51 protein-coding genes (2 of these 51 running past the window's edge) are annotated in these 57,671 nt (G+C 66.3%); 28 read left to right on the forward strand and 23 right to left on the reverse strand.

What is annotated here, in order from left to right:
- The 11 genes from D3877_RS26420 to D3877_RS26470 all read left to right on the forward strand — a co-directional run.
- Positions 1-1,219 carry the 3' portion of a polysaccharide deacetylase family protein gene (locus tag D3877_RS26420; protein WP_199721000.1) on the forward strand. It extends 1,037 nt beyond the left edge of the window, so 1,219 of the gene's 2,256 nt are visible here — the last part of the coding sequence; the start codon falls outside the window, past its left edge; it ends in the stop codon at positions 1,217-1,219.
- Positions 1,220-1,231: 12 nt separating this feature from the next.
- Complete coding sequence (locus D3877_RS26425; RefSeq protein ID WP_119833786.1) at positions 1,232-4,312, forward strand: tetratricopeptide repeat protein; 3,081 nt, start codon at positions 1,232-1,234, stop codon at positions 4,310-4,312.
- The gene (locus tag D3877_RS26430; RefSeq protein WP_238475102.1) at positions 4,293-5,867 is read left to right on the forward strand and encodes a tetratricopeptide repeat protein; all 1,575 of its coding nucleotides are present in this window, start codon (positions 4,293-4,295) and stop codon (positions 5,865-5,867) included. The genes D3877_RS26425 and D3877_RS26430 overlap by 20 nt, the downstream gene beginning before the upstream one ends.
- Positions 5,868-5,917: 50 nt before the next feature.
- Positions 5,918-6,508: a GNA1162 family protein gene (locus D3877_RS26435; RefSeq protein ID WP_238475103.1), complete on the forward strand. Its 591-nt coding sequence runs from the start codon at positions 5,918-5,920 to the stop codon at positions 6,506-6,508.
- A 22-nt stretch (positions 6,509-6,530) separates the two neighbouring features.
- A complete protein-coding gene (locus D3877_RS26440; protein ID WP_119833789.1) occupies positions 6,531-7,931 on the forward strand; it encodes a GAF domain-containing protein in 1,401 nt (466 codons plus the stop codon).
- A gap of 31 nt (positions 7,932-7,962) precedes the next feature.
- Positions 7,963-9,114 (forward strand): tetratricopeptide repeat protein, encoded by a 1,152-nt coding sequence (locus tag D3877_RS26445; RefSeq protein WP_119833790.1) that lies wholly within the window; start codon positions 7,963-7,965, stop codon positions 9,112-9,114.
- On the forward strand, positions 9,111-10,700 hold the full coding sequence (gene pelF / locus D3877_RS26450) for a GT4 family glycosyltransferase PelF (protein WP_119833791.1): 1,590 nt from the start codon (positions 9,111-9,113) through the stop codon (positions 10,698-10,700). The genes D3877_RS26445 and pelF overlap by 4 nt, the downstream gene beginning before the upstream one ends.
- Positions 10,700-12,079: an exopolysaccharide Pel transporter PelG gene (gene pelG, locus D3877_RS26455; protein WP_119833792.1), complete on the forward strand. Its 1,380-nt coding sequence runs from the start codon at positions 10,700-10,702 to the stop codon at positions 12,077-12,079. Before pelF ends, pelG begins: the two co-directional genes overlap by 1 nt.
- A 63-nt stretch (positions 12,080-12,142) precedes the next feature.
- Positions 12,143-12,595, forward strand: a complete 453-nt coding sequence (locus tag D3877_RS26460) for a hypothetical protein (protein ID WP_238475104.1) — start codon at positions 12,143-12,145, stop codon at positions 12,593-12,595.
- A gap of 77 nt (positions 12,596-12,672) precedes the next feature.
- Positions 12,673-14,049 carry a YcjX family GTP-binding protein gene (locus D3877_RS26465; protein ID WP_238475105.1) on the forward strand — a complete coding sequence of 459 codons (1,377 nt, stop codon included), beginning with the start codon at positions 12,673-12,675 and terminating at the stop codon, positions 14,047-14,049.
- Positions 14,046-15,068 (forward strand): YcjF family protein, encoded by a 1,023-nt coding sequence (locus tag D3877_RS26470; protein ID WP_119833794.1) that lies wholly within the window; start codon positions 14,046-14,048, stop codon positions 15,066-15,068. The genes D3877_RS26465 and D3877_RS26470 overlap by 4 nt, the downstream gene beginning before the upstream one ends.
- Before the next feature lie 39 nt (positions 15,069-15,107).
- Here D3877_RS26470 and D3877_RS26475 read toward each other — a convergent pair whose 3' ends face one another.
- The 7 genes from D3877_RS26475 to D3877_RS26505 form a co-directional block, all read right to left on the reverse strand.
- Complete coding sequence (locus D3877_RS26475) at positions 15,108-15,632, reverse strand: arsenate reductase ArsC (protein ID WP_119833795.1); 525 nt, start codon at positions 15,630-15,632, stop codon at positions 15,108-15,110.
- 112 nt (positions 15,633-15,744) lie between these two features.
- On the reverse strand, positions 15,745-18,942 hold the full coding sequence (locus D3877_RS26480) for an efflux RND transporter permease subunit (protein WP_119833796.1): 3,198 nt from the start codon (positions 18,940-18,942) through the stop codon (positions 15,745-15,747).
- 42 nt (positions 18,943-18,984) lie between these two features.
- The gene (locus tag D3877_RS26485; protein ID WP_119833797.1) at positions 18,985-20,184 is read right to left on the reverse strand and encodes an efflux RND transporter periplasmic adaptor subunit; all 1,200 of its coding nucleotides are present in this window, start codon (positions 20,182-20,184) and stop codon (positions 18,985-18,987) included.
- A gap of 24 nt (positions 20,185-20,208) precedes the next feature.
- Positions 20,209-21,051 carry an alpha/beta hydrolase gene (locus tag D3877_RS26490; RefSeq protein WP_119833798.1) on the reverse strand — a complete coding sequence of 281 codons (843 nt, stop codon included), beginning with the start codon at positions 21,049-21,051 and terminating at the stop codon, positions 20,209-20,211.
- A 150-nt stretch (positions 21,052-21,201) separates the two neighbouring features.
- Positions 21,202-22,224, reverse strand: coding sequence for a LysR family transcriptional regulator (locus D3877_RS26495; protein ID WP_119833799.1), 1,023 nt, complete (start codon positions 22,222-22,224; stop codon positions 21,202-21,204).
- A gap of 127 nt (positions 22,225-22,351) precedes the next feature.
- Positions 22,352-23,542 carry an acetyl-CoA C-acyltransferase gene (locus tag D3877_RS26500; protein ID WP_119833800.1) on the reverse strand — a complete coding sequence of 397 codons (1,191 nt, stop codon included), beginning with the start codon at positions 23,540-23,542 and terminating at the stop codon, positions 22,352-22,354.
- A gap of 37 nt (positions 23,543-23,579) precedes the next feature.
- Positions 23,580-24,341, reverse strand: a complete 762-nt coding sequence (locus D3877_RS26505; protein WP_119833801.1) for an SDR family oxidoreductase — start codon at positions 24,339-24,341, stop codon at positions 23,580-23,582.
- A gap of 164 nt (positions 24,342-24,505) precedes the next feature.
- On the opposite strand from D3877_RS26505, the gene D3877_RS26510 reads away from it, so the two are divergent.
- On the forward strand, positions 24,506-25,099 hold the full coding sequence (locus D3877_RS26510) for a TetR/AcrR family transcriptional regulator (RefSeq protein WP_119833802.1): 594 nt from the start codon (positions 24,506-24,508) through the stop codon (positions 25,097-25,099).
- Positions 25,100-25,152: 53 nt separating this feature from the next.
- On the opposite strand, the gene D3877_RS26515 is transcribed toward D3877_RS26510, so the two are convergent.
- The 3 genes from D3877_RS26515 to D3877_RS26525 form a co-directional block, all read right to left on the reverse strand.
- Positions 25,153-26,508 carry a hypothetical protein gene (locus D3877_RS26515; RefSeq protein ID WP_238475106.1) on the reverse strand — a complete coding sequence of 452 codons (1,356 nt, stop codon included), beginning with the start codon at positions 26,506-26,508 and terminating at the stop codon, positions 25,153-25,155.
- Between the two features lie 18 nt (positions 26,509-26,526).
- Positions 26,527-27,120 carry a BON domain-containing protein gene (locus tag D3877_RS26520; protein ID WP_119833803.1) on the reverse strand — a complete coding sequence of 198 codons (594 nt, stop codon included), beginning with the start codon at positions 27,118-27,120 and terminating at the stop codon, positions 26,527-26,529.
- A gap of 198 nt (positions 27,121-27,318) precedes the next feature.
- Positions 27,319-28,113, reverse strand: a complete 795-nt coding sequence (locus D3877_RS26525; RefSeq protein ID WP_238475137.1) for an N-acetylmuramoyl-L-alanine amidase family protein — start codon at positions 28,111-28,113, stop codon at positions 27,319-27,321.
- 278 nt (positions 28,114-28,391) lie between these two features.
- On the opposite strand from D3877_RS26525, the gene D3877_RS30340 reads away from it, so the two are divergent.
- The gene (locus tag D3877_RS30340; protein WP_199721002.1) at positions 28,392-28,559 is read left to right on the forward strand and encodes a hypothetical protein; all 168 of its coding nucleotides are present in this window, start codon (positions 28,392-28,394) and stop codon (positions 28,557-28,559) included.
- Between the two features lie 88 nt (positions 28,560-28,647).
- Here the strand turns inward: D3877_RS30340 and D3877_RS26530 are convergent, their stop codons facing one another.
- Complete coding sequence (locus D3877_RS26530; RefSeq protein ID WP_119833805.1) at positions 28,648-29,034, reverse strand: hypothetical protein; 387 nt, start codon at positions 29,032-29,034, stop codon at positions 28,648-28,650.
- 186 nt (positions 29,035-29,220) lie between these two features.
- On the opposite strand from D3877_RS26530, the gene purU reads away from it, so the two are divergent.
- The 3 genes from purU (at position 29,221) to D3877_RS26545 (ending at position 33,058) form a co-directional block, all read left to right on the forward strand.
- Entirely contained in the window at positions 29,221-30,087 is an 867-nt protein-coding gene (gene purU / locus D3877_RS26535; protein ID WP_119833806.1) for a formyltetrahydrofolate deformylase, read from the forward strand.
- A gap of 525 nt (positions 30,088-30,612) precedes the next feature.
- A complete protein-coding gene (locus D3877_RS26540; protein WP_119833807.1) occupies positions 30,613-31,158 on the forward strand; it encodes a hypothetical protein in 546 nt (181 codons plus the stop codon).
- A gap of 283 nt (positions 31,159-31,441) precedes the next feature.
- On the forward strand, positions 31,442-33,058 hold the full coding sequence (locus D3877_RS26545) for an AMP-binding protein (protein WP_119833808.1): 1,617 nt from the start codon (positions 31,442-31,444) through the stop codon (positions 33,056-33,058).
- Here D3877_RS26545 and D3877_RS26550 read toward each other — a convergent pair.
- A complete protein-coding gene (locus D3877_RS26550) occupies positions 33,030-33,899 on the reverse strand; it encodes a ChbG/HpnK family deacetylase (RefSeq protein WP_119833809.1) in 870 nt (289 codons plus the stop codon). The two genes, D3877_RS26545 and D3877_RS26550, sit on opposite strands and share 29 nt — an antisense overlap.
- 75 nt (positions 33,900-33,974) lie before the next feature.
- The gene (locus D3877_RS26555; protein ID WP_119833810.1) at positions 33,975-34,907 is read right to left on the reverse strand and encodes a DMT family transporter; all 933 of its coding nucleotides are present in this window, start codon (positions 34,905-34,907) and stop codon (positions 33,975-33,977) included.
- A 359-nt stretch (positions 34,908-35,266) separates the two neighbouring features.
- Here D3877_RS26555 and D3877_RS26560 point away from each other — a divergent pair, with 359 nt between their 5' ends.
- The 7 genes from D3877_RS26560 (at position 35,267) to D3877_RS26590 (ending at position 42,238) form a co-directional block, all read left to right on the forward strand.
- Positions 35,267-36,868, forward strand: coding sequence for an ABC transporter substrate-binding protein (locus tag D3877_RS26560; protein WP_119833811.1), 1,602 nt, complete (start codon positions 35,267-35,269; stop codon positions 36,866-36,868).
- A 233-nt stretch (positions 36,869-37,101) separates the two neighbouring features.
- Complete coding sequence (locus D3877_RS26565; RefSeq protein WP_119833812.1) at positions 37,102-38,112, forward strand: ABC transporter permease subunit; 1,011 nt, start codon at positions 37,102-37,104, stop codon at positions 38,110-38,112.
- A gap of 8 nt (positions 38,113-38,120) precedes the next feature.
- The gene (locus D3877_RS26570) at positions 38,121-39,035 is read left to right on the forward strand and encodes an ABC transporter permease subunit (protein ID WP_119833813.1); all 915 of its coding nucleotides are present in this window, start codon (positions 38,121-38,123) and stop codon (positions 39,033-39,035) included.
- Positions 39,036-39,039: 4 nt separating this feature from the next.
- Positions 39,040-40,032 (forward strand): ABC transporter ATP-binding protein, encoded by a 993-nt coding sequence (locus D3877_RS26575; RefSeq protein ID WP_119833814.1) that lies wholly within the window; start codon positions 39,040-39,042, stop codon positions 40,030-40,032.
- On the forward strand, positions 40,029-41,057 hold the full coding sequence (locus tag D3877_RS26580) for a peptide ABC transporter ATP-binding protein (protein ID WP_119833815.1): 1,029 nt from the start codon (positions 40,029-40,031) through the stop codon (positions 41,055-41,057). Before D3877_RS26575 ends, D3877_RS26580 begins: the two co-directional genes overlap by 4 nt.
- Positions 41,058-41,158: 101 nt before the next feature.
- The gene (locus tag D3877_RS26585) at positions 41,159-41,647 is read left to right on the forward strand and encodes a YajQ family cyclic di-GMP-binding protein (RefSeq protein ID WP_119833816.1); all 489 of its coding nucleotides are present in this window, start codon (positions 41,159-41,161) and stop codon (positions 41,645-41,647) included.
- 183 nt (positions 41,648-41,830) lie between these two features.
- Positions 41,831-42,238, forward strand: a complete 408-nt coding sequence (locus tag D3877_RS26590; protein ID WP_119833817.1) for a hypothetical protein — start codon at positions 41,831-41,833, stop codon at positions 42,236-42,238.
- Between the two features lie 3 nt (positions 42,239-42,241).
- Here D3877_RS26590 and D3877_RS26595 read toward each other — a convergent pair whose 3' ends face one another.
- Positions 42,242-43,006 carry a metallophosphoesterase family protein gene (locus D3877_RS26595; protein WP_119833818.1) on the reverse strand — a complete coding sequence of 255 codons (765 nt, stop codon included), beginning with the start codon at positions 43,004-43,006 and terminating at the stop codon, positions 42,242-42,244.
- 189 nt (positions 43,007-43,195) lie between these two features.
- On the opposite strand from D3877_RS26595, the gene D3877_RS26600 reads away from it, so the two are divergent.
- Positions 43,196-45,283, forward strand: a complete 2,088-nt coding sequence (locus D3877_RS26600) for a methyl-accepting chemotaxis protein (protein WP_119833819.1) — start codon at positions 43,196-43,198, stop codon at positions 45,281-45,283.
- Here D3877_RS26600 and D3877_RS26605 read toward each other — a convergent pair.
- Complete coding sequence (locus tag D3877_RS26605; protein ID WP_119833820.1) at positions 45,280-46,719, reverse strand: tetratricopeptide repeat protein; 1,440 nt, start codon at positions 46,717-46,719, stop codon at positions 45,280-45,282. The two genes, D3877_RS26600 and D3877_RS26605, sit on opposite strands and share 4 nt — an antisense overlap.
- Positions 46,720-46,830: 111 nt before the next feature.
- On the opposite strand from D3877_RS26605, the gene D3877_RS26610 reads away from it, so the two are divergent.
- Complete coding sequence (locus tag D3877_RS26610) at positions 46,831-48,093, forward strand: ABC transporter substrate-binding protein (protein ID WP_119833821.1); 1,263 nt, start codon at positions 46,831-46,833, stop codon at positions 48,091-48,093.
- 57 nt (positions 48,094-48,150) lie between these two features.
- Here D3877_RS26610 and D3877_RS26615 read toward each other — a convergent pair whose 3' ends face one another.
- Positions 48,151-48,789, reverse strand: coding sequence for a trimeric intracellular cation channel family protein (locus D3877_RS26615; RefSeq protein WP_119834050.1), 639 nt, complete (start codon positions 48,787-48,789; stop codon positions 48,151-48,153).
- A gap of 175 nt (positions 48,790-48,964) precedes the next feature.
- Between D3877_RS26615 and D3877_RS26620 the strand changes: the two genes are divergently transcribed.
- Both D3877_RS26620 and cueR read left to right on the forward strand, forming a co-directional pair.
- On the forward strand, positions 48,965-51,409 hold the full coding sequence (locus tag D3877_RS26620; RefSeq protein ID WP_119833822.1) for a heavy metal translocating P-type ATPase: 2,445 nt from the start codon (positions 48,965-48,967) through the stop codon (positions 51,407-51,409).
- A 26-nt stretch (positions 51,410-51,435) separates the two neighbouring features.
- A complete protein-coding gene (gene cueR, locus D3877_RS26625; protein WP_199721004.1) occupies positions 51,436-51,825 on the forward strand; it encodes a Cu(I)-responsive transcriptional regulator in 390 nt (129 codons plus the stop codon).
- Positions 51,826-51,832: 7 nt separating this feature from the next.
- Here cueR and D3877_RS26630 read toward each other — a convergent pair whose 3' ends face one another.
- From D3877_RS26630 to rimO, 4 genes are all read right to left on the reverse strand, one after another.
- Positions 51,833-52,084, reverse strand: coding sequence for a hypothetical protein (locus D3877_RS26630; protein ID WP_119833824.1), 252 nt, complete (start codon positions 52,082-52,084; stop codon positions 51,833-51,835).
- A gap of 68 nt (positions 52,085-52,152) precedes the next feature.
- The gene (locus tag D3877_RS26635; RefSeq protein WP_238475107.1) at positions 52,153-53,352 is read right to left on the reverse strand and encodes an NAD(P)/FAD-dependent oxidoreductase; all 1,200 of its coding nucleotides are present in this window, start codon (positions 53,350-53,352) and stop codon (positions 52,153-52,155) included.
- A gap of 117 nt (positions 53,353-53,469) precedes the next feature.
- Entirely contained in the window at positions 53,470-53,805 is a 336-nt protein-coding gene (locus tag D3877_RS26640; RefSeq protein WP_119833825.1) for an HNH endonuclease, read from the reverse strand.
- A gap of 26 nt (positions 53,806-53,831) precedes the next feature.
- The gene (gene rimO / locus D3877_RS26645) at positions 53,832-55,172 is read right to left on the reverse strand and encodes a 30S ribosomal protein S12 methylthiotransferase RimO (RefSeq protein ID WP_119833826.1); all 1,341 of its coding nucleotides are present in this window, start codon (positions 55,170-55,172) and stop codon (positions 53,832-53,834) included.
- 403 nt (positions 55,173-55,575) lie between these two features.
- Between rimO and D3877_RS26650 the strand changes: the two genes are divergently transcribed.
- Entirely contained in the window at positions 55,576-55,968 is a 393-nt protein-coding gene (locus D3877_RS26650; RefSeq protein ID WP_238475108.1) for a MarR family winged helix-turn-helix transcriptional regulator, read from the forward strand.
- Between the two features lie 69 nt (positions 55,969-56,037).
- Here D3877_RS26650 and D3877_RS26655 read toward each other — a convergent pair whose 3' ends face one another.
- The 3 genes from D3877_RS26655 to D3877_RS26665 form a co-directional block, all read right to left on the reverse strand.
- A complete protein-coding gene (locus D3877_RS26655; protein ID WP_238475109.1) occupies positions 56,038-56,364 on the reverse strand; it encodes a ribbon-helix-helix domain-containing protein in 327 nt (108 codons plus the stop codon).
- Positions 56,365-56,527: 163 nt separating this feature from the next.
- On the reverse strand, positions 56,528-57,238 hold the full coding sequence (locus tag D3877_RS26660; RefSeq protein WP_119833828.1) for a Crp/Fnr family transcriptional regulator: 711 nt from the start codon (positions 57,236-57,238) through the stop codon (positions 56,528-56,530).
- Between the two features lie 104 nt (positions 57,239-57,342).
- Positions 57,343-57,671, reverse strand: partial view of a TfuA-like protein gene (locus D3877_RS26665; RefSeq protein WP_119833829.1) — the 3' portion only. The gene runs 415 nt beyond the window's last position; the window shows 329 of its 744 coding nt (coding positions 416-744); the start codon falls outside the window, past its right edge — the gene reads right to left on this strand; the stop codon is at positions 57,343-57,345.

Genomic DNA, 57,671 nt, shown 5'->3' on the forward strand with positions numbered 1-57,671 from the left:
CAGCCACACCTGGACCCACCCCTTCCAATGGGCCTTTTTCAAGGATTACGACCCGCAGAAGGAAGCGATGTTCCAAACCGGGGCGGCTGGGCCGAAGCGCAGCGCGCTGGACCGGATGCTGGGGCGAACGGGCGTGTACGACGCGGCGGAGACGGGGGGCGAGGGCGTCGACATCGGACGCTACGCGGTTCCCCGCGCCTATCTGCAAAAGCCTTTCGATCTCGACCAGGAAATCGGCGGGGCGCTGACCTATTTCACCCATCTGGCCCCGCCCGGCAAGACGGCGCGGCTGGTGCAATGGTCGGGCGACACCTCCCCCTTTGAATCGGCGGTGGCGGCGGTGCGCAAGGCGGGCGGGCGCAACATGAACGGCGGCGACGCCCGGTTCGACGCCGATTACCCGTCGATCACCACGGTTCCGGCCATCGGCCTGCCGGTGGGGGCGGAGCGGCAGATCTATTCGGCGGGCAGCAACGAAAACACCTACACCGATCTGTGGACCAACCGCTTTTATGGCTTCCAGAACCTGATCCACACGGCGCGCAACACCGACAGCCCGATCCGCCTGAAGCCCTTCAACATCTATTACCACATGTATTCCGGGCAAAAGACGGCCAGCGTCAACGCCCTGCGCCGCAACCTGACGGCGGCCCGCGCGGCGGAGTTGGCCCCGGTCGCCGCCTCCACCTACACCCTGATCGCCGAGAGCTTTTACGGCGCCCGGTTCGAGCCGCTGGGCGAGCGGCGTTGGCGCGTGCGGGATCGCGGGGCGCTGAACACGCTGCGCTTTGACCGGGCGAGCTTCACGGCGGTTGATTTTTCCCGCTCAACCGGCGTTTTGGGGCAGCGCCACAGCCAGGGCAGCCTGTATGTCGCCCTCGATCCCGCCGCAGCGGCCCCGGTGGTGGCGCTGGTCGAGGTCGAGCGTGGCGACGTTCCGCCGTCCGCCCCGGTTCCCTATCTGATCGAAGGGCGTTGGGCCTTTTCCGGGTTTCGGGCGGAAGATGCGGGCTTCACCGTCGTGGCGACCGGCTATGGCGACGGCGCGATGACGTGGCGGCTGCCGCAGGCCGGGCGCTACGCCGTCCGCGCCGAACGCGACGGGCGGCTGCTATGGTCGAGCGAGGCGCAGACGGACGAGGAAAACCGCCTGTCTGTCGCCATCGCGGTGTCGGCGATCCAGCCCCTGACGCTGCGCGTGCAGCGATTGGCGCGGTAGGCCGGAATCGCCATGCCAATCAATCTCCTGGTTGCGTTTTTGATTCTTGCGGTCGGCGTCGGCGCCAGCCTGCTGCTGATTCCGCGCGGGGCGGAGTTGGCCTTGCAGAAATTCCGCGACAGCGATTTTGAAAGCGCGCGCGCGGAGTATGAGGAGCGCTTCGCCAACGGCGACCACAGCGCCGCCACGGTGATGCCCCTGACCAAGCTGCATCTGGCCGACGGCGAGGTCGACAAGGCCATCGCCCTGATGGAGCGCTTTGTCGCCAAGGAGCCGAAATCCGTCGATGGCCGTGAGCTGCTCAGTCGCCTGTACCAGGACGCCCAGCGTCAGGGCGACTATCTCGACAATCTGCGGGAGTTGGCCCGGCTGCGCGGCAACGACGAAACCTACCGCGAGTTGGCCTATCTCGCCGGGTTCCAGGGACGGCTGGACATTCAGGCGGAGGCGCTGACCCGCTATTGTGAGCTGCGCGCCGACGATTTTCAGACCCAGCAGGATTTGGCGGTGCTGTTGGCCGCGCAAGGCGATCACGCCGGGGCTGTGGATTGGTTGACGAAGGCCGACGACCGCGCCAAGGGCAACATCGAGGCCGACAGCCGCGAATTGTTGATGAGCTTGCTGATCGACCTGGATCGGGAGCCGGACGCCTTCCAGCGCGCCCAGCGCTGGCTGGGGGAGGATCCCAAAGTGCCGGACATGATCGGTCTGGCGAGCCAGCTTGCCGCCGCCGGTCGCCCCGATCTGGGGCTGCGGCTGATCGAACCGCAAGTCGCCAAGCCCGATCACGCGCTGGCGTTGGAACTGACCTTCATCGACCTGCAAGTCGCCACCGGGCGGATCGCCGAGGCGCAGGCGCGCTTGAACGCCCTGCCCGGGCCGGTGGATGATTCGTCCTTTGGCCGTCTGCTCGCCTTGCAGATGAACGCGGGGTTGGAGCGGGCCGCCTTCGCCACGGCGGGCGGGCGGGATTTGCGGCTGGTTCCCGATTGGCTGCTGGCGGGCTTGGCCGATCTCGCTTACCGCGACCGTGACCGCGCGTTTCTGGATCGTTTGGTCGGCGAGTTGGGCGACGGTTTTCTGGAGGATCGCCCGATTTTGGCCGCCAACATCGCGCTGGGCCGGGGCGACACCGCCGCCGCGATCCGCTGGGCCGAGCGCGGCGTGGCCGACGCCGGGCAATCCCTGCCCGAGCGTTTGGCGGCGGTGCGCATCCTCGACCGCGCCGGGCGGCGGGACGCGGCGGCGGCGGGATTCGACCGCCTGCCCTTGGCCGACGGCGTCGCCGACGATCTGCTGGACGAGCTGGGCGCGCTGTTCCTCGACCTGGACCGGGCGGCGGCGGGCGTGGCGTGGTTCGAGGCGCGGCGGCGCGCGGCGCCATCGATGGCGGCGGATCTGGGCTGGGCGCGGCTGGCGGCGCGGGCCGGGGATCCGCCGACGGTCGCGGCGTGGCTGGACAGCCACCCCAAGCTCGACGCCGGGCTGTTGCAGGACATCGCGTCCAGCGCGGTGGAGCGTGGCGCGGTCCCGTTGGCGCTGAAGGCGGCGGAGCGGGTCTTCGCCATGGCCCCGACGGCGCGCAGCCGCTTCGCCTTGGCGGCGGCCCTGTTGGCCGCCGGGCGCGCGGCGGACGCGCTGCCGCATCTGACCATCCTGTTGCCGCTTCAGGCCGAACTGGGGGCCGCCATCGGGGCGGAGGTGGAAAACGCCTATCTCGCCGCGCTGGACGCGACGGGACGGGTGGAGGAGTTGACCAACTTTCTATCGGCCAAGCTGGCGCGTGGCGGTTTGTCCGACGCGGACGAACAGGCGTTGGTTTACACGCTGCTCGATCACAAGGCGTTCCGGGCGGCCTTGCCGGTCCTGCGTCAGCGGGCGCAGCGTCTGGGGGGCGAATGGCTGTTCGCCTACGCCGACGCGGCGCGGCAGGCGGGGGCGCTGGCCGACCTCGCCGATCTGCTGGAACAGCAATTGACCGATCCGGCGCTGGACACCGCCGGGCGCGAGCAGCGCGCCTTCCTGCTGCTCGAGTCCGCCGGTCCTGACCGCGCTTTGCCGGTGCTGAAACAGCTTGCGGACGGCAGCCTGACCGGCCCATGGGATTCCCTGTACCGGGAGGCGTTGGGCAAGCTTGGCCGCAAGGCGGAGTTGCGCCGCTATCTGCTGGCGCGCGGGACCGACACGCGGCTGCCGCTGATTGAGCGCCGGGCCGTGGTGTTCGCCTTGCTCGATCTGCGCGACAAGCCGGGGGCTGAGCGGATCCTGCGCCAATTGGCGACCGGGCAGGGGCCGAAAAGCGAGGACGCCAAACAACTGGCCTTCCTCTGGGGGCCGCGCCCGAAGGCGGCGGCGCTGAACTGGATCGAGGAGCGCGCGCGCGCGGCGGCGACGCCCGCCGATCAGGCCGGATGGTACGGGCTGCTGGCCGAGTTGGGCGGGGCGGGGCGAGTGACGGCCCGGCTGGGGCCGAATGGCGGCCCGACCGTCGCCGCATTGAAGGTCCCCTACATTGAGGCGTTGGCCGCCGACGGCAAGGGCAAGGAACTGGCCGAGGCGGTCCGTTCCGCCGTCGCCACGGAACAGGATCCCGAGCGCCTGCGCCGCTTCGCCCGCTTGGCCGAACAGAGCCGGGAGCGCAAGGCCTCGGCGGAATGCTGGCGCGCGCTGTTGGCGCAGCGGCCCGAGGATGGCGAGGCGCTGCGCCAGTTGGGGATGCTCGCCTTTGACGAAAGCCGTTTGCTGGACGCCGAGCGGCTGTTGCGCCGCTTCGTCGCGCGTGCGCCCGACGATTATGAAGCCTATTATTTCCTGGGCGAGGCGCTGACCGCGCTGAAACGGTCCAGCGCCGCCACGCCCTTCTTCCAGACCGCCCTGGCGCAACTGCGAGCGGGCAAGATCCGCAACGACGCCGTCACGCAAACGGAGGCCAATCTGCTGAATCGGTTGGGCAAGGTGGACGACGCCGTGGCGCTGTTCGAGGGGCTGCGCAAGCAGCGGCCTGAGGACACGCAGCTCAAGGCCGATTTCGCCTCCCTGCTCATCGAAAATGGCCGTTTGCCGGAGGCGCGCCGTGTTCTCGGCCTCCCGTAAGCGCGTCTTTGCCCTGCTGGCGCTGCTGGTCGCCGCCACGCCGATTCTGCCGGGCCGCTCGCAGACGCCGCCGTCGATGGCGCAGGTCGAGGTCACGCGCGAGGGGGAGCGGGCGCGCTTCGTCCTGCGCTGGCCGGGGGCGGTGGCGACGGAGGAGATCGAGCGGCGCGGGCGGGAGCTGACGTTGCGCTTCAGCCGCCCGCTGGGCGGCGTGGCGTTGGACAGCGTGCCGGGGCGGTTGCAAGGCTGGGTGGACAACGTTCTCTATGGCTATGACAGCGTGCTGCTGGTGCTGGCGGCGGACGTGGTCGCCGACGTGACGGCCGATCGCTCCGGCGTCGCCGTGACCTTCACGAAGGAGGCGAAAAGCCTTCGCGCCGCAGGCGCGGCGCTGGCCGAACGGGTGGCGCAACGACGCCTCGATTATTTCCGCGCCTTGACGCTGTTGGAAAGCGGGCAGGCGCGCGAGGCGCGCGCCCTGCTGCGCGACCGGGCGCAAAGCGACCCGCGCGACGCCCAATCCAGCGCCCTGCTGGCCCAGACGGAAGAGCGGTTGGGCCGTTGGCGGGAGGCCGCCGCCGCGTATGACGCGGCGTTGGCGCAGACGCCCGACGACCCTTCGTTGATCGTCGGCAAGGCCCGGCTGTTGCATGAGAACGGCGACCGGGCGCGGCTCGACAGTGATTGGCAACGGGTGCGCGGGGCCGACGTCCAGCGAATCCAACGGATGACCGGGGTGATGAATCTCCCCGGCTCCAATACCATCACCTACACGCTGGAAAACCGCCGGGTCGATGTGGACGCCGCGATCCGGCGCGACGGCGCGACGGCCCCCTTCCACGGCGCCCGCCAGCGCATGGAATTCGCCATCGCCCATGATTGGCCGGAGGGGGAACGCTCCACCCTGACGCTCCACGCCGCGCAACAGGCGCTGGGCGTTGGGCTGACCCACGCCTGGAAAGACGAGGATTCGGAAACCCGCGTCGGCCTGATCTGGAGCGAGCCGAGCTTTGCCTTTCTGGAGGGGATCATCGACGGCGGTCGGCGCGACCGGCTGTTCGTTCAGCATGAGGAACGCTTGTCCGACCGCTGGAATCTGAGTTTTGCCGTGGGGTACAACCGCTATGGGCTGTCGGGCGCCGCCGATTTGGCGCGCTCCACCAGCGTGGAAGGCGCATTGCGTTATGTGCTGAACCCGGAGGGGCCGTTGACCAGCGTCGCCTATCTGCTGGACGCTGAATATGTCGGGCGGCGCGTGCAATGGGAGAATGCGCAGGGGCAACCCTTTGCCCCCCTACCAGCGGCGACGCGCGAGGTTCACGCGCTCCAGCTTTCGGTTGAGGATTGGATCGCCGATTATGTTCGCTACAGCGCGCAAATCGGTTACGCCTATGACCGGCGCGGCAAGAGCGGCCCGCAAGGGGCGGTGTCCTTGGCGTGGGAGCCTCTCGACGCGCTGGAGATCGGCGTGCGCGCCAGCCACGCCCGATCCACCGCGCGCGGCACGGCCAGCGCGGTCAACGCGGCGGGGGGGTATCTGTTGTGGCGTTATTGATGAGGCCAAAGGGGTTGGGAATGGGACGGACGCTCAGGGCACGATCATCCTTGCGGTCGCTGATCGCGCTGGCGCTGGTGGCGGCGACGCTGGCGGCTTGCGGCGTTGGCCGCAGCACCAGCCGCGATTTCGCGCGGGCGGGCGAGGTTCTGCCGATGGGCGCGTCGGTGGCGGTGCTGCCCTTTGAGAATCTGACCAATTACCCCAACGCCGGGCAGATCGCCGCCGATCTTCTGTCCACCGAGTTGTATGGGATGGGCGTGTATCAGGTGGCGGAGTCCAGCCGGGTCCGCAACCAGTTGACGGTGGCCAAGATCGACGCTGAAAAGCTGTCGGACGGCACACACGCCCAGGCCGCCGGGCGCACGCTGGGGGCCGACGCGGTCCTGGTCGGCAGCGTCTCGGAATATGGCTACCAGCATGGCTTGCGGGAAGAGCCGGTGGTTGGGCTGAACGCCCGGTTGGTCCGCACGTCCGACGGCGTGGTTCTGTGGGCGTCCAGTCAATCGGCGGCGGGGCGGGGCCTGTTCAGCCGCGACAGCGTGAACAACGTCGCCCAGCGCGTCGTGACCCGCATGGTGGACAGCCTGCGCGACGCGGTGGATTCGGGCATGGCGGCCAAGGCCACGGGCGCGCCGTGACTCACAGGGAGATGCCGACCGTATGAGCGCCCCGTCCAACCCGCAACCGACGCCCCAAACGACGCCTCAACCGGCGGACGACGCGCCCCAGGCCGCGCCGCGTCGGTTGTTGGGCTTTCGCCGGGTGGCGCTGATTGAGCTGGCGCTGTTCTTCGCGGTGGCGCTGTGGGTGGATTGGGCGCTGGGCGGCGGCTTGCGGTTCGAGGGGACGCAGCCGCATCCCTTCTGGATTCCGGTTCTGCTGCTGGCGATCCAGTACGGCACCAACGAGGGGGTGTTGGCGGCGCTGGCCGCGTCGGCGGCGCTGCGCGTCGGCAATCTTCCTGAAGAGACGATTTCCCAGGATCTCTACCAATATCTCTACGCGCTCACCCGCGACCCCATCCTGTGGCTGGTGGCGGGGGTGCTGTTTGGCGAGTTGCGGATGCGGCAGATCCGCGAACGCGAGGATCTGCGCAACAGCCTCGCCATGGCCCGCAAGGAATCCGAGGCCATCACCCGGTCCTATCGGGCGCTGAAATCGGTGAAGGAGAATCTGGAAACCCGCGTCGCCGGTCAATTGCGCACGGTTTTCACGCTCTATCAGGCGGCCAAGGCCATCGACAAGCTGGACGAGGGCGAGGTGATGCTGGGCGTCGCCGACCTGATCCGCACGGTGATGAAGCCGGACAAATTCTCGCTGTTCCTGCTGAACAACGACGTTCTGGAATCGGTGACGAACGAGGGTTGGGACGAGGAGCAGGACGGCTACGCCCGCTGGTTCGATCACGCGTCATCCCTGTTTGAGCGGGTGGTCGGACGCCAACGTCAACTCTGCGTCACCCGGATCGAGGACGAGCGCATCCTGAACGGCGAAGGCGTTTTGGCCGGTCCCCTCATCAGCAGCGACACCGGCGAGGTCGTCGGCATGATTAAGATCGAAAGCATGGGATTCACCGATCTCAGCGTCAACACGGTGGAGAATTTCCGCATCCTCTGCGAATGGATCGGCACCGCGCTGGCCAAGGCCCGCCAATACAGTCTGGCGAACGAACAGCGGATCATGACCGACGATTCGCTCTATTCGTCGCACTACATCGGGCGGCAGGCGGAGTTTCTCGCCCTGCTGGGCCGCCGCATGGGATTTGAGACCACCTCGATCACCATCCGCCCCTCGGGCCTGTCGCGCTTGTCGGCCGGGCAGCGGGCGGAACTGGCCACCGCCATCGGCAACGCCGTGCGCGAGAGCCTGCGGGACACCGATCTGGCGTGCGATTTTGGCAACCAGGGCGGTTCCTTCGGCGTCGTTCTGACCGGCACGCCGTTGGAAGGCGCGAAGCTGGTGGAGGCCAAGTTGGAAAAGGCGGTGCGCGCCTCCCTGCCCAGCGGCCTCAGCCGGATCCCCATCGCCTTCACCACGCAAAAGGTTGAGGCGCGGGAATGAGGGTGGGCCAGACCAGCGGGGCGAACGCGCCATGTCCGTGACCGACGGCGTTCTGGAAGAGGCCCCCAACGCCGGAACCGGCGATCTGACCCTGGCCGGGCTGCTGGCCTTGGCGGGGGAGGCCGGTTTGGTGCTGGGCGCGGCGAATCCGGCGCTAGTGATCGCCCGGCTTCCCACATTGCCGCGTGATGTTTCGTGGCCCGCACACGCGCCGTTGACCGCCGCCTTGATCGGTCACGCGCTGATTTGCGGGGCGCTGATCCTGTGGGTGCGCGCCCGCGCCCGGCGCGGCTTGGATCTGCGGTTGGCCGGGCTGATGTTGGTGACGACGCCGGTGTTGGGGCCGTTGGGGCCGCTGTTCACGTTGCTGACCACCGGGCTGCACGCGCTGTTCCGCCGCTACGCCACCGGCTTTCAGGATTGGTATCTGTCGCTGTTCCCGGAAAGCGAGGTCGAACCGGCGCAGGAGCTGTATGAGCTGATCGTTTCGGGCCGGGAAACCGCCCATCTGGCGGCGGGGGAATCCTTCACCGACGTGATGTCGGTCGGCACGCCGCAGCAAAAACAGGCGGTCATCGCCCTGGTCGCCCGCCATTTCCGCCCCGCCTTCACCCCGGCCCTGAAAGCCGGGCTGGGCGACGCCGACCCGTCCGTTCGCGTTCAGGCCGCCACGGCGACGGCGCGGGTGGAGCATGAGTTCAACGGACGCTGGCAAAGCCTGGACAACGCGGTGAATTCCAACCCCGACAACGTGCCGACCCGCGCGGAACTGGCTCGGCATCTGGACGATTACGCCTTTTGCGGCCTGCTCGACGCCAACCGCGAGGCGGAAATCCGCGACAAGGCGCTGGACGGCTACCGCCGCTGCCTGGAACTGGCCCCCGACGACGACGACATCCGCCATGATCTTGGTCGTCTGCTGTTGCGCTGCGGGCTGGCGGAGGAAGCGGCGATGCGGTTGGAGCCGTTGATCGACCGCGCCGCCGACCGCCGCATTCTGTTCTGGTACGCCGAAAGCCTGTTCCGGTTGGGGCGTTACGCCGACCTGCGCGCGCTGCCGCAGCGCCGCCCCGACCAGTTGGGCAAGGATGTGCCGCTGCCCGACGCCCTGCGCGACGTTTTCGCCCTGTGGCGCGACGACGAGGACGCGGAGTCCGACGCCCCGTTGAGCGTGGCGGCATGAGCGCGGCGCAAAGCTCTTCCAAGCCCACCTTGCCGGAAGGGGAGGCGGCGCCGCTGGCCGACGTCTGTCTGCTCATGGAGGGATCCTACCCCTATGTCGCGGGCGGCGTGTCGACCTGGACGCACGATCTCATCAAATCGCACGCCGATCTGACCTTTCACGTCGTGGCGCTGGTGGCCGACCGCAACGCCCGCAAGCTGGCCTATGAGCTGCCGGGCAACGTCACCGGCCTGACCCATGTCTATTTGCAGGATCCGGCCCCCGGCTGGCGCTGGATGCCGGGGATCAAGGGCTTTCTGGCGGCGATGGAGCATCCCTTGCGCCGCTTGCAGCAGGGCGGCGGGTTGGCCGAGGTGGCCGACGTCGCCCGCCTGATCCACAAGTCGCGCGGACGGGCTGGGCGGCGGATCCTGCTGAACTCCGAAGAATCCTTTCACATGGTGGTGCGGATGTGCCGGGCGGCGCTGCCCGACGCGTCCTTTCTGGAGTATTTTTGGGGATCGCGGGCGCTGATGAGCGGCCTGTTCGCCACCATGCTGGCGCCGATGCCCCGCTGCAAAATCTACCACGCCATTTCCACCGGCTACGCCGGGTTGTTCGCATCGCGCGCCGCGCTGGAAACCGGACGCCCGGCGGTGTTGACCGAGCATGGCATCTACACCAACGAACGGCGCATCGAAATTCTGATGGCCGAATGGCTGTTCGAGGGCGCGGACACCTCGCTGGCGCTCGACAAGAAGAAGCGCGATTTGCGGGATTTGTGGCTCGACACCTTCGCCAGCTACTCCAAAGCCTGTTACGACGCCTGCGACAAGATCGTCACCTTGTACGGCGGCAATCAGGAATTCCAGCGCCGCCAGGGGGCCGATCCGGCAAAATTGAAGGTGGTGCCGAACGGCATTGATTATGACGGCTATTCCAAGGTGAAGCGCGAGGAGGCCAACCGCCCGCCGACCATCGCGTTGATCGGGCGCGTCGTGCCGATCAAGGACGTGAAGACCTACATCCGCGCCGCCGGAATCCTGCGCGAGGACATCCCCGACGTGAAGGCGATGATCCTGGGGCCGTTGGAGGAGGATCCTGGCTATGTCGAGGAATGCAAAACCATCGTCAAGCATCTGGGGCTGGAAGACACGGTGATCTTCGCCGGGCGGGTCAAGCTGACCGACTGGCTGGGCCGGGTGGACGCCATCGCCCTGACCAGCGTCAGCGAGGCGCAACCGCTGGTCATTCTGGAAGCGGGCGCGTCGGGCGTGCCGAGTGTGGCGACCGACGTGGGATCCTGCTCTGAACTGTTGCTGGGGCGGCCCGACGAGGATCCGCCGCTGGGGGCGGGCGGGGCGATCACCCCCCTGGCCAGCCCGCTGGACACGGCGCGGGAATTGCGCGCCCTGCTGCTCGACCGGCCATGGCGGGAGAAATGCGGCGAGGCCATCGCCAAGCGGGTCGCCCGCTATTACGACAAGGTGGAGATCGACCGCATCTATCGCGCCATCTATGACGAGCACATCGCCAAGCCCGACCGGCCCACCCTGTTCGACCCGAATTTTCGCGGGACGGACAATTACCAAACGGGGATCGACTGATGGCGGGCATTGGCTTCGCGCTCCGCAAGCTGGCGCGGCGCGACGATCTGCTGGGGGTGCTGCAAGGCTACGCCCATTCGGCCTTCATCACCTCCGGCCCGTGGATGTTCACCATCCTGGCGCTGGCCGGGATCAATTTTGTCGGGCGCGACATGGTGGGGCTGGAGGAACTGGCCCTGTTCCGCGTCGTCGTCATCTACAATTTCTGTTTCTCGGTGGTCTTCACCGGGCCGTTGGTGCTGGTCGCCACCCGCTATCTGGCCGACGCCATCTATTCCAAGGAGGTGGACGCGGCGCCCGGCATGCTGCTGGCGACGCTGGGTTTGGCCTACGCCATCGCCGCGCTGACCGCCGGGCCGTTTTATCTGTTTTTCAGCGATCTGCCGACGCCGATCATGCTGGGCGGGTTGGTCAATTTCTTTCTGGTTTGCGGCATCTGGGTGGTGTCGATCTTCCTGTCGGCGCTGAAGGATTATGTGTCCGTCACCACCGCCTTTGGCGTCGGCATGCTGGTCGGCATCGCGACGACGGCGCTGTTCGGCAGTCTGTACGGCCCGGCGGGGATGGTGTGGGGGTTCTCGCTGGGGTTGGCCGGGATCCAGTTCGGGTTGATCGCGCGGGTGTTCGCCGAATACCCCTACAAGGTGGCCCGGCTCTTCGCCTTCTTGTCCTATTTCCCAAAATATTGGGATCTGGCGTTGATCGGTCTGGTCGCCAATCTGGCCGTCTGGTCGGACAAATGGGTCATGTGGTTCGTGCCGGAACGGGAAATCATCTCCGGCGCGATGGTGATCTACACCGAATATGACAGCGCCATGTTCGTGGCCTATTTGACCATCCTGCCCGCCCTGACCCTGTTCACCGTGAACATCGAAACCCGCTTTTTCGAGCATTACCAAGGTTTCTATCGCGACATCCAACAGCATGCGACCTACGACCAGATCGCCCGCAACCACCGCTCCATCATTGCGGCGTTGCTGGAAAGCTGCCGCAATCTGGTCATCCTGCAAGGGGCGGTGTGCGCCGTCACCATCTTCACCGCCCCCGCCATCATCGGGACGCTGGGGCTGCATTACCAGCAGATCGGCATGTTTCGCTTCGGCGCGTTGGGGGCGTTTTTCCAGTCGATGTTCCTGTTTTGCACGGTGATTCTGGCCTATTTCGATCTGCGGCGTCGGAATTTGGTGGTTCAACTGATCTATCTGGCGGCGAATGTCGGTTTCACCCTGCTGTTCAGCGACATGGGGTTCGCCTGGTACGGCTACGGCTATTTCCTCAGCTCCCTGTTCGCCTTCGTCGTCGCCTATCTGATGGTGGCCGACGCGGTGCGCCGTCTGCCCTATTTCGCCTTCGTCGCCAACAACCCGTCCGTGCGTTGACCATGTCAATGTGGTAACATGCGTCCTTGGTCACGTTGGGAAGAGGGTGGGATGTCGCGGGCGTTGGTTGGGGTCGTTGTCGCGCTGCTGGCGGCGGGGCTTCCCTTGGGCGCGGCGTTCGCCGACGACATCCCTCAGACCGATTGGCCGCCGACCACCCGGCATTCCCTCTACCGCTCCCTGCCGCCCCGGACCTATGCGCCGCGCATCCTCTACGCCCCCGCCCGCGCCGTTTACAAACTGCCCAAGGGGCTGGACGGTCTGGCGGCCTACGACAAGACGCTGACTCAGGCCTGCATGGCGGGAACCTTCCAGCAGATGAGCGACGGCTATTATTGGGCGGTGACGCCAGGGCGGCGTTATGGCGTCGCCTTTTCCGGCGGGGCCAATCTGGAGGATCCGCAGAACAAGCGGCAGCCCGGCAAGGTCTATTTCTTCCTCGACCAGGACGCGCGTTGTTCGGTGTATGTCGGCGATCAGGCGAAATTGATGCCGAACTACATTCCGCCGGTGTAAGCGGGGACAACCCTGGGATTGCCGGAAACCATCCCCATATAGGGGCGATTCCCCTGTCCGGTGATTGAGCGGCGACCGTGCGTTTTCCCGATCTGAGCAATGTTTTCGACGTCGGCGCCCTGATGGAGACCAACGTCCGTCTGGGCGTCACCGGCCTGCGCCGGTCGGGCAAGACGGTGTTCGTCACCGCCCTGGTGGACAATCTTCTGAAGGCGGGGCGGTTGCCCTTTCTGGACGTGGTGTCCACGGGCCGCTTCCAGGCGTCGCGCCTGCGTCCGCAGCCCGATCCCGACGTGCCACGCTTTGACGTGGAAGGGCATCTGGCGGCGCTGACCGGCCCGGAACCGCGCTGGCCGGAGACGACGAGGGGCATCGGCCAATTGCGCGTTTCTCTGCGCTACCGGCCCGGATCGGCCTTGATCCGCACGGTGCAGCCGATGGCGACGCTCAACCTCGACATCGTCGATTACCCCGGCGAATGGCTGCTCGACCTGCCGCTGCTGCGCCTGAGCTTCGCCGAATGGAGCGCCTTGACGCTGGAACTGGCCGCCCAACCGCCGCGCGACCGGCTGTCGGCGCTGTGGCGCGGCTGGCTGGGCGACATCGACCCAGCGGCCCCGGCGGCGGAAGACGACGCCCGGCGCGGCGCGGCGCTCTACACCGATTATCTGCATGATTGCCGCCGCGCCGACACGCTGCTCAGCCTCATCCAGCCGGGCCGTTTCGTCGAGCCGGGCGACCTGAAGGACGCGCCGTTGCTGACCTTCTGCCCCTTGCCCGGCGGCGCCTGCGGGCGCGGCAGCCTGTGGGAACTGATGGACGCCCGCTATGAGGCGTACAAAACCAACGTCGTCCGCCGCTTCTTCGCCGATCATTTCGCGCGGCTCGACCGCCAGATCGTGTTGATCGACGTGTTGGGGGCGCTGAACGCCGGGCCGTTCGGCATGGCCGACATGAAGCGCGCCCTGGAATTGAGCCTGGAGCCGTTCCGTCATGGCTCCTCGGGCTGGTTCGACTGGCTGTTCGGCGGCAAGATCGACCGGGTTCTCTTCGCCGCCACCAAGGCCGACCACATCGCCGCGCACCAGCACGCGCATTTGCGCGGCCTGCTCGACCAGTTGGTCGGCAACGCCCGCTCCACCATCCGCTTCGACGGGGCGGAGGTGGAGACCATGGCCATCGCCGCGCTGAAATGCACCGACAGCGTGACGGCGGAGCATGAGGGGCGGCAACTGCGCTGCGTGCGCGGAATTCCGGTGGGACGCGACCGCCCGACCGTGCTGTTCCCCGGCGAAATCCCGGAGGACGCCGACGCCTTCCCGCCGGGGCGCGAGCACCCATACAATTTCCTGCCCTTCCGCCCGCCCGCCGATCTGGGCCGCGACCCGCGCGGCCTGCCCCACATCCGGGTCGATCAGGCGCTGCAATTCCTGCTGGGGGATTATCTGGAATGAGCGACCAGTCCCACAGCGCGCGCGGCGTGGCTTGGACGCCGCCGATGGAGCTTGACCTCGCCGCCGCCGCCCCGCTGCCGGTGGCGGAGGAAGAGGCGCTGTTGACCGACAACCGGCTGGAGACGCTCCCCACCACGCCCGATCTGCCGGATCGGCCTGATCCGCCGCCGCGCCGGATCGGGCGCTGGCTGGTCGGGGCGGTGGCCGGGTTGTTGCTGGTGGCGGTGGGGCTGGACACGGCGGATTTGCTGGCCCGCGCCTTCGCCGCCAGCGCCGTTCTTGGCTTGGCTACGGCGCTGCTGGTGGCCGGGGCCGGCGTGGCCGTCGTCGGTTTGCTGATTGGCGAAGGACGCGCCCTGCGCCGTTTGCGGCGGATCGAGGCGCTGCGTGGCGAGGCCGAACGCTTGAGCCTTGACCAGCATCACGGGGCCGCCGCCCGCTTCGCTGGGGCGCTGACCGCGCTCTACGCCCCGCGCGTCGAGTTGCAACCGGCGCTGGCCCGCCTGCGCGACCACGTCACCGACGCGCACGACGACGGCGAAATCGTCCGTTTGCTGGACCGGGAATTGCTGACGCCGCTGGATCGCCTCGCCTACCAGCGCGTCTTGCGGGCGGCGCGGGACACGGCGGTGGCGACGGCGCTCAGCCCGTCGGCGCTGCTCGATCTGGCGGTCGTGCTGTGGCGCAATCTGAATTTGGTGCGCGAGATCGCCGCGCTTTACGGGGCGCGGCCCGGCTATTTCGGCTCGCTGCGGCTGACGCGCCGGATGCTGGCGAACATCGCCGTCGCGGGCTTGAGCGAAAGCGCCCATCATGTGGCGGTGGAGGCGCTGGGCGGCTCCATCGCCGCCGCGATCTCCACCCGGATGGGGCAGGGCGTCATCAACGGCTTGCTGACGGCGCGCGTCGGGCTGACCGCCATGCATCTGTGCCGCCCCATCGCCTTCGGCCCCGACAACCAACCCAGCCTGACCCGGATCCGTAAGGAATTGCTGACGCTGCCCAAACAGGTGTTGTGAGGGAGGGGGCGGATCGACCTGGCTCCACCCCCGGCCTGGTCAGGCGCCCGCGTTTTCCGGCTGTTGGTTGCGCACGGTGCCGATCATGTGCAGAGAGCTTTGCAGGCTCAGCTTGTCCAGCGCCTCGACCCGCAGGCTGGAGAAGATCTTGATGCGGCTTTCCAGCTCGACATAGGCGCGGCGGAAGGCGCGGCGGATCTTGTCTTCCGACCCTTCGGTGGCCGAGGGATCCTCGACGCCCCAATGGGCGGTCAGCGGCGCGCCGATGAAGGCCGGGCAGGTCTCGCCCGCCGCCTGATCGCAGACGGTGAAGACGAAATCCAGCGGCGGGGAGCCGGGCATGGCGAACTCGTCCCAGCTTTTGGAGCGCAGGCCCTCGGTCTTGTAATTGAAGGCTTCCAGCGTCGCGATGGTGTAGGGGTTGATCTGCCCCGCCGGGTTGCTGCCGCCTGAATGGGCGACGAAGCGTCCGGCCCCCCAGCGGCGCATCAGGCATTCCGCCATGATGCTGCGCGCCGAATTGTGGGTGCAGACGAAAAGGACGTTGTAAACTTTCTCGGACATGGCCCATCCCCCCAATCAGACCCGCCGCAAGGCACGGGCGGGCGGCGGCATCCTGCCGCGCCCGCTGGCCCCTTCTCAAATCAAGCTTTTGTGTCAGTTGTCTTGCATTGTATCAGTCGTCGCCATAGCCCGGCGCGGGTTCCCCGGCAAACGGCAGCGCCGCGCCCACCGGCGCCCGGCGGTGGCTGCCCACCATGTGGCGGAGCAGCACATAGAAGACCGGCGTCAGGATCAAACCGAACAGGGTGACGCCCAGCATCCCGAAGAACACGGCGACGCCCATGGCGTGCCGCATTTCCGACCCGGCCCCGGTCGACGTCACCAGCGGCACCACGCCCATGATGAAGGCGAAGGAGGTCATCAGGATCGGGCGCAGCCGCAAACGGCTGGCCTCGATGGCGGCCTGGACGGCGCTGCGGCCCTGATGCTCCAACTCGCGGGCGAACTCGACGATCAGGATGGCGTTCTTGGCCGACAGCCCGACCAGCACCATGAAGCCGATCTGGGTGAAGATGTTGTTGTCGCCGCCGGTCAACCACACCCCGGCCAGCGCCGACATCAGGCTCATCGGCACGATCAGCAGAATGGCCAGCGGCAGGGTCAGGCTTTCATACTGGGCCGCCAGCACCAGGAAGACGAGCAGGATGCTGATGGGGAAGATCCACAGCGCCGAATTGCCCGCCAGGATTTGCTGATAGGTCAGGTCGGTCCACTCGAACCGGACGCCGCGCGGCAGGGTTTCCGCCGCGATCCGCTCCGCCGCCGCCTGGGCTTGGCCGGAGGAGAAACCGGGCGCCGGGCCGCCGTTGATGTCGGCGGCGGTGTAGCCGTTGTAGCGCACCACCATTTCCGGCCCGTAGCTTTGGTTGACCGTCACCAGCGAGGACAGCGGCACCATCGCCCCTTGGGCGTTGCGGGTCTTCAGCAAACCGATGTCGGCGGATTCGGCGCGGAACGGCGCGTCGGCCTGCACGCGCACCTGATAGACGCGGCCAAAATTGTTGAAGTCGTTGACGTAGAGCGACCCCAAATAAATCTGCATGGTGTCGAACACGTCGCCGACCGCCACGCCCTGCTGTTTGGCCTTCACCCGGTCGAGATCGACGTCCAACTGCGGCACGTTGATCTGATAGCTGGAAAAGCTCGGCCCCAGCTCCGGCGTTTGCATCGCCTGCTTGACGAAGGCGCCGACCGCCGCGTTCAGCGCCTCATACCCCAGCGCGCCCCGGTCCTCCAACTGCATCTTGAAGCCGCCCAGCGTGCCAAGCCCCAGCACCGGCGGCGGCGGGAAAATGGCGACGAAGGCCTCTTTCAGCCCGGCGTAACGCTTTTGCAGATCACCGGCGATGGCCAGCGCCGACAGGGACGGATCATGACGCTCGGCGAAGGGCTTCAGCGTGACGAAGACGATGCCGGCGCTGGAACTGTTGGTGAAGCCGTTGACCGACAGGCCGGGGAAGGCGACGGCGCTTTGCACGCCGGGGCGGCTCAAGGCGATGTCGGTCATCTGGCGGATCACCGCTTCGGTCCGGTCGAGCGAGGCCCCGTTGGGAAGCTGGGCGAAGCTGATGAGATACTCCTTGTCCTGCGCCGGAACGAAGCCCATCGGCACCGCCTGCCCCAGAAACACCGTCAGGCCAAGCAGCCCGGCGTACAGGACCATCATCACGCCCTTGCGGCGCACCACCCCGCCGACGCCCCGGCCATAGCCGGTGGAGGCGCGGTGGAACACCCGGTTGAACAGACGGAAGAAGCCGCCGAACACCCGGTTCATCGCGCGGGTCAGCCAATCCTGCGGCTGGTCATGGCCGCGCAGCAGCACCGCCGCCAGCGCGGGCGACAGGGTCAGCGAGTTGAAGGCGGAAATCACCGTCGAAATCGCGATGGTCATCGCGAACTGCTTGTAAAACTCGCCCGACAGGCCGGACATCGCCGCCAACGGCACGAAGACGGCGACCAGAGTCAGGGCGATGGCGATGATCGGCCCGCTGACCTCCTGCATGGCGCGGTAGGTGGCCTCCTTGGCCGACAGGCCGGACTCGATGTTGCGTTCGACGTTTTCCACCACGACGATGGCGTCGTCCACCACGATGCCGATGGCCAGCACCATGCCGAACAGCGACAGCGCGTTGATCGAATAGCCCAACCCCAGCATCAGCGAAAAGGTGCCGACGATGGAGATCGGCACGGCCAGCAAGGGGATGATCGAGGCCCGCCATGTCTGAAGGAAGACGATCACCACCAGAACCACCAGCGCGATGGCTTCCAACAGGGTGTGGATCACCGCCTCGATGCTGGAGCGGACGAATTGGGTCGGGTCATAGACGATGCTGAAATCGACGCCATCGGGCATGTCGGCCTTCAGTTCCGCCATCGTCACGCGGACCTGGTCGGAAATCGCCAGCGCGTTGGCGCCGGGGGCCTGGCTGATCGCCATGGCGACCGCCGGTTTGTTGTCCAACAGAGAGCGCAGGCCATATTGCGCGGCGGACAGCTCGACCCGCGCCACGTCGCGCAGATAGGTCACGCCGCCGTCGGGGCTGGTCTTCAAGACCACCTCGCCGAACTCCTCGGCGGTTCTCAGGCGGCCGCGCGCGTTGATCGACAGTTGCAGCGGCACGTCGGGCAGGGTGGGCGACGCGCCGATGACGCCCGCCGCGACCTGGATGTTCTGCTCGCGGATCGCCGCCACCACGTCGGTGGCGGTCAGGCCGCGCTGCGCCACCTTGTTCGGGTCGAGCCACACCCGCATGGCGTAATCGCCCGAACCCCACAATTGCACCTCGCCGACGCCGGGAATCCGGCCCAGCCGGTCCTTGACGTTCAACAGGGCGTAGTTGCGCAGATAGGTCATGTCGTAGCGGTCGTTGGGCGACAGCAGATGCACCACCATGGTCAGGGTGGGGGAGCTTTTGACCGTCGTCACCCCCAGCCGCTGCACGTCGGACGGCAGGCGGGGCAGGGCCTGCGACACCCGGTTTTGCACCAGTTGCTGGGCCTTGTCCGGGTCGGTTCCCAGCTTGAAGGTGACGGTCAGCGCCATGTTGCCGTCGCTGTTGGCCTGCGACTGCATGTAAAGCATGTTCTCAACGCCGTTGATCTGCTCCTCCAACGGCGAGGCGACGGTTTCGGCGATGACCTTGGGGTTCGCGCCGGGGAACTGGGCGCGGACGACGACGGAGGGGGGAACCACCTCCGGGTATTCGGAAATCGGCAACTGGAACAGCGAGATCGCCCCCGCCAGAAACAGCGCCACCGACAGAACGCCCGCGAAGATCGGGCGATCAATGAAGAATTTTGAGATGTTCATGTGCGGCTCTCCGACGGGCGGCGGCTCAAATCTGTGGAGCGCTTAGGGCTTGGCGGCGGTTTGAATGGTTTCGGCGGCCTTGCTGTCCATCGCCACCGCGCGCGGGGCGACGCGGGATCCGGGGCGGGCGTGCTGGGTGCCGTTGACGATGACGCGCTCCCCCGCCGAAAGGCCGCCCGTCACCACCCGCAGGCCGCTTTGCAGCGCGCCCAAGGTGATGGGGCGGTACTGCACGCGGTCGTCGGCGCCGACGACCAGGACGAATTTCTTGTCCTGGTCGGTGTTGATGGCGCGGTCCTCCACCATCAGCGCGTCGTGCGGGGCGCTGCCGCCAACCTTGACGCGGGCGAACAGGCCGGGAACCAGCAGCCCATCGGAATTGTCAAAGGTGGCGCGGACGCGGATGGTGCCGGACGCCGCGTCCAGCCGGTTGTCGACATGCTCGACCACGCCCTGGCGCGAATAGCCGCTCTCGCTGGCCAGGCCAAGCTGAACCGGCACGTTGGCGGCGTCCTTCACGTTGGCGATGTGGCGCAGATAGGTCTGCTCGTCCACGTCGAAGGCGGCGTAAATCGGCGAGACCGACACCAAAATCGTCAAGGGGGCCGCCGCCGCGCCCGCCGCGACCAGATTGCCCACCGTCGCCTCGGCCCGCGACACCCGGCCCGACACCGGGGCCGTCACCTGGGTGTGGTCCAGGTTGAGGCGGGCGATCTCCAACGCCGCTTGCGCCGCCTTCAGGTTGGCCGCCGCCGCGCGCGCGGCGTTGTCCTTTTCGTCGAGCGACTGGCGGGAGATGGTGGCGTTCTGAATCAGGCGTTGGGCGCGGTCGAAATCGGCGGTGGTGAAGCGCAGTTGGGCTTGCGCGGCGGCGATCTGCGCCTCGGCCCGCGCGACTTCGGCCTGATAGGGGCGCGGGTCGATGGTGAACAGGATTTCGCCCTGCTTGACCAACGCGCCGTTGCGGAAATGCACGGCGACGACGGCGCCGGACACCTGCGGGCGGATCTCCACCCGCTCCACCGCTTCCAGCCGCCCGGAATAGGTTTGCCAATCGGTGATTTGCCGGGCGACGACGGGGGCGACGTCCACCTCGGGCGGCGGCGGAGCGGCGGCGGATGATGGCGCGTCAGCGCGGCTCTGGTTGATCGACAGGCCGCCACCGCCGACGACGACGGCGGCAGCGGTGGCGGCGCTGGCCGCCAGCAGAAGGACCAGTTTCGGGCGGGACAGGATGGGCATGACAAGCTCCCGGAAAAAAGACGGTTAAGCGGCTGCGGTCAGGCGGCGACGCAAGAAATCGGCGGCGGCCAGCAGGGCCGGGCGGTGGTTCGGCAAGGCGCGGTTGGAAATGGCGGGAAAGCGCGTGACCTCGGTCGGCACCCCCGCCGCGATCAGGTTGGCGGCGTAATGTTCCGCCTCGATCCGCAACACGTCGTTCTGCGCGGTGACGATCAAAGCGGGCGGCAGATTGGCCAGACGGCGGGATTCCAACGGGGCGGCGTAGGGGTGCAGCCGTTGCGACGCCTCGGGCAAATACGCGCGGTAGCATTTGGCGCAGGAGGCGACGGCCTCCTCGCCGCCCATCGCCTGGGCCTCGCGGATGGTGGTTTGGCTGGCGCGGGTCATGCTGGGATCCAGCATGGGGCCGAGCAACACTTGAGCTGCGATGGCGACCTCGCCCAGATCGCGGGCCAGAAAGGTCAAGGACGCGGCGACATGGCCGCCCGCGTCATGCCCGGCCACGCCCAGCGCGCCGGTGACGCCCAGTTCCTGCGCGGCGTCCTGTGTCCACAGGGCGGCGCGGTGGGCGTCGTGGGCGGCGGTGGGGAAGGGGTGTCGCGGGGCCAGCGAATAACCGACCGACACGACCAGCGCCGGAATGGTCTCGGCGATCATCGAGGCGGCGGTCTCCGCGTCCTCCAGCGATCCGCCGGTGAAACCACCGCCGTGCAGATAGAGCAGGGCCGGAACCGCCAGCCCGATCAACGGGCGGTAAAGCCGCAGCCGGATGTCCTGCGCGTGCCCGACGATGGTCCGGTCATCGACGACGAGCGGGCAGGGGGCGGGGTGTGTGACGCTGTGTGGCTGACGCGATGACCGATCCATGTTCCCTTGGCGCCCAGCGCCCCTTCCGCATTGCAACGCGGTGGAGTGTGGGCGGCGGCGGGATCACGATAAACAGCGGGTTGAAGCCAACACAATTCGGATTGGACGAACAATCACCCGGTCAGGGGGACACATCGGGAGGGGGCCAGATCAAACCACGCACAGGTTGGAGTCCGCCGCGTCCTCCAGCACGTTGGGCGGGGCGGCGGCCTTGCGGGCGGGTTTGGCGCGCTTGCCCAATTTCTCGCCGCAGTCTGGAAGGATGTCCTCGCCCTGCATCAGCGGGCAGCGCTCGAACAGCTCCGCCACCCAATCGACGAAAACGCGGACCTTGGGCGACAGATGGCGGTTGTGCGGGTAAAGCGCCGAAATCGGCACCAGCGGCGGACGCCAATCGCTCAGGATCTCGATCAAAGCGCCGTCGCGCAGATGCGGCAGGGCCATGAAGCGCGCCGGTTGGACGATGCCCAGCCCCTCCACCCCACAAGTCACATAGGCGTCGGCGTCGTTGACCGACACCTTGCCCTTCATGGCGACCTCCAGGCTTTCGCCGTCGCGTTCAAAGTGCAGGCCATAGAGCTTGCCGGTGCGGGTGAAGTAGTTGACGGCGGTGTGCCGCTCCAAATCCTCCAGAGTCGTCGGCAGGCCGTGGCGGGCGAGGTAGTCCGGGCTGGCGCAGGTGATCGGGCGAAAGGCCCCGACCCGCCGCCCGATCAAGCTGGAATCCTGCAAATCCCCGGCGCGCAGCACGCAATCGACGCCCTCTTGGATCAGGTCGATGGGACGGTCGCTCAACCCGATCATGATTTCGATGTCGGGGTATTTCGCATGGAATTCAGGAAGCGCCGGAATCAGCAGCAACCGCCCGATGGAGCCGGACATGTCCACCCGCAACCGCCCGCGCGGGGCCTTGCGCGTGCTGGTGAAGGAGGATTCGACCTCCTCCAGGTCGGACAGGATGCGGGTCGCCCCCTCCAGATAGGCGGCGCCGTCCAGCGTCAGGTTCAGCTTGCGCGTGGTCCGCTGCAACAGGCGGGTTCCCAGCGCCGCTTCCAGATTCTGGATGGTCGTCGTCACCGACGCGCGCGGCAGTCCCAGCGTTTCCGCCGCGCGGGTGAAGCTGTTGGTCTCGACGACGCGGACGAAAACGCGCATCGCGTGCAGTTTGTCCATGGTCCGTCCATCGACTGTGTGGCAAGACCGCCGCAAAACCGGCAGCGGACCGCTGTGGGCGGTTATCTAGGCCCCACAGAGGCCTTTGTCGATGGTCGCCGTCGGGATTTCTTGCCTCCCCCCGCCGTCAGGCTGGACGTTCGACCGCGATGGCCGTGGCCTCGCCGCCGCCGATGCAGAGAGAGGCGACGCCGCGCCGCAAGCCGCGCGCGGCCAGCGCGTGCAGCAGGGTGACGATCAACCGCGCCCCGGTCGCCCCAATGGGATGCCCCAGCGCGCAGGCCCCGCCATTCACGTTCAACGCGCTGGCCGGGATGCCCAAATCGCGTTGGGCGGCCATGGCGACGACGGCAAACGCCTCGTTGATCTCGAACAGATCGACGTCGGCGACCGACCAGCCCACCCGATCCAACAGCTTGCGGATCGCCGGAATCGGCGCGGTGGTGAACCAGGCCGGATCCTGGCTGTGGGTGGCGTGGCCAAGGATGGTGGCGAGGATCGGCAACCCCTCGCGCTCGGCCAACGAGCGGCGGGTGAGGATCAGCGCCGCCGCCCCGTCGGCGTTGGCCGAGGAGCTGGCCGCCGTGATGGTTCCGTCGCGGCGGAAGGCCGGTTTCAGGGTGGGGATCTTGTCCGCCGACAGTTTCAGCGGGTGCTCGTCCTGGGCGATCAGCCGGTCGCCGCCCTTGGCGGCCACGGTGATCGGGGCGATTTCATCGACGAACGCGCCGCTTTCAATCGCCGCGCGGGCGCGGGTCAGGGTTTCGATGGCGTAAGAATCCTGGTCGGCGCGGGTGAAGCCGTAACGCGCGGCGGTGGCCTCGCCGAAATCGCCCATCGGGCGACCGCCTTCATAGGCGTCCTCCAACCCGTCGAGCATCATGTGGTCGAACAGGCGGTCATGCCCGACCCGGTAGCCGCCGCGCGCCTTGGCCAGCAGATAGGGCGCGTTCGACATGCTTTCCATGCCGCCCGCCAGCGCGATGTCGGCGGATCCGGCGCGGATCAGATCATGGGCGAGCATCGTCGCCTTCATCCCCGATCCGCAGACCTTGTTGATGGTGGTCGCCCCGGTGGCGTCCGGCAGCCCCGCCCCGCGCGCCGCCTGCCGGGCGGGCGCCTGCCCTTGACCGGCGGGAAGCACGCAGCCCAGCAAAACCTCGTCGATGCGGTCGGCGGACAGGCCGGATCGGCTCAGCGCCGCCCGGACGGCGTGCGCGCCCAGCGCCGGGGCGGTCAAGCCGGACAAATCCCCCTGGAAGCGGCCAAGCGGGGTGCGGGCGGCGGCGACGATGACGACAGGATCGGACGGGTTCATGGCGTTTGGTCTTTCCAGTTGGGGGATGGACAGGACGTCACTGCGCCGTCAGGCCGCCATCGACGTTGATCGACTGGCCGGTGACGAAGGACGCGGCGTCGGAGCAGAGCCAGACCACAGCGGCGGCGATCTCTTCGGGACGCCCGACCCGCCCGATGGGGTGAAGCGGCCCCAGCGCGGCGTCCACCGCCGCCGCTCCGCCGAAGGAGCCTTGGGCCATCGGCGTCTGAATGATCGCCGGGCAGACGGTGTTGATCCGAACGCCGGATTTGGCGACCTCGATGGCGGCGCTGCGGCTCATGCCCTCCACCGCCGCCTTGCTGGCGGAATAGACGCTGTTGCCCGCCAACCCGATCTGGCCGAGGACGGAGCCGGTGGAGACGATGGCCCCCTTGCCCTGGCGCTGCATGATGGCGACCTCATGCTTCAGGCATAGCCACACGGCCTTCACGTTGGTGGCCATGATGCGGTCGAATTCCTCTTCGCTGGCCCCGGCCAACGGGCTGGCGCTGTGGACGCCCGCGTTGTTGAAGGCGAAATCCAGGCGGCCGAAATCCTGTTCGATCCGGGCGAAGAGGGCCGCGACATCGGCGGAATCGGACAGATCGGCGCGCAGGAACACGCCCCGACCGCTTCCACCCGCCTGCTCGATCAACGCCACGGTTTCCTGGCCTTCGGCCTCGCGCCGTCCGGTGACGATCACGGTGGCCCCGGCCTTGGCGAAGGCCAACGCGGTCGCCCGCCCGATGCCCGAGGTTCCGCCTGTCACCAAGGCCACGCCACCCGTCATGTCCGTCATTGCTCTGCTTCCTGTTCAAAGCCCGACCGAGGCAGCGCGGTTGCTGTTTGGTCGGGCGCGGTTTATGATGACGATCATCATGAATGATTTTTTGATGATGACAATCATGAATAAACGCGGACGCCGTCGCTCGACGCGCGTCTGCGTTGCGTGGAGGGCGGGGCGTGAAGGTTTCCAAGGAAAAGGCGGCGGAACACCGCGCGGCCATCGTCACGGCGGCGGGGCGGCTGTTCCGCGAACGCGGCTTTGACAAGGTGGGGGTGGCGGAAATCACCAAGGCCGCCGGTCTGACCCATGGCGGCTTCTACGGCCATTTCGCGTCCAAAGACGCGCTGGCCGCCGAGGCGTGCGACGCCGCGTTTCAAGAGAGCTTAAACCGGCTGGCCCAGGACGAGGCGACCGCCAACGGGCCGCTGGCCGCCTTCCTCGACCGCTACTTGTCGGAACTGCACCGTGACCGGCCCGACGCCGGTTGCCCGATGCCGGCCTTCGCCACCGAGGCCGGGCGGCAGGATCCCGCCGTGCAGGCGCGCTTCACCAGCGGGGTCGAACGGTTCGTCGCGGTCGTGCGCGACCGCTTGCCGCCATCGGTCGCGCCGGAGGCGGAGCGCAACGCCCGCGCTGTGACGATTGTGTCCGCGCTGGTCGGCGGCGTGGCGCTGGCCCGCGCCACCGCCCAGACCGATCCGGCGCTGTCACAGGCGATTTTGACCGGGCTGCGCGGGCAATTGGAAGGGTTGATCGGCGGTGGGGCGTAACCGCCCCCAGCCCCTCAATCCAGCCGCTCAATCCAGCCCCTCAATCCAGCCCCTCAATCCAACATGGGGTGTCCGGTTTCGATGCGGACCAGGGCGGCCAGCAGCGGCGCGCCGATATCGCGGCGGACGAAGTTGCTGGATTTCTCCGCCGCGTTGATCGCCAGTTGGAAACTGCGGCGCCAACGGTCGTCGTTGTAGAGCGCCTTTTCCGCCTTGGCCCTTTGCGCCAGAAGGCCGGGGCGGCGACCGGCGGCGTCATCGGCCAGCTTGCTCAGCCGTTTCATCAGGTCATTGGCGGTGGTTGGGTCGCCGCGTTTCAACGCCGCTTCGATCAGTTCGGCGTAAGCCTCCCCCCGGATGTCGGTGTCGGCCACCTGCTCGGCGTAGGCCAGCGCGGGCGCGCCCTCGCCACGGCGGGCCATGCGGCCCAGCACCGCCGGGATGGTCCAGGGGTTTTCATCCTGCACGGTGCGCAGCAGCGACAGCGCCAACGCGGCGTCGCCCATCTCCGCCGCCGCCACGGCCAATTCCGGCGGGCAGCACTCGCCCCGCGTTTCCTTGAATTTGGAGAATTGGGTTTCCACAATGTTCAGAAACAGGGTGCGGGCCTGCGCCTCTTTCCCGGCGCGCAGCAGGGTTTGCGCGACCAGCCCCAACTCCCACGAGCAACCGCGCGAGGTCGCGAAGTTTTTGGCCTCCTCGGCCAGCGCGTTGGTCAATCCCAGATCGCCCCGCCACGCGGCGGCCTTGGCGATGTCGGCGAGGTTGTAGATCCGGGTCGAGCAATCGGCGATCTGCCGGGTGATGTCCAACGCCAGTTGGGTCTGTCCCATCAGGGTCAAGGCGCGGGCGACGAAGAGATCCTGGCCCGAACTGTCGGCGACCCCGCCGCGCCGGACGGCGCTGACGAAGGGGGCGACGATTTCCTTGGCGCGTCCCGTGTCGCCGATCTGGTGATAGGCGACGGCCAGCGACAGCCAATCCCACCGGGCGGCGGCGATGGGGGTTTCCACCGGCGGCAGCATCTCGCCGATCCGGTGCAGGAAACACAGGCTGGCCAGCGGCTCGTTGCAGACCATGGCGCGGATGCGGGCGCGGAAATCATAGAAATCGAAATCGCCAACGAACTGGTTGGTGACGAGTTGCACCGCCAGCGCGCTGTCGGGGTATTTGGTGACGATCTCGTTGAACAGCTTGTCGGCGTCTTTCAGAAGGCGTGATTCCTCGGCGACGTCGAGGCTGTTGTCGGCTTGCTTAATCAGTTGCAGAGCCTGAACGAACATCCGGTTCGCCGGTCCGGATTCCTGCGCCATGGCCCCGCCGGTCGCCATCGCCGCCAAGACCAGCGTGACGAGGACAAACAATGCGCAGCGGAAGAGCGTGGTCATACGGGCGAAGGCGGAGGCCATGGCGATGTGGTTTCGATCTCAAAGGCTGGAGATAAGACGGACGTAATTGACAACGCGTTGGACGTTGGCGACGGACCGGGCATGTTCGATCACCCGGTCCAATTCGGCCTGGGTGGTCGCCGTTCCCATCAGATAGACGACGCCATCGACCGTATCGATGCTGTAATTTTGACTGTGGATGTCGCCGTCGATGGTGATTTTTGTGCGCAGTTGGGTCGAAATCCAGGTGTCGCTGGCGCTGTCGAGAATGCCGCCGCCGTCGTTGATCTGAATTTCGTTGATGACCTCTTTGACCCCTTCGGCCTGCCACGCCAGACGGACGGCGTCCAGTCGGCTTTGCGCGTTCGGCACACGCCCGGTCAGCAGGACTCGACCGTGATCGACCGTCAAACCAAGGCCAGACGCCAAGTTGATGTTGTGCTGGAACCAGAGATGATTGATTGAGGCGCGGATTTCGGTGTCGGAGGCGAAGCCCTTAATCCCACGATGCTCCGACGCGGCCATGGCCGCGCCGCCAACCCCGCCAATGACCAGCGGCGCGCAGCCGGACAAAGCCCCGCCCGCAGCCAGAGCCAGCCCCACCAGCGCCGCAAAGCGGCTTAAACCTGTCACAGTGCGCCTCCCCCTGCCGGTTCCCCCACCGGCGTGCGCTGTCCCCGATTGACAGAGCAAGCGGCGCGAAAAAGTCACGCTGGGAGAGGGTTGGCAATGGGGAATCTGTGATGATTTTCGGGTCATCGTCGATTTCTCCTGAAGTGATGCACGGATGTTGCAGTTGCTGCGGCTGCGAAGGGAAAAGCGGGGAAGGAGTCAGGCGAAGCTGCGGTTGGACAGCACGGCGGCGATCTCCCGGGCCAACACGCGGGCGACCCGGCGCCGCGCCTCGGCGTCGCGCAAAATCTCTTCGTCTTTCGGGTTGGACAGAAAGCCGGTTTCAACCAGCAGGGACGGAACGTCGGGCGCCTTCAGCACCGCGAAATTGGCCGCGCGCATCGGGTTTTCCAGCAAGCGGAGATCCTTGGCGACGCCCCGCACCAGCGTTTGCCGGGCGAACAGCGACGCGTTGCGGGTGTGGCGGGCGGTCAGGTCGAGCAGGATGTCCTTGACCACCTGTTTGCTGCCCTTCATGTCCAGCCCACCGAAACGGTCGGCCCGGTTTTCCTGTTGGGCGAGGCGGGAGGCGAAGCCGTCCGACGCCTTGCTGGACAGGGTGTAGGCGGACAGGCCGCGCGCGTCGGCGTTGGGGGCGCTGTCGGCGTGGATTGAAACGAACAGGTCGGCCTCGGATTTGCGAGTCAGGGCGACGCGCTCGTCCAAGGCGAGAAAACGGTCGTCGTTGCGGGTGAGGCGCGCGGTGATTCGGTGACGGTCAGCCAGCAGGCGGGCGACCTCGCGCGCGATGTCCAGCGTGACGTCCTTTTCCTGGGTTCCATGCGTGCCGATGGCGCCGGGGTCCGCCCCGCCATGGCCGGGATCCAGCATGACAAGCCGAGGGCGGGCGGGCCGTCGATCGCGTGCAGGCGTGGACGGCTTGGCGGCGCTCTTGGGGTCGGCGGCCATAGCCATGGAAGACGCAAGCAGCCCGGCCCGCGCCGCCACAGGCACGCTCAAGGCCAGTCTCAACAACCGTCTGCGGTCCATTGTTCAAGCACCGTCTCACAGCAGGATCGTCAAGCGACGCCGCGTCAAACATCCATCTCTTGTTAACCAATGGGCGCCCGGCAAAGCCTTGTCAAGAGAGGGAGGATTGGCGGGCGTGAATATTGCCCCTGCTTCTGTGAAGGGCATCACGACAACCTCACACGGACTCCATCAGGGTAAACCGTTGCTTGAAGATGGATAGGAAAGAGATTAAATTTTACCAATCAGCTCAGGAGGTGGCGATGTTGAGGAAAGCCTTGTTCAACATCATCCGGCAAGAGCAGCGCGAGGTTGAGGGCGAGCTTGAAAAGGAAGAGCGTCGCCCGGCCCCCGATGTTGGCCGCCTTGTCGGTCTGAAGCAAGAAATGACCAGTCTGCGTCGCGAACTGGAGCATTTCCAGGACGTGTGATCGTCAGGGCCGTCGATGGATTGATCGACGATCCAGACACCTTCAGCGCCCCTTTCCTCCGATCTGGTGGGAAGGGGTTTTGTTTTTGTCACGCCAACTTGACGTACCCGCGTTCGATGACCCGCTCGGCGGCCTCATAGACGGACTGCATTTCCTCATAGGCCGAGCGCAGGCGCGCCAATTCGGCCACCGCCGGCGCTTCGGGGCGGCGCGATTCCGCCGCCTTGATGCCCGCCCGGATGTAGTCCGCGCGCAATTCCGCCACCCGGACCGCCATCCGCAGAAAGGAATCCCGGTTGAGGTTCGGCAACTCGCGCCCGATCACCTCGCAATTGGCCTCCAGGATCGCGGCGTCCATGTTTTCCAGGAAATGCCGGATGCGGTGACGGGCGCCGCTGTCCGACGCCTCCGCCGTCAACAGCTTGTCGACTTTGCCTTTGGTGTATTCACCGACGATTTTTCCGCCCGAGGTCATGGAAGCGCTCCGTCGCCAACCGTTGGCTTGACGGGCATTGTGGCATTGTCGGGCGGTTGGCGCCAGTCAGGGCTTGCGCCATTCCCAGAGCGGGCGGGGGCTTTTCGCATCAAGCGGGTGCAAGCGCGCGTGGATCGTGATACGCAGACCTCCCTTTTCCTGTGCTCGTTCAATGGTAGACGCGCGATGGCTGACACCGGCTCCGACTATATCCTCACCATCTCCTGCCCCGACGCGGTCGGCATCGTGTTCGCGGTGTCCGGCTTTCTGGCGGAGCGGAGCTGCAACATCAAGGACAGCGCCCAGTTCGGCGACCGGGTGTCGGGCCTGTTTTTCCTGCGCATCCATTTTTCCGCTGGCGGCGCGGGGCCGTCCCAGGCGGCGCTGGAGGCTGATTTCGCGGCGCATGTGGCCGACCGCTTCGCCATGACCTGGAAGCTGCATGACGCCGGTCGGCGCCAGCGGGTGCTGATTATGGTGTCGAAGTTCGGGCACTGCCTGAATGATCTGCTTTACCGCTACCGCACCGGCTATCTGCCCATCGAAATTCCGGCCATCGTCTCCAACCACCGGGATTTCTACCAGTTGGCGGCGTGGCACAACATTCCCTTCCATCACATCCCCGTCGGCTCCGACAACAAGGCCCAGCAGGAAGAGCGCCTGTTGGAGATCGTCGAGACCGAGAAGGTCGATCTGGTCGTTCTCGCCCGCTACATGCAGGTTCTGTCCGGGCGTTTGTGTGAACGGATGGCCGGGCGGGTCATCAACATCCATCACAGCTTCCTGCCCAGCTTCAAGGGCGCGAAGCCCTATCACCAGGCGCACACGCGTGGCGTGAAGCTGATCGGAGCGACGGCGCATTACGTGACGTCCAACCTCGACGAAGGGCCGATCATCGAGCAGGAAGCCGAGCGCGTCGATCACACGATGACGCCGGATGATCTGGTGGCCATCGGACGGGACATCGAAAACGTCGTTCTGGCGCGCGCCGTGCGCTATCACGTTGAGCATCGTGTGTTGCTGAACGGCAGCAAGACGGTGGTCTTCCGCTGACGCTGAGCGCTCCTGACGCGCAGGCGGACGATCCGCCCACGCCTCAGGCGCAAGATGCGAGCAACAATCCGTCGGTCGTCCGCAAGATTTCGCCGCCCCAGCCATCATCTGTTTCAAGTTGGACATCTCGAACAGCAAAGCAGTCGAACCCGTTTGCTTTGGTCCTAGGGCAAACGGCAACGGGCTTTTAACCGTTCCGAAAGACTTATCGGGCCACTCTGACATTGCCCTCCGGCTTATGGCTGTGCGAGGGCGAGGCGAGTGTTCCCGATCCTCGAACGCGCCGGCACCTCCCCCGGGCCGGCGCGTTTTTTCTGACTCGTCGACGTTTGGAATGTTGCCGTTGGCGTGTTGGGCGGCGCGGGGCGTTGGGATGGATTGTGTGTTTTTGCGTCGGTCGGCCACGCGGGCGCTTGCAAGTCACTTAATCGGAAGTTAATGACAACGGCACAGTGTCATCAGGGATGAGGGGCTGCGACCGGGCGTCGCGATCCTTCGGTTGCCGCATCGGGTTCGGATTGGCGCATGGAAGACCAAGAGTTCGATCTGTCCGTGACCGACGGCGTTCCGCCGGACGAATTGGCCGATTATGAGGTGTGGCGCGTCCGCGTGCAGGGCACCAACATTTCGGAAAAGACCCTGCTGGCGACAGACTATCTCAATCACTTCAACGAAATCGTGATGTTGATCGAGATGATCCCCGACATGCCCGACATGCTGGAAGAGTGCCAAATCTGGCAGCCCAAATCCTACGCCGAGCATTTTCGTGACAGCGGCTTTTCCGACAAGGACTTGGCGATCGAGGCCTACGGCCATGTCCCGTCAAAATTCCGCGCCCCGTTTGAAGACACCATCGCCCAGGCCCATCAGGTCATCGCCCACACGGTGGAGCGCGTCGCCACCGACATCCTGGGCGGCGACCCGGACAAGCTGCGGGCCGACTGCCAAATCTCTGTGGCGATGATCCACCGCATCATTCAGGTCGCCAACGGCATCATCCACGGCGCCGCCCACGTCATGGAACAGGGCGAGATCGATTTGTATCTCTGCGACGCCGACAACGTTGGCTGAGGGGCCGTCTTCAGCCCCGCCCCGTCAAAAACAGCGATTGATGGTACACCCACCATTCCTTCGTTGCATGGCTCCGCGCCCCTCCTCGGCACTATAGTCGTAAGCCTAAAAAAGACGGCGGGGCGTGCGCGCGCCGACCGCAGGGGGAGTTGGAGCATATCCATGACGGCAAACGCCTTTGCAGCGGCCCGTGACCGGGTTGCGCGGGAACAATCTCTCTGTCGGCGTTGTCCGACCGATCCCACAGCTCCAACCCCGGTTCCGGCGGGAGGGCGTTGACCGTATGGAACGATCCGGCCACACCGACAGCTTCACCCGCGACCGTTTGCCGGCGCCGTCCCAACGCCCTGATTTCCTGCTCGACCGACCAGAGCTTGCCTATCCCGCCCGTTTGAACGCCGTCGCCGTCCTGTTGGACGGCTGGCGCGAACGCGGCTGGGACGAGCGGCCTTGCCTGATCGGCGGGGATGGGGTGTGGAGTTATGGCCAACTCCGCGACACGGTGGACCGCATCGCCCGCGTCCTGACCGAGGATTACGGCGTCGTCCCCGGCAACCGCGTGCTGCTGCGCGGGCCGAACACGCCGATGCTGGCGGCCTGCTGGCTGGCGGTCATCAAGGCGGGGGCGGTGCTGGTGCCGACCATGCCGCTGCTGCGCGCCCCGGAATTGGCCGACGTGCTGGAACGGGCGGCGATCACCATGGCGCTGTGCGACCGGCGTTACTTGGATGATCTGGAGGAGGCCGCCGCGCCGTCGATGCGCATCGTCGGCTTCCAGGGCGGCGAGTTGGAGCATCGGATCGCCGGAAAACCCGCCGGTTTCACCGCCGCCGACACGGCGAACGACGATGTGGCGTTGATCGCCTTCACCTCGGGCACCACCGGCACGCCCAAGGCGGCGGCGCATCTGCACCGCCATGTGCTGGCGATCGCCGATCTGTCGCCCCGCTCCATTCTCCACACCACGCCCGACGACGTGTTTTGCGGGTCGCCGACGCTGGCCTTCGCCTATGGGCTGGGCGGGCTGCTGCTGTTCCCGCTGCGGATCGGGGCCTCCGTCGTGTTGCTGGAGCGCGGCACCCACGACCGCTTGCTCGACGCGGCGATTCGCCATCGGGCGACCATCCTCTTCACCGTGCCGACCGTCTATCGCGGCATGATCGCTCATCTGGAGAGCGACCCGGCGCTGGCCGAAAGCTTGTCGTCGCTGCGCCTGTGCGTGTCGGCGGGCGAACCTCTGCCGCTGCTGACCTTTGAAGGCTGGCGGGCGGCGACCGGGCTGGAGATCCTCGACAGCCTCGGCACCACGGAGTTGTTGAACGCGGTGCTGCACGCCGTTCCCGGCGACGTTCGCCCCGGTTCGACCGGCAAGCCGGTGCCGGGCTATGAGGCGATGGTCGTGGACGATGATTTCCGTCCGGCCCCGCCAGGGCAGGTCGGGCGGCTGGCGGTGCGCGGGGCGACGGGGTGCCTCTATCTCGACGATCCGCGCCAAGAGGCCTATGTGCAACAGGGCTGGAACCTGACCGGCGACGCCTTCCACGTCGATGAGGATGGTTTCTTCTGGTACCACGCGCGCACCGACGATTTGATCGTCTCGGCGGGCTACAAGATCTCCGGGTTGGAAGTCGAAAACATCCTGTTGGGGCATGATGCGGTGCAGGAATGCGCGGTGGTCGCCGTTCCCGACCCCGTGCGCGGCACCATTCCCAAGGCCTTCATCGTCATCCGCGACGGGATGCGGGCCGACGACCGGCTGGTGGAACTGCTGCAAAGCTATGTGAAGGACCACATCGCGCCCTACAAATACCCCCGCGCCGTTGAATTTCTGGACGCCCTGCCGCGCACCGAAACCGGCAAGGTTCAGCGCTTCAAGCTGCGGCGGTGGGACGGCGACTGAGATCGTTGAAGCGGGCCAGACGGACGCCGCGCTGTTCCAACAGGGCGGCGAACTCCGGCCCCTTCAGATACTCATACTCAGCCCGGCGCGGCTCGACGAGGCTGTCCACCCGGCGCAGGGCGTCGTCGGGCAGGCCGGGATGGACCATCAGCAAATTCCGGCCCGGCGGACCATCGAGAAAGCCGTCGAGAAAGCGCGGCATCAGCGCGGCGAACGGCGTCGTCGTCGCGAAGTCGTAGACCCCGGCGAAACGGTCGTTCGCTGGAATGGCGCGGGCGTCGAGCAGACGGGACAGGCCATGGCCCAACGCGCCGATCAGCAGCGTTTTCGGCACGGCCACCTTGCGGCGCAGGATCGCGCCCACCGGCTCGCCGCACCGGCGGGCGTAGGCGCCCGGCAGCGTGGCCAGCGCGTCCACCACCGCGTCACGCACCGTCGGCAGTTGATGAACATGCTGGTGGCCGTCGATGTAGGCCGGGGGGCCGCCCCAAGCCGTGGTGAAGGCGTCGATCTGCCTGGCCAACTCGTCGCGAATTTCGCCTGCGTCCAGGCCCCCCCGATAGGCCAGCGCCATCAAGCGCCCCAAGGGCGGCAAGCGCCCAGCCGGGGCCAGTCCGGGCATCGGCCCCAGCGGCGTCTGGTCGGTCAAGGTGAAATGCAGCCCGACATCAGCCTTGTCGGCCAGTTCGCGCAACGCGGCGGCCTCCGGCGCCCAGAAGGGGCACAGGCTCATCACCGAGGTGGCGGTCAGGCGGCCCGCCGCGATCAACTCCCGGATCGCGACGTTGACGCCGGGTGCCAGCCCGTAATCATCGGCGCAGAGCAGAACGGGCGTGGTCATCGGCGGAAATCTCAGAGTCGGGGAAGGGCTGTCAGCGCCGAAGATGGCGAGGCGTGTTCTGCCGATCAAGGGACATCATGGCTTGGCGGCGGTCGAACGGGACGGCAAGGTCGCCAGGGTGACGCCGGGCAGCACCAGCAGAACCCCCAGCAGATGGAACATCTCCAACCCCTCGCCCAGCAACAACCAAGAGGCCAGAGCCGCCCACAGCGGCGACACGTAAAGCGCCGTGGACGCCTGCGCCACGCCCATCCGGGCGATGGCTTTCTGGTAGGCGAGAAAGGCCAGGACCGAGGCGAACAGCGCCACGCCCAGAAGCGACAGCGCGGTCGGAAGGGTGAAGGGCACCGAACGAACGGTCACGCTTTCCCACAGATAGAAGGGGGCCAAAACCAAGACTCCAGCCAGCGCGTTGGCGGCGAAGCTGGTGACGACCGGCAACGGATTGCGGGTCTGGCGCAGCAAAATGGTGAAGACCGACCAGGACACGGCCCCGATCAGAACCAGAAGATCGCCCAGATTGAAGGAGAGATGGCGCAGAACCTCGACGTCGCCCCGCGTCAAAATCACCAGAACCCCGGCCATGGCCAGCAGGATGCCCGCCACTTGGCGCGGGCGGATGCGGTCGCCCAGCCAGACGGCGGCGATCACCAGAACCATCACCGGGCTGGTCGCGTAAATCAGGCTGGCGTTGGTCGCGCTGGTGCGTTCCAGCCCGTAATAGACGATGGCTCCGGAAATGCCCTGCCCCAGAAAGCCCAGCAGCAGGAAACGCCGCCATTCCGCCAACAGGCGATGCCGATGAATCAGCAGGCCGGGGATGGCCAGCGGCAGAATCATCAGAAAGGCGAGCAGCCAGCGCCAGAAGGCCAGACCGATGGGCGGCACGACATGGGCGGCGGCCCGCCCCAACACCGGGTTGGACGCCAGCAACGCCGAGGCGGTCAGGTAAAGGCCAAAGGCGGCCCAGGGGCCGCTGCGCAGGGCGGACAGCATGGTGGCGAACATGGGTGGGGGAGGCGGGGCGAAGGCTGTCAGCGAATCACGCCACCCTAACATGGGGTTTGGCGCGGTGGGTCGACCGGGAACGCATGGCTGAGGTTCGCCGCGCGGTTCCTGATTCGGCGCGTCACCGCTCTGTTCGCGCAGCAAACAATTCGATTGCGTTTGCAACTGTTTCGTTTTGAAGTAAAAAAACGCGCAAAATCATCTCTTCTCGGTCTGCAAAGAATGCTCCGTAGAGTAGAATAACGACGTATGCATGTTCACGTTGACAGGTGACGCAAGCGCGAGCCAAATGTCGTAAGAACCCCAAAGCCGAATTGGCAAATTTCAGATCGTTTCAACGGGAATCGGGAGACCAAAGAATGAAGCGCATCCTGTTGGGTGCCGGGCTTGGCATGGCTGCGGCGCTGGCGCTCGCGGCGCCCGCCCAGGCCGCCAAAACCCTCGTCTATTGCTCTGAGGGCAGCCCCGAAAACTTCAATCCGGCGTTGAACACGACCGGGACGAGCTGGGACGCGTCCCTGCCGGTCGTCAGCACCCTGGTTCAGTTTGAGCGCGGCGGCACGAAGGTCGTTCCGGGTCTTGCCGAATCCTGGACCATTTCCGACGACGGCTTGGTCTACACCTTCAAGCTGCGCGCTGGGATCAAGTGGCACAGCAACAATGATTTCAAACCGACCCGCGACGCCAACGTCGATGACGTGATCTTCTCCATCGAACGCCAGTGGAAGAAGGAGCATCCCTTCCACAAAGTGTCTGGTGGGGCTTATGATTACTTCGCCGACATGGCGATGCCGACCCTGTTGAAGTCGGTCGAGAAAATCGACAACCTGACCGTCAAGATCACGTTGAACGAGGTCGAGGCCCCGTTCCTGGCCAATATGGCCATGGCCTTCATGGGAATCCAATCGGCGGAATACGCCGAAGCGATGCTGAAGAAGGGCACGCCGGAGAAGGTCGATCAGGTTCCCATCGGGACCGGCCCCTTCCAGTTCGTGGCCTACCAGAAGGACGCGGTCATTCGCTTTAAGGCGTTTGACGGTTATTGGGGTGGCAAGCAGCCCATCGACAATCTGGTTTTCGCCATCACCCCCGACGCCGCCGTTCGTTTGGCTAAGCTGAAGGCGGGCGAGTGCCATGTGATGGCCTATCCCAACCCGGCCGACATCGAGGCGATGAAGAAAGACGCCTCGATCACCGTGCAGGAGCAGGAGGGGCTGAACGTCGGTTACGTCTCCTTCAACACCTTGAAGAAGCCGTTTGACGATGTGAAGGTCCGTCGGGCCATCAGCATGGCGATCGACAAGAAGGCCATCGTCGACGCTGTGTATCAGGGCGCTGGCGTTCCGGCCAAGAATCCGATTCCGCCGACCATGTGGTCCTACAACAAGGCCATTGAGGATTATCCCTTCGACCAGGAGCGTGCGAAGAAGCTGCTGGCCGAGGCTGGCTATCCCAACGGCTTTGAAACCGACCTGTGGGCCATGCCGGTGGCGCGCCCCTACAACCCGAACGCCAAGCGCGTGGCCGAGATGATGCAGGCCGATCTGGCGAAGGTCGGCGTCAAGGCCAAGGTCGTTCAGTATGAGTGGGGCGAATACCGCAAGCGCATGCAGCAGGGCGAGCACCTGATGGGCATGCTGGGTTGGACCGGCGACAACGGCGACCCCGACAACTTCCTGTACACGCTGTTGGGTTGCGAAGCGGCCCGTCCGGGCGGCAACAACCTGTCGAAATGGTGCAACAAGGAGTTCGACGGTCTCGTCGTCCAGGCCAAGCGCACCAACGACCTCGCCGCCCGCACCAAGCTGTACGAACAGGCTCAGGTGATCTTCAAGGAAGAGGCGCCGTGGTACACCATCGCTCATTCGGTGGTGTATATGGGGCTGAACAAGGCCGTTCAGGGCTACAAGATGGATCCGTTCGCGCTCCATTACTTCGACGGCGTTGATCTGAAGCAGTAAGTCTTTTGCAGGACTGAGGCGATCTCCCCTTTCATCCCCGGTTTCCCGTTTGGAAGCCGTCGGGTGGAAGGGGAGGTTCGCATCTGGGGTGAGACGCTTTGCGATTCCGATGTCCGGGGCGGCGACGCGCGCGGAACTTCGGGTCTGGTTTGGTGATTTGGGCGTCCAGCGTTTCTTTACGAAAACGACAACGCGCTGTTCAGACTGATTTCTTTCAAAAGAGTGACAACACGATGCTTCGCTTCATCCTGACGCGGGTGAGCTTGGTGATTCCGACCTTTCTCGGCATCACCTTTCTAACCTTTATTTTGATCCGGCTCGTCCCCGGCGATCCCATCGAGGTTCGCGTCGGCGAACGCGGCATCGCGCCCGAACGACTCGCTCAGTTCCGCCATGAGTTGGGCCTGGATTTGCCCCTGTGGCGGCAATTCCTCGACTATGTTTGGAACGTCATGACCGGCGATTTCGGCGTGTCGCTCATCACCCACAATTCGGTGCTGAGCGAGTTCGTCACGCTGTTCCCGGCGACTCTGGAATTGGCGTTGGCGGCTATGCTGTTCGCGACGCTGCTGGGTCTGCCCGCCGGAATTTTGGCGGCGGTCAAGCGCGGCTCCCTGTTTGACCACGGGGTGATGGGCATCAGCCTGACCGGCTATTCGATGCCGATCTTTTGGTGGGGCCTGCTGCTGATCCTGTTCTTCTCGGTCGGCTTGGGTTGGACGCCGGTGTCGGGCCGTTTGGACCTGCTCTATTACATTGAGCCGACGACCGGCTTCATGCTGATCGACACGCTGCTGGTCGGCGAATATGGCGCCTTCTGGTCGGCCCTTCATCACCTGATCCTGCCGACCATCGTGCTGGGCACGGTGCCGTTGGCGGTGGTGGCGCGCATGACGCGGTCGGCCATGCTGGAGGTGTTGGGGGAGGATTACATCCGCACCGCCCACGCCAAGGGCCTGTCGGACAGCCGGGTCATCGGCCTGCACGCGCTGCGCAACGCGCTGATCCCGGTGGTGACGGTCATCGGTCTTCAGGTCGGCACGCTGTTGGGCGGCGCCATCCTGACCGAAACCATTTTCTCGTGGCCCGGCATCGGCAAATGGTTGATCGAATCGATTGGCCGCCGGGATTACCCGGCGCTGCAAGGCGGCGTGCTGCTGATCGCCACCTCGGTGATCGCCGTCAATCTGCTGGTTGACGTGCTGTACGGCGTTCTCAACCCTCGTATCCGTCACGCGCGGTGAGTCCCGACATGTCCGCTGATCTCTCCTCGCCCTCCGCCGCGCCTGTGGCGGCGCCGTCCCGCCCGCCGCACCCGCTGTTGGAATTCTGGTATCATTTCAAACAAAACAAGGGATCGCTGATCGGTCTGGTGGTCATTCTCGCCATCGCCGTGATCGCGATCTTCGCCGAGTTGCTGGCCCCTTACGATCCCAACATCCAGTTCCGCGACGCCATTTTGGCCCCGCCGGTTTGGTATGATGGCGGAACCTGGCGCTTCATTCTGGGCACCGACGACATTGGCCGCGACATGATGTCCCGTCTGATGCACGGCGCGCGCCTGTCGATGATGATCGGCCTGATCGTCGTCACCCTGTCGCTGGCCATCGGGCTGGCGCTGGGCCTGCTGGCCGGTTTCTTCGGCGGCATGGTCGACGTGCTAATCATGCGCTTCATGGACATTCTGCTGGCGCTGCCCAGCCTGCTGTTGGCCGTGGTGGTGGCCGCCATCCTCGGGCCGGGGCTGGTCAACGCCATGCTGGCGGTGTCGGTCGTCGTCATCCCGCACTACGCCCGCCTGACCCGGGCGGCGGTGCTGGCGGAGGTCAACCGGGATTACGTCATCGCCTCGCGCGTAGCGGGGGCCGGGCCGCTGCGCCTGATGCTGATCGTCGTGCTGCCGAATTGCGTGGCGCCGTTGATCGTGCAGGCGACGCTGGGCTTCTCCACCGCCATTCTGGACGCCGCCGCGTTGGGCTTCCTGGGCTTGGGCGCGCAGCCGCCGACGCCGGAATGGGGCACCATGCTGGCCTCCTCCCTCCAGTTCCTCCAGCGCGCGCCGTGGGTCGTCACTTGGCCCGGCGTGTCGATCCTGGTGACGGTTCTGGCCTTCAATCTGTTGGGCGACGGTCTTCGCGACGCGCTCGACCCCAAGCTGAAGCGTTGACGCCATGCCTCTTCTCGACATCAAAAACCTGTCGGTCGAGTTCACCACCCGCGCCGGAACCTTCCGCGCGGTGGATGGAATCGACCTGACCGTGGACGAGGGCGAGGTCGTCGGCATCGTCGGCGAATCCGGGTCCGGCAAATCGGTGACGTCGCTCGCCGTTATGGGGCTGCTGGGCGGCAACGGGCGGATCATCGCCGACCGCATGAGCTTCGCCGGAACCGATCTCTTGACCCTGGAGCCGTCCAAACGCCGGAAGATCACCGGCAAGGACGTCGCCATGGTGTTTCAGGAGCCGATGACCAGCTTGAACCCCTGCTTCACCGTCGGCTTCCAGATCATGGAAACCCTGCGGGTGCATGAGGGGCTGACCGGCAAGGCGCTGCGCCATCGCGCCATCGATCTGCTGGAGCAGGTCGGCATTCCCGCCCCGGAAACCCGGCTGTCGGCCTTCCCGCACCAGCTTTCGGGCGGCATGAACCAGCGCGTCATGATCGCCATCGCCATCGCCTGCAACCCGCGCCTGCTGGTGGCGGACGAGCCGACGACGGCGCTGGACGTCACCATCCAGAAACAGATCCTCGATCTTCTGGTCCGGTTGCAAAAGGAACGGGGCATGGCCCTGATCCTCATCACGCACGACATGGGCGTGGTGGCGGAAACCGCCCAGCGCGTCGCCGTGATGTACGCCGGTCAGTTGGCCGAAACCCGCCCGGTCGCCGACCTGTTCGCCCGCCCGCGCCACCCCTACACCGGGGCGCTGCTCGACGCGCTGCCGGAGCGGGCGTTGGGCAAACGCCGTCTGCCGACGATCCCCGGCATGGTTCCCGGCATCGCCGACCGTCCGGCGGGCTGCCTGTTCAGCCCGCGCTGCCGCTTCGCCACCGACCGTTGCCGGGCCGAACGTCCGGCCTTGCTTGACGTCGACAACGGGCGCGCCCGCTGCTTCTACCCCTTGCCTGACGGGCAGGTTGCCGCCGAGGGGGCGATCCAATGACCACCGATGCTCTGAATCCCGACGTCCTGCCCGACTTTCTGAAGGATGGGGACGACCGCGCCGTCGTTCTGGAAGCCCGCCATCTGCGCAAATATTACGGCGTCAAGCGCGGCGTCTTCAAACCGATGGCGACGGTCAAGGCGCTGGACGGCGTGTCCTTCCAGCTTCGCGCCGGGCGGACTCTGGCCGTGGTCGGCGAATCCGGCTGCGGCAAATCCACCCTGGCCCGCTCCGTCACCATGATCGAGCCGCCCAGCTCCGGCGAGCTGCATTATGACGGGCGCGACGTCGTCGGGCGCAGCGCGGCGGATCTGAAGGAGCTGCGTCGCACGGTCCAGATGGTGTTCCAGAACCCCTATGGCTCGCTGAACCCGCGCAAGACCGTCGGCTCGATCCTGACGGAGCCGCTGGTCATCAACACCAACCTGTCCAAGGACGAACGGCGCGAACGCGCCGTCGCCATGATGGGCAAGGTCGGCCTGCGCGCCGATCAGGTGGACCGCTACCCGCACATGTTCTCGGGCGGGCAGCGGCAGCGCATCGCCATCGCCCGCGCGCTGATGCTCAGCCCGCGCGTCGTCGTGGCGGACGAGCCGGTTTCGGCGCTCGACGTGTCGATCCAGGCGCAGGTGCTGAACCTGATGATGGATCTTCAGGAGGAGCTGAACCTCGCCTATTTGTTCATCTCCCACGATCTCAGCGTCGTTCGCCACATCGCCGACGCCATCATGGTGATGTATCTGGGCAAGCCGGTGGAGCATGGGGCCAAGGACGTGGTGTTCGCCCGCCCGCGCCACCCCTACACCCGAATCCTGCTTGCCGCGACCCCGCGCGTCAACCCGGCCCTGCGGCTGGAGCGGGTGGTGCCGAAGGGCGAGCTTCCCTCGCCCCTCAATCCGCCGCCGGGCTGTTCTTTTCACAAACGCTGCCCCTACGCGACGGAGCGTTGCGGGGTGGAGGTTCCGGCGCTGCGCCCGGTCGATGACCGGCTGGTCGCCTGCCACCACGCCGAGCAGATGAACTGAGCGCTGAATCGAAACGTCGGACGGAGAAGGCGGCTGTTGAGTGCAACGGCCGTCTTCTTTAGGGTGCGGCGCATTCGTTTTATTCTAGGGAGAAAGCCGCCATGCCGTCGTTCGACATCGTGTCCAAGACCGACATCCACGAGATCGACAACGCCATCGCCGGTGTCCGTCGCGAGGTCGAAACCCGCTTTGACTTCAAAGGCTCGAAATGCACGGTCGAGCGGACGGAGAACGACATCGTCCTGTTGGCCGATGACGAACCGAAGCTGTTGCAGATGCAGGAGTTGGTGCGCGTCCATGTGACCCGGCGCAAGCTCGACGCTTCGGCGCTCGATTTTTCGGCCAAGCCGGAACGCGCGGCCAACGACGCCCTGCGCCACACCGTCACGGTCAAGCAGGGCATCGCGCAGGAGTTGGCCAAGCGCATCGTAAAATCGATCAAGGACAGCAAGATGAAGGTCCAGGTTTCGATTCAAGGCGATGAACTGCGCGTCACCGGCAAGAAGCGCGACGATCTGCAAGAAGCCATCGCGCATGTGAAGCGCATGGGGATCGAGCAGCCGTTGCAGTATGACAATTTCCGCGACTGAGCGGAACGACGCCTCCCCCGGCAAAGCCTGCCGGGGGAGGTGGAAGATTCTGCCGGGCGCTCGGTAAATTTTGCCGGTCAATCGGTCGCAGCCCCCGACGCATCGTTGACGATGCTGGCTTTGGCGTGTGGCGTGAAAATTGCGTAAACCTGTGGGTTCGCCAAACGCCACAGGGGTGATCCCATGTCGATGATGGCCAGCAGCGAGGCCACGCAAGCGATGCGCATCCGGGCGGAAGACGTCCTGGAGCGCAAAGGCGCCGCTGCCACCCGCGACGCAGGCGCGCTGGCGGGTCAATTCGCGGCGATGTTGCAGACGCTGAACGGCGTTGACCAAGGGGCCACGGCTGGCGCCGGGGCGAGCGCGGTGGCGCCCAACAGCCAACCCTCCATCCGGTTGGGCGTGGGGGCCGTCACCCTGTTCGCGCAAGACGTCAGCGGATCGGGCGCCGCGCAGGGCGGCGAAACGCCCGACTTGACCATGCAGGATCCCAGCGGCCCGCTTCAGGTGGTGGAAAGCGCGATCCAGAGCGGCGATGGCTCCAATTTTCGCTGGCTCACCACATTGCTGACCCAGAACACGGCGGCGTGACCGTCACGCGGTGCCGAGAAAGCGCCGCTCCGTTCCTTCCAAAACCACAGCGGTCAAGCGGTGCGTGGCGTAGGCCCCGGTGTCGACGCCGATGCGGTTCGCGTAGGATTCCGGCTCGCTGGCCACGGTGTGGCCATGAACGATGATTTTGCCGTGATCGTGGCTGGAGTTCAGGAACTCATGGCGGATCCACAACCGATCCGCGTCCTTCTGCCGATCCAACGGCACGCCGGGGCGCACGCCCGCATGGACAAAATGATAGTCCCCCAAGGTCGCCTGACACCGTAGGCCGCTGAGGAAGGCGCGGTGAGGTTCGGGCAGGGCGAGATTCAACGCGCGCTGCGCCTCCGCCAATTCGGCGGGCGGCGCGTCGGCGGCGGGGGCAGGAACGCCGTAACTGGTCAAGGTGGCGCGCCCGCCATAGGTCAGCCAACCAGGGGCGGCGCGCAGGTCGCTGAGAAAGCGGACCATAACGTCCTCATGATTGCCGCGCAGACAGACCGTGCTGAACATCGGCGGTAGGCCGTTGATGAGCCGTTCGATGACGCGAGCGGAATCGGGTCCACGATCAATATAGTCCCCAAGGAAAATCAGGGATTTGACCAGATTCGGGGCGTCGTCGGCGTCACGCCCGATCTGATCGAGCAGTGCGTCAAGCAGATCGAGCCGTCCGTGAATGTCGCCGACAGCGTAAACCCGCGTGCCGCGAGGGACCGACGCCGTAGATGCTGTGACCGCTGGCCTTGATTGCCGCGCAAACCCGAACACGAGGTTCCTCCTTGTTGCGACTCTTGGACTCTATTGAGCCTCTTTTTGATCCCACCACGCAACCTTGGATCAACGCATTCAATGTTACAATCTTCTAATAATGGATGAATGTCGTTTACTGCGACCAGTTATCAAGTAAACATGACGCAATTGTTACGTATGGCAAGGTTGAACGCTGTGTCGGGTTGGATGACGTTGGGTTTGCGGACCAAGATCGTGGTCGGCATGGTCGCCGTTTTGGCCGTTGGGGCGACGACGATCACCGGGGTGTCTCTGTGGCTGTCGCGCGAGTCGGCGCAGGAATCGGCCATCACGCTGGCCGCCGAAACCGCCGAGCATCAGGCGGCGCGGGTCGCCGCCGACATTGGCGCGGCGGTGGAGGCTGCGCGGGGCATCGCCGCTTTGGCGTCGGTCGAACGCGGTCTTCCGGGGCCGCGCCGCGCCGTGGTCAACCGCTACCTGCAACAGATCGCCGCCGCCAACCCGCTCTACGCCGGGGTTTGGATCGACATGGCCGACAACGGCTTTGACGGCCAGGACAAGGAGTTCGCCCAGCGAAGCGGCGGCACGGAGATTCTGGGCCTGCCCAAGACCGGGCGGATGAGCCTGCTGTGGCTGCCGTCGCCGAGCGGGCCAAAGGCCGACGACAGCGACGGGGTGAGTTACGCCGAGGTCCAGGACAAGGAATATTACAAGGCGGCGGCGACCAGGAAAAAGGAAGTCGTCACCGAACCCTATCTTGACGATCTGACCAAACAGTTGATGACCAGCGCCGCCATGCCGGTGTTGGACGGTCAGAAGGTGGTTGGCGTGGCGGGCGTCGATCTGTCCTTGGCTGGCTTGACCGACATCGTGCGGTCGGTGAAGCCCTATGGCGACGGCTATGTCGCGGTGCTGTCCGCTTCGGGCCAGTATGTGGCCCACCCGGATTCGGCGCTCCTGTCCAAGCCCGCCGACGATCTGCCCCCGGCGGCGCAGCGCGCGGCGGCGGCGGGGACGCTGTTTGAAGGTTACGCCCAATTGGCGGGCCGCGAGCATTATCTGCGCGTCTCCCCGATCCGCCTTGGCGGCACGGGCGCGGTCTGGTCCTTCGTCGTCGCGGCGCCGACCGCCAGCATCATGGAGGACGCCAACCGGCTGACCTTGTTGTCGGCCCTGGTCGGGTTGGGCTGCGTCGCCATTGGCGCCCTGGTCGCGCTGGGCATTGGCGGCGGTTTGGCCCGCCCCTTGACCGGCATGGCGACGGCGATGGCGCGGCTGGCCGGCGGCGATCTCGACACGCCGATTCCCGCCCTGGACCGCCAGGACGAGGCGGGAACCATGGCCCGCGCCGTGGACGTCTTCAAGCTGGGCCTGATCCGCGCCCGCGATCTCGATCTGGCGCAAAAAGCCGAATGGAAAGCGCAGCAGGAGCAGGCGACCGCGCTGGCCGCCTTGCAGCGCGGCTTTGAATCGAAGGCGGGCGGTCTGGCGGGTGAAATGTCCACCGCCGCCATGCAGTTGAAGGCGACGGCGGAATCCCTGACCACCATCGCCGCGCGGACCAACGGCCAAGCCGTGTCCGTCGCCGCCACCGCCGAACAGTCCTCGGGCAACGTCCAGACCGTGGCGGCGACGACCGAACAATTGTCGGCGTCGATCCGCGACATCGGGCGGCAGGTCGATGAATCGGCGCGCATCGCCAGCGCCGCCGTGGCCGACGTCGAGCGCACCAACGCGACGGTGGAGGCGCTGGCACACGGCGCCCAGCAGATCGGCGACGTGGTGACGCTGATTCAATCCATCGCCGCGCAAACCAACCTTCTGGCCCTGAACGCGACCATCGAAGCGGCCCGCGCGGGCGAAGCGGGCAAGGGATTCGCCGTGGTGGCGCAGGAGGTCAAGAACCTCGCCAACCAGACCGCCAAGGCGACGGAGGACATCGTGTCCCAGGTCGAGGAGATCCGCAGGGTGACGAAGGAGACGGTCGGGTCGATGCAAAGCATCGGCGACACCATCGCCCAGGTCAGCCGCATCGCCTCCACCATCGCCGCCGCCGTCGAGGAGCAGGGGGTGGCGACCGAGGAGATCGCCCGCAACATTCAGCAGGCGGCCCAAGGCTCGCGCGAGGTCAGCGACACCGTCGGCGGCATTCGCGGCGCGGCGGCGGAAACCGGCGGCGCGGCCAGCCAAGTGCTGTCCGCCGCCGCCAGCGTCGCCGACCGCTCCAAGGCGCTGACCGCTGAGGTTGACGGCTTCTTCGCCGCCGTCCATCGGGTGCGCGCGTCGGGGGGTTAAGCGCGCCCGTCTTTGGGAAGGTCGGCCACAGTCAACAGCGGGCGGCGCAGGCGGTCGCCCGCGACGTCGGCGCGCAGGGCGTCGATGTCCTGTTCGCGGATGCGTTCCAGCTCCGCCCGGTTGGCGTCGATGAAGGGATTTTGGTCGGTTGAGTTTTCAGGACGGGCGTGCTCCAGGTGATAGAGCGGGCCGGGCGTCCGCTCCACCGTCAAACCCAGGCGGCGGAAGCGGACGACGATCTCGTCGTCCTCATAGCCCCAGGACAGGAAATTCTCGTTGTAGCCGCCCGCCGCGAACAGCCGCTCCCGGTCAAAAAAGGCGCTGCCGCCGGGCGAACTGCGGTGCATCAGGGGAAAGCGCGGGCACATCGCGTTCAGCGGAGCGGCTGACAGGGTGTGGCCGAAGCGGTGGACCTCCCGCCCCATGATCCAGAAAAACCAGCCATTGTAGGGAAAGACCAGCCCGTCGCCGCGCCGCACCGCGTCGCGCGCCAGAACATATTGCACCGGATCGACGACGATGTCGGTGTCGTGCAGGGCGACGATGGGCGTCTCCGCCGCCTCCGCCATCCGGTTGATGAGAAAGGCCTTGTGGGTGTAGGGCGTGTCGTTGCCGGTCAGATGCAGGTGACGGCAGCGCGCCGCCAGCTCCGGCCCCAGCGCGTCGGCGGCGTCGCTCGGCCCGTTCTTGTCCTCGCCGATCAGGATGGTCGTGTCGGCGTGCTTCAGGATGTAGGCGACGATCCAGCGCAGGTTCCGTTTGCGGTCGGCGCTGTCGGCGCGGAAGGGGATGAGAAAGGTCACGTCGCGCAGATCATGCCGCCCGTCAGGGCCGTGCGCGTCCAGGATGGCGCGGCGGGCGTGAAAGGCGGCGGTTTCCCCGGCGATCTTCCCGGCGAGGGACTCGTCGTTCGGGTCGAGCGACTGCGCCATCTCGTAAAAGCCGACGGCGGCGCCGGGGCGGCCCAGCATCGCCTCGATGTTGCCGCGCTGGCGCCAGCCCGCCGGGTGGTGCGGGTGGCGGGTCAGCAAAATGTCGAGCGCGGCCAGCGCCTCGTCGATTCGCCCGATGCCTTGCAGCGCTTCGCTCAAATGATATTCGGCGTCGGGGAAATCGGGGCGAACCGCGATGGCCCGACGGTAGCAGGCGATGGCCTCCTCCGTCTCCAACGCGACATGATGCAGGGAACCGAGGTTGAACAGCGCGTCGGCGTCCGGCGTTCCGTCACGGTCGGCCAGTTCCACCGCGCGCAGCAACAGGGGGCGCGCCGCCGCGTGGTCGCCGCGAAAAGCGTGGAGCACGCCCAGCCGGTGCAGGGCGTCGGCGTTGTCGGGATCGGCGTCCAGCACGCGGCGGTAAATCACCTCCGCCTGGGCGTGGCGTCCGGCGGTCAGATGGTCGAGGGCGGCGGCCAGCGCCTCGCCGATGGTGGCCATGGGGGAAATTCCGGGCAGAGCGTTGAGATTCCACTTTGACACAACGGGCCGCGTGGGTGGACTCTTCGCTCATCAGGATCGAACTGTTCCATCAAAGGCGCCGCCCGAATCATGACCAACGACTATAAGAACCGTTCCGCCGGAGGACTCGCCCTCACCCGCCGCCAGCTCGGTCAGGCCGCCCTGGCGGGCGGCGCGCTCGCCAGCTTTGGCCGCGCCCCCGCCTTCGCCCAGAACACGACGCTGAAGGTCGGCGTTCTGCTGCCGCGCTCCGGTCTGCTGGCCCAGGCCGGGCAGGCCTGCCAGCGCGGGGCCGACATCGCCCCAGCCGTGCTCGCCGACATGGGTTACAAGGTCGAGGTGATGTCCGCCGACACCGAATCCAACGTGGACGTCGCCCGCTCGCGCACGGAAAAGCTCATCAACGATGGGGCGCAGGTGATCGTCGGGGCGTTCGACAGCGGCCAGACCGCCGCCGCCGCGCAAGTCTGCGAACAGCGCGGCGTGCCGCTGGTGATGAACATCGCCGCCGCCGACCGCCTGACCGAACAGGGTTACAAGACCGTGTTCCGCAACTTCCCGACCTCCACCATGCTGGTGTCGAACGGGTTGTCGCTGATGAAGGATCTGTTCGCCGCCACCGGCGTCACGCCGAAATCGGCGGTGTTCCTGCACGCCAACGACACCTTCGGCATGGCCAATCGGCAGGCGATGGACGGGCTGTTCCCCAAGCTGGACATGCCCTTCACCCTGGTCGATTCGATTTCCTACGATCCCAAGGCGCAGGATCTGGCGGTCGAGGTGGCCAAGGCCAAGGCGACCGGCGCCGAACTGGCCATCGTCACGACCCGCGCCAACGACGCCATCATGCTGGTGCGCGAAATGGTCAAGCAGCGTTGGGAGCCAAAGGGCATCGTTTCCCCCGGTTCGCCCGGCCTGTATGACGAGCAGTTTTACAAGGTGCTCGGCAAATACGCCGATTTCGCCATCACCAACCTGCCCTGGTACGACCCGAAAGCGCCGCTGACCAAGATCGTCGAGGCGGCCTTCAAGAAGCAGTTCCCCAGCGACCGTTTTGAAGGCTACGCCTTCAACGTCGCCTTCACCTTTGAAGCGATCTTGATCGCCGCCGACGCCTTCAAGCGCGCGGGCGCGGCGGATTCGGCCAGCCTGCTGGCGGCGCTGCGCGCCACCAACCTGACCAACAAGATGATGGTCGGCCCGGCGATTAGTTTTGACGAGAAGGGCCAGAACACGCAGCTCATCTCGGCTTGCGTGCAGAACCACAACCAGCGCCCGACGGTGGTCCTGCCGAAAGCCTCGGCGGAAACCGCCCCGGTGTTCCCGGCGCCGGGTTGGGGCAAGCGCGGGTAATCAGGCTCGGACGTTGCGGCGACGGGCTTCCCTGTTGGGGGGCCTGTCGCCCATACCTCAGGTTCCTGGCGCGCGGGGCGCGCTCCAGCCGCGCAGGACGCTGACGACGCGCAGGACGAACACCGCCGTCGCCCCGGCCACGGCGACGGGAACCGGCGGCAGTCCCAGATGCTGACCGGCGATCACGATGATCGCACCCAGCAGGGCCGCCATCGCGTAAATTTCCTCGCACAGCACGCGCGGCACCTCGGCCACCAGCAAATCGCGCATCACCCCGCCGCCGCAGGCGGTCAGCACAGCCAGAAGCGCGGCGGGCAGGGGGGCCAAGCCAAAGGCCAGCGCCTTGCCGCAGCCCGCCACGGCGAACAGCCCCAGCCCGGCGGCGTCCAGCACCATCACCGGCTTGCCCAGCCGATTGATCGGGCGATGAAAGAAAAAGGCGACGAATCCGGCGGCCAGCGCGGCGAGCAAATAGCGCTCGTCGCGCAGGCTGGCGGGGGGAACGGCCCCGATCAACAGATCGCGGAACACGCCGCCCGCCAAGGCGGCGGCCAGCGACAGCACCAGCACGCCGAAAATGTCCAACCGCTTGCGCACCGCCAGCGTCCCGCCGCTCAGGCCAAAGACGAAGACGCCGATCAGGTCCATGACCATCAACAGGGTGGACAGGTCGTTCGGCATCGGGATGGTGGGCATGGCGGATCCGCTGGTCGTCAGAATGCCCACGGTTTCAGCACAGCGGCGCGCCGCCGCCAAGGGAAACCGGAGATGGACCATTCCGCGCCGATTTGTCCCTTGACCTTCCAATCGCTGGAATCACCATAGTCAGGGGCGCGGCCAGATTAAGGCCAGACCAGGAAGGATCTCCGGCATGACCAGCGCCATCACGAACCCCACGCGCGCCGACGCCAAAGCGAGGGAGGATCTCGACATCGGCGTGTCGGGCATGACCTGCGCGTCCTGCGTCCGGCGGGTGGAAAAGGCGTTGGGCCGCGTGCCCGGCGTGACCGCCGTCGCCGTCAATCTGGCGACCGAGCGGGCGCGCGTCGGCTTTTCCGGCCCCGCCGACGCCAAAGCGGTCGCCGAGGCCATTGAAAACGCCGGATTCCACGCCGAACGGCGGGACATCGACCTGTCCATCGGCGGGATGACCTGCGCGTCTTGCGCTGGGCGGGTGGAAAAGGCGTTGAACCGGGTTCCCGGCGTCGAAAGCGCGGCGGTCAATCTGGCGACCGAGCAGGCCCATGTCGTGGTCTTCGGCGCCAGCGCCGACGCGGCGCGGCTGGCCGAGGCGGTCGAGCGGGCGGGCTTCACCGCCGCCGCCCTGGTCGCCGGAACCGAAGACGCGGCGGCGGAGGAGCGGGCGGAGCGCGCCCGACGGGAGGGGCGACGGGTGTTGATCGCGGCGGCGCTGTCCGCGCCGCTGGCGCTGGGCATGGTCGGCGATCTCGCCGGGTTTGATGGGATGCTGCCGGGCTGGGCGCAATTGGGGCTGGCCAGCGTGGTTCAGTTCTGGCTGGGCGCGCGTTTTTACCGGGCGGGCTGGGGGGCGTTGCGCGCCGGGGCCGGGAACATGGATCTGCTGGTGGCGCTGGGAACGTCGGCGGCGTGGGGGTTGAGCCTCTATCTGCTGGCCACGGCCCATCCCGGCCACACGCCGCATCTCTATTTCGAGGCGTCGGCGGTCCTCATCACCTTTGTCCTGCTGGGCAAGTGGTTGGAGGCGCGGGCGAAAGGCCAGACGGCGGCGGCGATCCGCGCCCTGATGGATTTGCGCCCGGCCACCGCCCGGTTGCGGCGGAATGGCGTCGAGCGTGAGGTCCCGGTGGAACGGATCCGCGTCGGCGATCAGGTCGTCGTTCGCCCCGGCGAGCGGATTCCGGTTGATGGCGTGGTGGCGGAGGGCGCGGGCGCGGTCGATGACTCCATGCTGACCGGCGAAAGCCTGCCGGTGGACAAGGAACCCGGCGGGCGCGTCACCGGCGGTTCGATCAATCTGGACGGGGCGCTGGTGATCGACACCACGGCGGTCGGCGGCGAAACCATGCTGGCGCAGATCGTCCGTCTGGTCGAAGGGGCGCAGGCGTCGAAGGCGCCGATCCAACGGCTGGTCGATCGGGTCAGCGCGGTGTTCGTTCCGGTGGTTCTGGTCATCGCGGCGCTGACGCTGGCCGGATGGTGGCTGGCGACCGGCGACGCGGAATTCGCCATCGTCACCGCCGTGTCGGTGCTGGTGATCGCCTGCCCCTGCGCGCTGGGTCTGGCGACGCCGACCGCCATCATGGTGGGAACCGGCGCGGCGGCGCGGCATGGCGTCCTCATCAAGGACGCCGAAGCGCTGGAACGCGCCCACGCCGTCACCACCGTCGCCTTCGACAAAACCGGCACGCTGACGGAGGGCAAGCCGCGCGTCACCGATCTGGTCGCGACGGCGGACCTGGACGAAAACAGTGTGTTGCGGCTTGCCGCCGCCTTGCAGGCGGGCAGCGAACACCCGCTTGGCCGCGCCGTGCGGGAGCGCGCCGCCGCTCTGGGGTTGACGGCGGAGCCTCCGGCGGATTTCCGGGCGCTGGCCGGGCGCGGGGTGACGGGAACGGTGGACGGGCGCGCCCTGCTGTTGGGCAACGCGCGGGCGGCGGCCGAGTGGGGCGGGAGCGATCCGGCGTTGGTCGAGCGCGCCGCCGCGTTGGAACAGGCCGGGCGCACGGTGTCCTGGCTGGTGGAACGCACGGAGACGCCGCGCGCGCTGGGCTTGATCGCCTTTGGCGACACGGTGAAGCCGGGGGCCGCCGCCGCCATCCGAGCCTTGCGGGCGCAGGGCGTTGAGCCGGTGATGGTGACGGGCGACAATTGGGGGGCGGCGCGCGCGGTGGCGGCGAGTCTGGGCGTGACCCGGATCTTTGCCGAAGTTCTGCCGGGCGACAAGGCCGCCGTCATCGCCACCTTGAAGGCGGAAGGCGCATGCGTCGCCATGGTGGGCGACGGGGTGAACGACGCTCCGGCGCTGGCGGCGGCGGATGTCGGCGTCGCCATGGCGACCGGAACCGACGTGGCGATGCACAGCGCCGGGGTGACGCTGATGCGCGGCGATCCCCGTTTGGTCGCCGGGGCCATCGACGTGTCGCGGCGGACCTACGCCAAGATCCGTCAAGGGCTGTTCTGGGCCTTCGCCTACAACGTCGTTGGGATTCCGCTGGCGGCGTCGGGCCATCTCAGCCCGGTGTTGGCCGGAGGGGCGATGGCGCTGAGTTCGGTCAGCGTCGTCCTCAACGCGCTCAGCCTGCGCGGCTGGGCGCCGCCGAAGGGGGAGGAATGATGACCAATCCGGGAGGAGCGGGCGGAGTGACCATCGGCGACGCGGCCAAGGCGTCGGGCGTCAACGCCAAGCTGATCCGCTATTACGAATCCATCGGGTTGATCCCGCAGGCCGGGCGCACGGCGTCGGGCTATCGCGTCTACAGCCCGGCGGAGGTCAACGTCCTGCGCTTCGTCAAACGCGCGCGCAGCTTGGGTTTCGGCATCGAACAAATCCAAACGCTGGTCGGTCTGTGGCGCGACCGCAGCCGCGCCAGCGCCGAGGTGAAACAGGTGGCGCAGGCCCACATCGACGCGTTGGAGGCGAAAATCGCCGAATTGGCGGCGATGCGCGACAGCCTGCGCGAGTTGGCCGACGCCTGCCACGGCGACGACCGCCCCGATTGCCCAATCCTGCGCGATCTGGCGGGGCCGTGAGGGACCGTCAGCTTTCCTGAACGGTTTCAATCTCCGACAGGTCGGACAGGCGGCGGGCGAGGCGGTCGGTGCAGCGGATTTCCAGAATGCCGAACCCGGCGTTCGGGGCGATGGAATGCAGCTCCCCCGCCATGCCGTTTTCGCTGGCGAAGCGCTTCACCCGGTCCACCATGGCGTCGCGTTCCGGGCGTCCGGGGCGCAGGCCGGGCAGGGGGCGGGTGAAGTGCAGCTTGTAACGCTTGAAGATCGCGGGGGCCAACGGGGCGTCCTTTGGTGGTCCGATGCGCCCAGATCACGGACGGAACGCCCCGCTGTCAACCCCCGCTCTCAGATCACGCAGGTTTCCAGCAGCGGACGGTTGTCCAGCAGGCGTTGATAGCCGAAAGGCGTCAGATCCAGGCTGCGGTAGCCGCCATGGACGATCAACTCGGCCAGACCGCGCCCGACGCCGGGGGCCTGTTGCAGGCCATGGCCGCTGAAGCCGTTGCAGAACAACAGGTTGGCGACGTCCGGGTGGGCGCCCAGAATGGCGTTTTGATCGACGTCGTTGTATTCGTAGAAGCCCGCCCAGGAGGCTGTGACCTTGATCGCCTCAAAGGCCGGAACGCGGGCGGCCAGCGCGGGCCACATCGTGTCGTCGAACAGGTCATGCTCTACAGTCAGATCGTCGGTGTCCGGGTCGCGGTCGGCGGGGGGCGGGGCGCCGCAGATGAATTGCGCGCCTTCCGGCCGGAACCAGACGCCCGACGGGTCGATCACCAACGGGCAGGCGGGCAGCGGATCCCGGCAATCAAAGACGAAGACGCAGCGCTTGCGGGCCGACACCGGCAGGGGAATTCCGGCGAATTCGGCCACCCGGCGGGCCTTGGCCCCGGCGGCGTTGACCACCACGCCGCAGTCCAGCCGCTCGCCATTGTCCAGCAAAACGCTGTTCACGCGGTCGCCGACCCGATCCATCCCGACCACGTCGGCGGTGATGAAGGTGACGCCCAACGCCTTGGCCTTGCGGCGGAAGCCCTGCATCAGGCTGTAACCGTCAAACCAGCCCTCGCCCGACAGGCCGAGCGACCCGGCGACCAACCCATCGACCGACAGCCAGGGGAAGCGGGCGGCCAGTTCTTCGGGCGTCAGCAGGGCGACGTCGACGGCGCTGGCCTTTTGAATCGCGTGGTTTTTGCGGAGAATGTCGGCCCCGGCCTCCGTCGCCAGATAGAGATAGCCCGGCTCGCGCAGGCCCAAATCGACCGGATCGTCATCGACCGACAGATGGTCGCTGACCGACCGCAAAAAGGAGATGCCGAACTGCGACAGGGCGATGTTCGCCGGGGTCGAGAATTGCTGACGGATCGAGCTGGCCGACAACGCCGAGGAGGCGGTGCGGTAGGTCGGATCACGCTCCACCACGGCGATGCTGCCGCCAAACGCCGGGTCGGAGGCCAGGAAATAGGCGACCGAACATCCCATCACGCCACCACCGACGATCACCACGTCGAACCGACCGCTCATCATGCCTCCTGCTGGCTTCATCGGGGCGGATTGAACGCCGTCCCCCGGTTTGCTTGGAGGGAATTATGCACGGAAGATGGCCTTGGAAAATAAGAGAAAATTATCGCACAGCTTTTGTTATAATGAACGAATTATAACTTATTTCTCTTGCGATATGGCTCGCGCCACGGCGATCCATTCTTGCCCCTCTTCAGCGGCGCGCAAGGCCCGCAAGGGCGGCCAGATTCCCAAACGGCTGGCGCGACGTTCGGCGAAAAAGCGGTCGAGTTCGTCGGGATTGGGCAGGCGGTCGCCCTTGCGCTGGTTGCAGCGGCGGTGCGCCAGAACCACGTTGGCGGGGATGTCGGCGCCGCCATAGGCCTGCGGGATCAGATGATCGAAGGTCGCTTTGCCCCCGACCAACTCCCCGCAGTAAAAGCAACGCCCGCCTTGCAGGACGTCCATCAGTTTGGCGTCGTCCGGCGTGACGGGCATCGCAACCGCTCCGCAGCGTTGGGAAATCAGACGTCGCGCTCGACGCTGCCCCACAGATCATACTCGTCGGCGTGCTCGATGGTGACGTCCACCAGATCGCCGGGCTTCAGCGAGGTTTCGCCGTTCAGGAAGACGTTGCCGTCGATCTCCGGCGCCTCGGCGTAGGAGCGACCGATGGCCCCATCCTCGTCCACCTCGTCGATCAACACGCCGAGAGTCCAGCCGACCTTCTTTTGCAGCCGTTCGGCGCTGATCGCCTTTTGGGTCTCCATGAAGCGTTCCCAACGCTCTTGCTTGACCTCTTCCGGGACGGCGCCCGGCAGGGCGTTGGCGGGCGCGCCATCCACCGCCTCATACTTGAAGCAGCCGACGCGGTCGAGTTGCGCCTCTTGCAGCCAATCCAGCATGAACTGGAAATCCGCCTCCGTCTCGCCGGGGAAGCCGGTGATGAAGGTGGAGCGCAGGGCCAGATGCGGGCATTCCTCGCGCCATTTGCGGATGCGGTCCAGTTGCTTTTCCTGGGCCGCCGGGCGGCGCATCGCCTTCAAAACATTGGGCGAGGCGTGTTGGAACGGGATGTCGAGATAGGGCAGGATCTTGCCCTCCGCCATCAGCGGAATGACCTCGTCGACATGGGGGTAGGGGTAGACATAGTGCAGGCGGACCCACACGTCGAGATTGGCCAACTCGGTGCAGAGATCCAGGAAGCGGGTGCGGACCGAACGGTCGTACCACATCTCTTCCTTGTATTTGGTGTCAACGCCGTAGGCGCTGGTGTCCTGCGAGATGACCAGCAGTTCCTTCACCCCGGCGACCGCCAGCTTTTCCGCCTCGCGCAGCACCGACGTGATCGGGCGGCTGACCAGATCGCCGCGAATGGATGGGATGATGCAGAAGGTGCAGCGGTTGTTGCAGCCTTCGGAAATCTTCAGATAGGCGTAATGGCGCGGGGTCAGCCGCAGCCCTTCCGGCGGCACCAGATCGGTGAAGGGGTCGTGCTTGGGCGGCAGGGCGTCGTGAACGGCGCTGACCACCTGTTCATACTGGTGGGGGCCGGTGACGGCGAGCACGCCGGGGTGGGTCTTGCGGATGACGTCCGGTTCGACGCCCAGGCAGCCGGTGACGATGACCCGCCCGTTTTCCTTGATCGCCTCGCCAATCGCGTCGAGCGATTCCTGCTTGGCGCTGTCCAGGAAGCCGCAGGTGTTGACGAGCACCACGTCCGCCCCGTCGTAGGACGGCGAGATCTCGTACCCTTCGGCGCGGAGACGGGTCAGAATGCGCTCGGAATCGACGAGCGCCTTCGGGCAGCCGAGGCTGACGATGCCGACCTTGGGGGCGGACTTGGAAGCGGGTGATGTGGTCATCTCGCGCGTATACAGGCGAACGCTGGGCGACGCCAGTCAATTCGCCATCCATGTTGGCGGGGACGGTCCCGACTGCGGTGTTTCCGCACGCTCCACGCGAGGGGAGGGTGCGACAATTCGCAACCACCGGATGGCCTTGAGGGTTGTTTCGTTTTCGTTTCAGCCGCACTAAAGTGCAGTCCGATGATGATTGGCGGGCATCCGGTCCTTAAGGGCTAGGCGTTCGCCTCGTCGGATAGTGTCTCCATTTTGTAGAGTGAAGACGATGGCTTTGGTGGAATTGCGCAGATCCGGAAGCGACCGTGCGGCTTTGTCGGACGGGACGGCTTTGCGTTCGGCGGCTCCCACGAACGGGCCGTCCGCCGCGTCGTCGTCGGCTTCGCCCCAGGGGATCGCTGAGGTGATGATGCACATCGGCCATCTGGCCGACAGCCTGGGCTACACCCACGGGCTGAAGCCGTCGCAATGGACGGCGCTGCGCTATTTCGCCGGTGCGACCAGCGCCCAACGCACGGTGTCGGCCTTCGCCGATTTCCACGCCACCACCCGTGGCGCCGCCTCGCAAATGGTCGAGGTGCTGGTGAACAAGGAGTTGTTGGTCCGCGTGCCCGTGCCCGAAGACCGCCGCGTGATGCAGCTTCATCCCACGGCCAAGGCGCAAGAGCTGTTGCGCCACGATCCTTTGAAGGAGTTTGCCGGGGTGATCGCCGATCTGCCGACCGCCGACCAATGCCATCTGGCTGAAACCTTGTCGGAGTTGCTGCGTGGGTTGCTGGCGAAGCGGCAAACCGCCTGATCGCACAATCGAGCGAACGCCAAAAACCTCCGTCCCTGTTGCTGGGCAGGGGTGATCGCTTGTTCAGGCTTAAGCGTCGCTGTTGATGGATGACCGATCAAACGGGGTGCTGGCGAAGGGATCGCCCTGCCCATGCCCGGCACGCGCATGCCCACGTTCGGTCGCGGCCTGTCGGAAATATCCAACGACAAAAACACGCAGAGCGTTGGCCAAGGAAACGCCGCCTTGCGCGCCCAAACGGCGGTTTTGCTGCTCCATCCGTTCCTGGACGTCGGCGCACAATTCGTCAGCGGTCAGATCCTCCCGCCGACAAATTTCATCCAGCCCCTCCCAATAGGACGGCTCAAGACGAACCTGGACGTCGCGTCCCGCCACAACCAAAGAACGTGCGATCAATGACGCCACGCCCTGAGTCTGATTCTTGCGCGGCGCCAATTTTCCATTGTCCGACATGACCATTCGTCCTCTTGATACCCGCCCGGCTGCCTCTTTGCGGTTCATACTATAACCCGATTGAAGGGTGTTTGGGGAACAAAACTGCAAGCAGGTGACGAATGGGTCAAGACACGCGACTGGCTTCTCCGGCCATGTCCTTGAGCAGGGGGAGATTATTAATCACGATGAAGCCTTTGGCGTTGGTCACGATGCCGGACTTGCGCAAGGCGCTGAGGCTTTTGTTCACCATCTCGCGGGTGACACCCAGCATGCTGGCCAGGGCTTCTTGGGACAAAGGTTGCGTGATGCGCAAGCCCGAGGGACCATTTTGCCCGTAGCTGTCGGCCAGATAGAGGAGCTTGCGGGCAAGGCGGCGGGGAACATCGTGAAAAATCGCGTCTTCAATGTTTTCAGACACCCAGCGCAAGCGCTCGCACAGCACGATCATCATTCGGGTGCACAGACGGGGATGACGTTCCAGAAAAGGAATGAAGTCGGCGCGGTCGATCCGATACAACTCCGTCGGCCCCAGGGCGGCGGCGCTGGCGGTCCGTTCGCGCCCGTCCAGCAGCCCGATTTCACCCAGAATGTCCCCACTGTCCAAAATGTTCAACAGCATGGTCTTGCCATCGGCAGACGAGGTCCGAATGGCGATCTGCCCCTTCAGAACGGCGTACAGGCAATCCCCTGGATCGCCCTTGTCAAAAATCGTCTGCTCGGAGGTGAAACGGCTGATGTAGCCAAGGGTCAGAAGCTCGGCCATTTGCGTCTCGTCCAGCTCTTCGAGCAGACGGTTGCGTCGTAAAATGGCAGCGACGTCGGTTGGCGCGCTCATTCACCGCTCCCGCCTGTTTGTCCCGCCCCGGCTTCACTCCGCGCCACGCAAACAACAACGGCGCGCTCACCAGAGCGGGAGCAATCAGTGTAGAGCAAGCGGCGTTACATCGCGAGGGGGGACGCTTCGCGCAATGCACGATCCCACAAGCTGGTGCGCTCGAAATGAAAGCGCGCCTCCGGCGCCGGGTCGGCGCGCCCCAGATGGCGGCGCATGACCCGCAGCATCTGGCGGGCGTCGTCGCGCTTCTGGTCGAAGCGCCCGGTTGGCAGCCATGTTTTGAAGTCGGTCAATTCGTCGCCGGGCAGGCCGATGTCGGCGGCAAGCCGCAGGGCGCGACCAAACCCACGGTCCCGATAGGGCAGTTCCTTGGCGATGGATTCAAGCCGCAGGCCGGTGCTCGGCGACAGCACCCGCTCGGCCATGGCGTCGG

Origin of the sequence: Azospirillum cavernae (assembly GCF_003590795.1) — a bacterium.
In the GTDB taxonomy this organism is placed as follows: Bacteria; Pseudomonadota; Alphaproteobacteria; order Azospirillales; family Azospirillaceae; genus Azospirillum; species Azospirillum cavernae.

Excerpts from the sequence above, each read along its gene's own strand:
- D3877_RS26560 (WP_119833811.1), top strand. The coding sequence starts at position 35,267 with ATGAAGCGCATCCTGTTGGGTGCCGGGCTTGGCATGGCTGCGGCGCTG.
- D3877_RS26635 (WP_238475107.1), bottom strand. The coding sequence starts at position 53,352 with ATGAAGCCAGCAGGAGGCATGATGAGCGGTCGGTTCGACGTGGTGATC.
- D3877_RS26515 (WP_238475106.1), bottom strand. The coding sequence starts at position 26,508 with ATGGCCTCCGCCTTCGCCCGTATGACCACGCTCTTCCGCTGCGCATTG.
- D3877_RS26585 (WP_119833816.1), top strand. The coding sequence starts at position 41,159 with ATGCCGTCGTTCGACATCGTGTCCAAGACCGACATCCACGAGATCGAC.
- rimO (WP_119833826.1), bottom strand. The coding sequence starts at position 55,172 with ATGACCACATCACCCGCTTCCAAGTCCGCCCCCAAGGTCGGCATCGTC.
- D3877_RS26575 (WP_119833814.1), top strand. The coding sequence starts at position 39,040 with ATGCCTCTTCTCGACATCAAAAACCTGTCGGTCGAGTTCACCACCCGC.
- D3877_RS26425 (WP_119833786.1), top strand. The coding sequence starts at position 1,232 with ATGCCAATCAATCTCCTGGTTGCGTTTTTGATTCTTGCGGTCGGCGTC.
- D3877_RS26610 (WP_119833821.1), top strand. The coding sequence starts at position 46,831 with ATGACCAACGACTATAAGAACCGTTCCGCCGGAGGACTCGCCCTCACC.
- D3877_RS26480 (WP_119833796.1), bottom strand. The coding sequence starts at position 18,942 with ATGAACATCTCAAAATTCTTCATTGATCGCCCGATCTTCGCGGGCGTT.
- D3877_RS26640 (WP_119833825.1), bottom strand. The coding sequence starts at position 53,805 with ATGCCCGTCACGCCGGACGACGCCAAACTGATGGACGTCCTGCAAGGC.
- D3877_RS26615 (WP_119834050.1), bottom strand. The coding sequence starts at position 48,789 with ATGCCCACCATCCCGATGCCGAACGACCTGTCCACCCTGTTGATGGTC.
- D3877_RS26620 (WP_119833822.1), top strand. The coding sequence starts at position 48,965 with ATGACCAGCGCCATCACGAACCCCACGCGCGCCGACGCCAAAGCGAGG.
- D3877_RS26660 (WP_119833828.1), bottom strand. The coding sequence starts at position 57,238 with ATGAGCGCGCCAACCGACGTCGCTGCCATTTTACGACGCAACCGTCTG.
- D3877_RS26570 (WP_119833813.1), top strand. The coding sequence starts at position 38,121 with ATGTCCGCTGATCTCTCCTCGCCCTCCGCCGCGCCTGTGGCGGCGCCG.
- pelG (WP_119833792.1), top strand. The coding sequence starts at position 10,700 with ATGGCGGGCATTGGCTTCGCGCTCCGCAAGCTGGCGCGGCGCGACGAT.
- D3877_RS26650 (WP_238475108.1), top strand. The coding sequence starts at position 55,576 with ATGATGCACATCGGCCATCTGGCCGACAGCCTGGGCTACACCCACGGG.
- D3877_RS26555 (WP_119833810.1), bottom strand. The coding sequence starts at position 34,907 with ATGTTCGCCACCATGCTGTCCGCCCTGCGCAGCGGCCCCTGGGCCGCC.
- D3877_RS26495 (WP_119833799.1), bottom strand. The coding sequence starts at position 22,224 with ATGGACAAACTGCACGCGATGCGCGTTTTCGTCCGCGTCGTCGAGACC.
- D3877_RS26565 (WP_119833812.1), top strand. The coding sequence starts at position 37,102 with ATGCTTCGCTTCATCCTGACGCGGGTGAGCTTGGTGATTCCGACCTTT.
- D3877_RS26530 (WP_119833805.1), bottom strand. The coding sequence starts at position 29,034 with ATGACCTCGGGCGGAAAAATCGTCGGTGAATACACCAAAGGCAAAGTC.
- purU (WP_119833806.1), top strand. The coding sequence starts at position 29,221 with ATGGCTGACACCGGCTCCGACTATATCCTCACCATCTCCTGCCCCGAC.
- D3877_RS26445 (WP_119833790.1), top strand. The coding sequence starts at position 7,963 with ATGTCCGTGACCGACGGCGTTCTGGAAGAGGCCCCCAACGCCGGAACC.
- D3877_RS26605 (WP_119833820.1), bottom strand. The coding sequence starts at position 46,719 with ATGGCCACCATCGGCGAGGCGCTGGCCGCCGCCCTCGACCATCTGACC.
- D3877_RS26545 (WP_119833808.1), top strand. The coding sequence starts at position 31,442 with ATGGAACGATCCGGCCACACCGACAGCTTCACCCGCGACCGTTTGCCG.
- D3877_RS26590 (WP_119833817.1), top strand. The coding sequence starts at position 41,831 with ATGTCGATGATGGCCAGCAGCGAGGCCACGCAAGCGATGCGCATCCGG.
- D3877_RS26490 (WP_119833798.1), bottom strand. The coding sequence starts at position 21,051 with ATGGATCGGTCATCGCGTCAGCCACACAGCGTCACACACCCCGCCCCC.
- D3877_RS30340 (WP_199721002.1), top strand. The coding sequence starts at position 28,392 with ATGTTGAGGAAAGCCTTGTTCAACATCATCCGGCAAGAGCAGCGCGAG.
- D3877_RS26600 (WP_119833819.1), top strand. The coding sequence starts at position 43,196 with ATGACGTTGGGTTTGCGGACCAAGATCGTGGTCGGCATGGTCGCCGTT.
- D3877_RS26580 (WP_119833815.1), top strand. The coding sequence starts at position 40,029 with ATGACCACCGATGCTCTGAATCCCGACGTCCTGCCCGACTTTCTGAAG.
- D3877_RS26475 (WP_119833795.1), bottom strand. The coding sequence starts at position 15,632 with ATGTCCGAGAAAGTTTACAACGTCCTTTTCGTCTGCACCCACAATTCG.
- D3877_RS26440 (WP_119833789.1), top strand. The coding sequence starts at position 6,531 with ATGAGCGCCCCGTCCAACCCGCAACCGACGCCCCAAACGACGCCTCAA.
- D3877_RS26540 (WP_119833807.1), top strand. The coding sequence starts at position 30,613 with ATGGAAGACCAAGAGTTCGATCTGTCCGTGACCGACGGCGTTCCGCCG.
- D3877_RS26550 (WP_119833809.1), bottom strand. The coding sequence starts at position 33,899 with ATGACCACGCCCGTTCTGCTCTGCGCCGATGATTACGGGCTGGCACCC.
- D3877_RS26470 (WP_119833794.1), top strand. The coding sequence starts at position 14,046 with ATGAGCGACCAGTCCCACAGCGCGCGCGGCGTGGCTTGGACGCCGCCG.
- pelF (WP_119833791.1), top strand. The coding sequence starts at position 9,111 with ATGAGCGCGGCGCAAAGCTCTTCCAAGCCCACCTTGCCGGAAGGGGAG.
- D3877_RS26505 (WP_119833801.1), bottom strand. The coding sequence starts at position 24,341 with ATGACGGACATGACGGGTGGCGTGGCCTTGGTGACAGGCGGAACCTCG.
- D3877_RS26485 (WP_119833797.1), bottom strand. The coding sequence starts at position 20,184 with ATGCCCATCCTGTCCCGCCCGAAACTGGTCCTTCTGCTGGCGGCCAGC.
- D3877_RS26500 (WP_119833800.1), bottom strand. The coding sequence starts at position 23,542 with ATGAACCCGTCCGATCCTGTCGTCATCGTCGCCGCCGCCCGCACCCCG.